The organism is Neobacillus sp. KR4-4, from assembly GCF_042136325.1.
Taxonomy (GTDB): Bacteria; Bacillota; Bacilli; order Bacillales; family Cytobacillaceae; genus Neobacillus.
In genome coordinates, this window is sequence record NZ_JBHHJU010000003.1 from 113869 (window position 1) to 171539 (window position 57671).

Consider the following 57671-nt stretch of genomic DNA (forward strand, 5'->3'; position numbering starts at 1 on the left):
TGTATGCTGCATCAAAGTTGGGCATCCCAACAATCATTCACGAACAAAATAGTGTCCCAGGGTTAACTAATAAATTTTTAAGCAGATATGTAAACAAGATTGCCATTTGTTTTGAAGAGGCAAAAGAGTACTTTCCAGTACAGAAAACAGTTTTTACGGGCAATCCTCGTGCATCTGAAGTAATGGGCAAAGACGGGATTCAAGGTCGTCTCGGTGCTGGACTAAGTTCAACTATGCCAGTGGTTTTAATCTTCGGTGGTAGTCGTGGTGCGAGGCCGATAAATGAGGCAGTCGTGAAGGCATTCGCTGATTTGGCTGAGAAACCATATCAAGTCCTTTATATTACGGGCGATGTCCATTATGAGGATGTCAGAAAAGAAGTTGAATTAATTGGAAACCCTAAAAATGTAGTCATTAAACCGTTTATTCATAATATGCCAGAAGTACTTGCAGGAGTAGATTTAGTGGTATCGAGAGCAGGAGCAACCACACTTGCAGAAATAACTTCACTTGGTATCCCAAGCATCTTAGTCCCAAGTCCATATGTGACAAATAATCATCAAGAGAAAAACGCTCGGTCATTAAGTGACCATGGTGCAGCAGAACTATTATTAGAAAAAGACTTAAATAATAATAGTCTTGTGAATCATATTGATCGTATTCTTTTAAATAAAGATAAATTAAAAGAGATGAAGGTTAAGGCTAAAAAAATGGGTGTTCCGGATTCAGCATCAAGACTCTATTCCTTGATGCAAGAACTGGTAAACACAAATCAAAAGTAGCCCATAAAGATTTTTAGCATAAACTGATGTAAATGCATCTAGGAAAGTAAGGGTGGTAATTATGGACGGAATCTTAAATGAGTTATTGGCTTTAAATATCGGAAAGGTTAAGGAAAATGAACCATTAGCCAATCATACAACGATGAAAATAGGCGGTCCTGCAGACCTTTTTATAGAACCGTCTTCAGTTGAAAATTTAAAAACTGTCATGAATGTGATTGAAAATCATGGATTGCCATGGCGTGCGATTGGCCGCGGCTCAAATCTGTTAGTGTCGGATAAGGGGATTGAAGGGGCAGTTATCAAGCTTAGTTCTGGAATGGATCACCTTGAGATTAACGATACAAGTATTACCGTTGGTGGTGGTCACTCCCTCGTCAGCTTTTCAACACTTATTAGTAAAAAAGGTCTTGCAGGTCTGGAATTTGCGAGTGGAATTCCTGGCTCAGTTGGCGGGGCAGTTTATATGAATGCAGGTGCGCATGGTTCGGATATTAGTAAAATCTTAACCAAAGCACATATTTTATTTGATGATGGAAAAATGGAATGGCTCTCAAATGAGGAAATGGGGTTCTCCTACAGGACTTCTGTACTACAAAAAACTCGTCCAGGAATTGTTGTGGAAGCTGTTTTTGATCTTGTGAAAGGCGATCGATCAGCCATTGTCGCACAAATGCAAAAAAACAAAGATTATCGGAAAGAGACACAGCCGTGGAATTTTCCGTGTGCTGGCAGTATTTTTAGAAATCCGCTGCCGAATTATGCTGGGAAATTAATTGAAACCGCTGGGTTAAAGGGATTTAGTATTGGCGGTGCAAAGATTTCGGAAATGCATGGGAATTTTATTGTAAATGCTGGAGGTGCCACTGCAGAGGATGTGCTGGCATTAATTCAACATGTCAAGGATACCATTTTTAGCTTATATAAAGTAACAATGGAAACAGAGGTTGAAATAATCGGTAGGAAATAAGAAAACTGGAAGGATTTATACTAAATTTCCAAAGAAATTATCCTTACTTTTCTTGTAAGAAATGTCGTCCGAATGACAAATATTGTGTTATAATTACTGATAATATTATAGGTGCAACCTCGAAAAAGTTAGTGACGGCATGGTTTTTCGTGCCGTTGTTTCTCTTTTCGAGGTAACACTATCGAATGTTGGACAGGCTTAGTCTACTTATTTTAGAGCAGCTGCTTTTTATGTGGAGGAATTTAAATGGAAAAAGGTAAAATTGTAGCTCTCGAGGACCGTATTCCTAAGCTTAAGGAGCAAAGAAGACGAAAAGCAAACAGACGCCTTGTACTCCTATTAATTCTGTTTTTTACAATGATAGTAGTTATCGCCTATTCACAATCACCTTTAAGCCATGTAAAGACGATAACAATAAAAGGAAATGGTGTGTATTCTGATAAGGAATTAATCAGTCAGAGCGGCCTTTCGAATAATACGAATATTTGGAAAATCAAAAAGGATGAAACGGCATCGAGAATAAAGCGTCTATCCGAGATAAAGACAGTTACCATCAAGACTCATTGGCCAAATACAGTGGTCATCCAAGTAAAAGAACACAAAAGAATTGCTTATCTGAAAAAAGAAAATAAATTCTTACCAATTATGGAGAATGGGAAAATAGTGAACAAAAAAGCAGCGAAGAAAATTCCTGTAAATTCTCCCATTTTATTCGAGTTTAAAGAAGGTGCAGCCCTCAATCAAATGGTAAAAGAGTTAGAAAAACTTCCTAATGAAATTTCAAACTCTATCTCTGAAATCCATTATACTCCGAAAAAAACTGATAAATATCATATTTCCTTATTTATGAATGATGGATTTGAGGTTAGTGCTACATTAAGAAGTTTCTCGGAAAAAATGGTACATTATCCCTCAATTATCTCTCAGATTGATCCCAACAAAAAGGGGATTATTGACCTGGAAGTAGGAACGTATTTTAAGGCCTTTGACACCGAAGTGGAGGAAAAAGAAGTTGAGCAAGATAAGGGTGAAGGGTAAGCATGTTGTTTTGTCCCTAGTCTGCCTTGTATTAGGATTTTTGATGGCCTTTTCCTATCATTTAACACAATTGGAAATGAACAAAGGGAAACCAAATGTTTCTGATGGACAGTGGGAACAGACCCTTGCACTTCGAAACCAATTAATTAATGAAGAAAAAACTAATCGTGAACTGCAAAAGGAATTAAGTCAAAAACAAGATTTGGTTTTTAAAAATGAGAAAGATCTTTCTAAAGAGGCAGAGGTTTATGAAAATCTTGCTGAAGATGCCGAGAAATTTCGAATGTTCTTAGGGAAAGTGAAGGTTAAAGGTAAAGGGGTCAAGATTACACTGACGGATGGTGCTTACGACCCAAAGGAGGATAATATCAATAATTATCTTGTTCATGAACATCACGTATTTAAAGTTGTAAATGAGCTTTATATATCCGGGGCAGCAGCAGTTGCCATAAATGGTCAGAGGCTGACAAGCCATTCTTATATTATTTGTAATGGACCAGTTATTACGGTTGATGGAATTGAGCATCCAGCTCCTTTCATAATTTCAGCAATCGGAGATCCTGAAGTCCTCTCTTCATCCATAAACCTTATAGGAGGGGTGAAAGATCAGTTAGTAAACGATAATATTATTTTTACACTGGAAAAAGATAATGAAATTGTTCTTGATCCCATCCTAGGTAGTTAGTCATGAGGAAATGTCCACGTTAAGATAATTTAAAAGGTTAGGTGAAAAAAGTGGACAACAAAAAAATAAATTTAAGTTTTACTTTGATCGCAGTCTTAGTAGGATTCATGATTGCTATCCAGTTTCAAACAGTAAAAAAACCTGTTGAACGGGATACTCGTGATATATGGCAGCTTCGTGATGCAATATTAAAAGAAAAAGAACTTCAATCCAACTTATTAAGTGAAATTCGTTCAAATGAAGAAAAACTGGCAGCCTATGAATCTAAACGGAAACAAAGCAAAGAACAAGCCTTAAGTGATACTTTAAAGGAACTAAAGCTTGAAGCCGGGTTATCTGAAATTACTGTTCCTGGTATTAAATTAAAGATTGAACCAGTAATCGAAGAAATTAAGATAGGTACACCTGTAAATAGAGTTATTCCTCCTGAACTCCTAACAAGATTGTTAAACGAATTGAATATGTACGAAGCTAAATATGTAGCAATCGATGGGAAGAGAATTATTAATACCACTGTAATTCGCGACATCAATATGGAAACAAAAATTGATGGGCATACGATTGAAAGGTTGCCAATCGAAGTTGTTGTAGGTGTAGATGATAACTCTACAGCTGAAAAATTATATAATCGGATGAAAGTATCAAAAGCAACGGAAGAATTCTTTATTGAAAATCTAAGACTTTCGATTTCAAAACCAATTCCGAACTTAACGGTACCAGCCTACGATGATTCCATACGCATCCGCTACATGGAACCGACAAAAGAAGGAGGCGATTCTTAATGTGGCTTCCATTCATAGGATTAGTAATTGGGATCATTCTGGGACTATTAACAGAAATCCGTATTCCTGAGGAATATTCCAATTATTTGTCGATTGCTGTCTTAGCAGCATTCGACACTCTTTTCGGTGGGATCAGGGCATACCTGCAAAATATATATGATGAAAAAGTGTTTGTATCAGGGTTCTTCTTTAATATTATACTTGCTGCAAGTTTAGCTTTTCTCGGTGTTAATCTTGGTGTAGACTTATATTTAGCGGCAGTTTTCGCGTTTGGTGTCAGACTGTTTCAGAATATTGCCGTAATAAGGCGAATATTATTGGCAAAATGGTCAACGAACAAAGAAAAAGTAGAAAAAAATTGAATTTTTTTAAAGGGAATCATTTAGTTGTGACGAATAATTTTATATGATATGTATAGTGAACTTTTATTGAACAAAAAAAATATAGTTGTTGTTCAACTTAAGGAAATCTAAAGGAGGTGCCAAAGAATGAACAGCAATGAAATATATGTTAGTCTTGACATCGGTACATCCAGTGTGAAAGTAATCATTGGTGAAATGGTCAATGACTCGGGTAAAGACTCATTAAATATAATTGGTGTTGGAAATGTGAAATCCGAAGGATTGCGCAAAGGATCAATTGTTGATATGGACGACACCGTTCATTCGATTAGAAGGGCGATAGAGCAGGCAGAAAGAATGATTGGGATGGAAATAAAGGATGTGGTGGTTGGCATTTCAGGTAACAATGTCATGCTTCAACATTGTCATGGTATTGTAGCTGTTTCCAGCCAAAATAGAGAGATTACGAATGAAGACGTCATTCGTGTCATTGAAGCATCACACGTTGGTTCGATCCCGCCTGAAAGAGAAAATATCGGAGTTATCCGAAAACAATTTATTCTCGACGGTAAAGATGAAATTAACGACCCCCGTGGGATGATAGGGGTTCGCTTGGAAATGGATGGTATTCTTATTACTGGTTCCAAATCAATTATCATTAATACTCTTCGATGTGTTGAACGGGCCGGTCTAGAAATAGTAGATATTGTTCTTCAGCCGTTAGCAGCAGGTGATTATGCACTGTCAAAAGATGAGAAAAACCTCGGTGTCGCTCTTATCGATCTTGGTGGTGGTTCCACTACAATTGCTGTTTTCGAAGAAGGTTTTATTTCCCAAACAAGTGTTATTCCGATTGGCGGAGACTATATTACAAAAGATATTTCTGTGGGCCTGCGGACCTCGACAGAAGATGCGGAAAAAATAAAAATCAAACACGGACATGCATTCTATGACGAAGCGTCAGAAGATGAAGTGTTTAGTGTACCAATCATTGGCAGTGATCAACATCAACAGTTTAATCAGCTGGAAATATCTGATGTTATTGAAGCGAGAATGGAAGAGATTTTTGAACTAGTATTACATGAAATGAAACGCTTAGGATATAGTGACCTGCCGGGCGGTTATGTATTAACTGGCGGTATTGCAAATATGCAAGGTGTACTTGAACTTGCTCAGGTTATATTACAGAATAGAGTACGCATTGCGGTGCCAGACTATATTGGTGTAAGGGAACCACAATATACCACAGCGGTTGGTTTAATTAAGTATGCTTACAAGAATGCTAGATTACCAGGTGGACACGCTGGTTCTTCAACCATTTCTGAACCTGCCGAAAAGAGAGCACCTAAACAACATCAACAACCTAAACAACCAAAAGCAGAAAAACATCCGGAAGAAAAGATGTCATCAAAAGTAAAAAAATTCCTTGGTTACTTTTTCGAATAGGCTAATCGAAAAGAAATCGAAGAATTAGGAGGATTGTCATGTTAGAATTTGATACAAATTTAGATTCTCTTGCAACTATAAAAGTAATTGGTGTCGGGGGTGGGGGTAATAACGCGGTAAATCGAATGATTGAACATGGCGTTCAAGGAGTAGAATTTATCGCTGTTAATACTGATGCTCAAGCACTAAATCTTTCTAAAGCAGAAGTTAAGATGCAAATAGGTGCTAAACTGACCCGTGGACTAGGAGCAGGTGCTAATCCAGAGGTTGGAAAGAAAGCTGCTGAAGAAAGTAAAGAACAATTGGAAGCAGCATTAAGTGGTGCGGACATGGTATTTGTTACTGCGGGAATGGGCGGTGGAACAGGCACTGGTGCAGCACCTGTTATAGCTCAAATTGCTCGAGACTTAGGTGCATTGACCGTCGGTGTAGTTACTCGTCCGTTTACATTTGAAGGAAAAAAACGCTCTGGACAAGCATCAGGTGGAATTGGTGCGATGAAAGATGCGGTTGACACACTAATTGTGATTCCAAATGATCGTCTCCTAGAAATTGTAGATAAAAGCACTCCAATGCTGGAAGCATTTCGTGAAGCTGATAATGTACTTCGCCAGGGTGTACAAGGTATATCAGATTTAATTGCAGTACCTGGTCTTATTAACTTGGACTTTGCTGATGTAAAGACAATCATGTCTAATAAGGGATCTGCTTTAATGGGTATTGGTGTTTCTGCTGGTGAAAACCGTGCCGCAGAGGCTGCTAAGAAAGCAATTAGTTCTCCTTTATTAGAAACATCTATTGATGGAGCACAAGGGGTACTAATGAACATTACAGGCGGTACAAACTTAAGTCTTTATGAAGTTCAAGAAGCTGCTGATATCGTAGCAACTGCTTCTGATCAGGAAGTAAATATGATTTTTGGTTCTGTTATCAATGAATCATTAAAGGATGAAATTATCGTTACTGTCATCGCTACTGGATTTAAAGAAGAAACCTTGCAGCCAAAAGCTACTCGTCCTACTTTTGGTCAGGCTAAACCACAGATGGGTAATGTTAAAAGAGAACAGCCAAAACGTGAAGAGGTTCAGCAAGAGCCTGTCCGCCATACACAAGTTTCCCAAGAAGAAACATTAGATATTCCAACCTTCTTACGGAACCGCAATCGTAGAAGATAAAAAGTGAATAATTATACAAAAGACACGGCCTTGTTTTGGGTCGTGTCTTTTGTATGTTTAAAATAAAAATGTATGACAAAATCCATCTGACAAAATACGTTGTGAATAGTGCAAATTTTTGTTTGTTTGATTACACAAAGTGACACACTTCATCCATGCAAGTACGTTATACTTTTTCGTAAACAGAAAGGAAAAGCTGATAAATCTATAGAGAGGAAGCTGGTAACTATTTATTTAGATGTGATCTGGGCTCTAAATTTATTATTTGATAGTCTGCTTCTATATTTAACAGCTATTTTTCTAAAAAGAGAGATTAAAATAGGGAGACTAGCTGCCGGAGGATTTATTGGTTCCTTGATAATTTTATTATCATTTACGCCATTAAATGTCTATACAAGCCATCCCATATCAAAATTCATATTTTCAATCCTCATGGTGTTAATAACCTTTGGATATAAGCGGATGTCTTTTTTCTTTAAGGCGTTAATGACACTTTATGTGTCCACCTTTTTAATCGGCGGAGCATTAATGGGGGCCCATTATTTTATACAGTATGATTCTGAGCTAACAACCAAGGTCCTTGTGTCCAGTACAAAAGGGTTTGGAGATCCGATAAGCTGGCTATTCGTTCTAATTGGATTTCCCGTTGCTTGGCACTTCTCAAGGAAAAATGTTGAAAGCATGGAGATGACAAAAATACAATTTGATCAAATTGTTAAAGTCAGAATCAATATAAATAACGAAACACTTACCTTTAAAGGATTAGTGGATAGCGGGAATCAACTTTATGATCCATTATCAAAGCTTCCTGTGATGTTTGTTTCCATTAAAAACCAACTAGAAACAATTTCAGAATCAATAAGAAAGCTTGCAGAAGACCCAGAATTACTTATCAATAGCAGTGGAGACCTTCCAGATGAATGGCAAAATAGGATCAGAATTATACCTACTCGTGTGATTGGACAAGAGCATCAACTAATTATTGCGGTAAAGCCAGAAAACATTTTTATTGAACATAAAGATACTCAATATTTATGTGAAAAAGGTCTTGTTTCCTTTACAACAAAGCAACTCTCAAGTGAAGATGCCTTTCAATGTATTGTTCATCCAAAGATGCTCACAGGTCCTAGGCAGCAAATGAAAACCATTAAGGTGAGTTAGTATTACTATACTCAGAAAAACATATTTTAGAAGGAGGAACACATATGAAAAAATGGAGGCTTCGCCTATCCTATTACTGGTATAAACTATTAATGAAATTGGGTTTAAAAACAGATGAAGTTTATTATATTGGTGGTAGTGAGGCCTTGCCGCCTCCTTTAAGCAAAGATGAAGAAGAGATGCTGCTGAAAAAATTACCTGGTGGTGATAAAGCAGCTAGGTCAATATTAATTGAACGAAATCTTCGTCTTGTTGTATACATTGCTAGAAAATTCGAGAATACCGGGATTAATATCGAAGATTTAATTAGTATCGGAACTATTGGATTAATTAAAGCCGTCAATACCTTTAATCCTGAGAAAAAAATAAAACTTGCTACATATGCCTCACGTTGTATCGAAAATGAGATTCTCATGTACTTAAGGCGCAATAATAAAATCAGGTCAGAAGTATCCTTTGATGAACCCTTAAACATTGATTGGGATGGGAATGAACTATTATTATCTGATGTTTTAGGGACGGATGATGATATTATTACAAAGGACTTAGAGGCCAATGTAGACCGAAAGCTCCTGACAAAAGCACTTCATCAACTAACTGACCGTGAAAAACAAATTATGGAACTCCGGTTTGGTCTTACAAATGGAGAAGAAAAAACCCAAAAAGACGTAGCTGACATGCTGGGAATATCCCAATCTTATATTTCCCGCTTAGAAAAAAGAATTATAAAAAGGCTGCGAAAAGAATTTAATAAAATGGTGTAAAGAAGAAAAAATTTTTTCCATTAAAAACCTATGATTTTCGTGACTTAATTGCATTTTTCGACAAATATGCACTTGTCCACCATCGTGGATAAGTGCATATTTTTCCTTCTCAAGGAGATACTGTTTTTTGTACAGCAACTCCTGTGAGGAGGGAAAAGGATTGACTCGAAATAAAGTTGAAATTTGCGGTGTGGACACAGCAAAACTTCCTGTCCTAAAAAACGAAGAAATGAGAATACTCTTCAAGCAAATGCAAGAGGGCGATATTTATGCCAGAGAAAAGCTCGTCAACGGTAATTTACGACTCGTATTAAGTGTCATTCAACGTTTTAACAATAGAGGCGAGTTTGTTGACGACTTGTTTCAAGTTGGCTGTATTGGGCTGATGAAATCTATCGATAACTTTGATTTGGGCCAAAACGTAAAGTTTTCAACCTATGCGGTTCCAATGATTATTGGTGAAATTCGAAGGTACTTGCGTGACAATAATCCAATTCGTGTTTCTAGATCTTTGAGGGATATTGCTTATAAAGCCCTACAGGTAAGAGAGCGATTGATGAGCGAAACTTCAAGGGAACCAACCGCGGAAGAAATTGCGAAGGTCTTAGAAGTTCCACATGAAGAAATCGTTTTCGCCCTTGATGCCATTCAGGACCCAGTGTCTCTTTTCGAGCCAATTTATAATGATGGCGGCGACCCTATTTATGTAATGGATCAATTAAGCGATGAAAAAAATAAAGATATCCATTGGATCGAAGAAATTGCATTAAAAGAAGGAATGCGCAGGCTAAATGATCGCGAAAAGTTAATTTTACGAAAACGATTCTTTCAAGGAAAAACACAAATGGAAGTCGCAGATGAAATTGGGATTTCCCAAGCACAAGTTTCTCGTTTAGAAAAAGCTGCGATAAGACAAATGAATAAAAATATCCAAAGTTAGGCTGTCCTTAGGGCAGCTTTATTTTTATTCCTTTTTCTAAATGTCATTGAGTAAACATATATTTTATAGAAATAAAACCGGGAGTGAGTGAGATGGTAAAAATTTCTGAGTTCCAAATTAAAGATGTGGTGAATGTAGCAGATGGAAAGAGGCTGGGGAATATTGGTGATATTGAGATAAATTTAACAACAGGAAAGATTGAAGCAGTCGTGATTAGCGGCAGCGGAAGAGTACTTGGCTTTTTTGGTAAAGATGACGACGTAGTTATTCCTTGGAAGAATATTTTAAAAATAGGTCAAGATGTCATTTTGGTTAGACATAAAGGCAGTGCAGAAAATATAACGGAAGAAGCAGAAGTTTAACTCTTGTTTTTGCGGTGACCAAATTTTCTTTTCATGGTAAACTATAGAAAAAACATAAGAGGTATGAATATGGAACCCTTTGTTTTAAAAAATCAATCCTTTTTAACTATTGAAAATTGGGTAAGCAAATATCCAGGTTTAGTTGCAGGAATAACCACTAATAAGGGCGGGGTAAGCAAAGGCGATTACAAATCCCTTAACCTTGGTTTTCACGTTGGTGATATTCAAAGCGATGTTTGTTCCAACCGAGAAAAAGTTTCAGACCTGCTCACATTTCCACTAAAGTCCTGGGTCGGAGCTGAACAAACACATGGAATTCATCTAAAAAAAATTTCTAAACTTGACCGTGGCAAAGGATCCAATTCCTATGAAAATGCTATTAAAGATACAGATGGTTTTTATACGAATGAGGAGGGCGTCTTGTTAACACTCTGCTATGCCGACTGTGTCCCTCTTTTTTTTATTGCTCCTGAATCAAAAATGATTGGTGTAGCCCATGCTGGCTGGAAAGGGACTGTAGGTCAAATTGCAAGGGAAATGATCATTGCGTGGAAAAGAGAAGGAATTAACCCAGAACAGATTCTAGTTACAATTGGCCCATCCATCTGTGAAAAATGTTATATTGTTGATAAGTATGTGATAAACTTGGTCGAAAATACACTAGAAGATGTCGAAATTTTACCCTATAATTTAATTAAAGAAGGCCAATATTCCTTAGATTTACGTGAGGTAAATAGACAAATATTAATAAAGTCTGGTGTGCCGAATACGAATATCCAGTTGACAAACTTTTGTTCTAGTTGTGATAAAGAGTTTTTTTCCCACCGTCGTGACCAAGGGAAAACAGGAAGAATGTTAACTTTTATAGGCTGGAAGGAGACTACGGAACGTTTATGATGGTAGAAGCAAAATACGAAATAATAAAACAACAAATCATTGAGGCCTGCCTTCGAGTCAAGCGAAACCCTGAAGAAGTCAGGGTGATAGCGGTTACGAAATACGTTAGTACTGAGAGAGCAAATGAAGCACTACAAGCAGGAATAATAAATTTAGGTGAGAATCGGGATGAGGGACTCCTCAGGAAGTGGGAAGAACTTAGGGACAAGCCTGTTTGGCATTATATCGGTTCACTTCAAACACGAAAAGTAAAGAATATTGTTAATATTGTTGAGTATATCCATTCTTTGGACAGGATTTCTCTTGCAGAAGAAATTAATAAACGGGCAGAGCGTAAGGTAAAATGCTTGGTCCAAGTTAATGTCTCTGGAGAAGAATCCAAGCATGGCTTACCTGCTGAAGAAGTACTGACTTTTATTGAATCACTTCGTAAGTTTGAACACATCAGTGTTGAAGGTTTAATGACAATGGCTCCACTTACTGATAATGAATCGCAAATACGTGAATGTTTTCATAAATTAAGTGAACTTCGTAAACAAGTCCAAGCCTTAAATTTGGATTATGCTCCTTGCACCGAACTTTCGATGGGCATGTCAAATGATTTTGAAATTGCTATTGAAGAAGGGGCTACAATGGTAAGAATAGGCACTGCGCTTGTTGGTGAAGATGGTTAGGAGAGAAAATCATGACGATTAAATCGAAATTAAAAACATTTTTCTTTTTGGATGATGAATATGATGATAACAAAGTTGATTATCCAGAAGTAGTTGAACCACTTCCTGTAAAACAAAAGCAACAACCAGTGGTAAAGAACCAAAACGTCGTCAGCTTGCAAACCGTGCAAAAGGCTGCCAATTCCACAAAGTCATCCAAAGTAATTTTAGTTGAGCCACGCTCTTATTCTGAGTCAACTGAAATTGCTGATCATTTAAAAAGCCGCCGCGCAGTGGTCGTGAACTTGCAGCGAATTGATAGTGATCAGGGCAGACAAATTGTCGATTTTCTCAGTGGCGCTGTTTATGCAATTGGTGGAGACATTCAAAAGATTGGTTTTAGTATATTCTTATGTACACCCGATAATGTTGAGGTTTCAGGAAATATATCAGAACTTATTCCTGACTTTGAAAATCAAAATACGAGGTGGTAATGCTTAATGGCACTGGTTTTTAGTTTATTACAGAAGCTAATACAACTTTATTCGTATGCCTTAATTATATATATTTTAATGTCTTGGTTCCCAAACGCTAGAGAGTCATCTATTGGACAATTTTTTGCGAGGATTTGTGAACCATATTTAGAGCCATTTAGACGAATCATTCCACCGATTGGTATGATGGACATCTCTCCAATCGTTGCCTTTCTTGTTCTTAATTTTGCGCAAAGTGGATTATCCAGTGTCTATCGTTTTCTTGTTTCTTAAGAATATTGAATCTAGGTTGTGTATTGAATTATGAATATTTATCAGCACTTTCGTCCAGAAGAGCGAGAATTTATTGATCAGGTGTTAAATTGGAAGAATTATGTAGACACACAATATACTCCTAAATTAACTGATTTCCTTGATCCAAGAGAACAGCATATTCTTAAAATGTTAATTGGTGAAAATGGTGATGTAAAATATAAACTTTTTGGCGGCGGCACGGATGTAGAACGAAAAAGAGCCTTAATTTTTCCAGATTATCTAACTTCGATTAATCATGATGAATTTCAAATAAGCCTTTTCAACATCCATTATCCAACCAAGTTTGTTACAATCGAACACCGACAGGTATTGGGTACGCTTATGTCCTTAGGCCTAAAGCGGGGGAAATTTGGGGATATCATCATTATAGATGGGAATTGCCAATTTTATGCTGCAAAGGATATTAGCGACTATATATTAAGTAACGTTGAAACCATTGGCAGGGCAGGCGTAAAACTAACTGAAACAGATATAGAAAATGCACTTTCCACCAATGAAAAATTGGTGGAAAGTGATTTAACGATATCTTCTTTGAGGCTTGATACTGTTATTTCAGGAATTTATCATGTGTCACGGCAGAAATCCCAACTCTTTATTCAACAGGGACTCGTGAAGGTGAATTGGACATTAATTGAAAATCCATCATTTGAATGCGGTGTGGGTGATATGATTTCTGTTAGAGGTAGTGGCCGAGCAAAAATTCTTGCCATTGAAGGGAAAACAAAAAAAGAAAAATGGCGACTAAATGTCGGAAAACAAAAATAAGTACAAAAATAAAGAAGGAAATTCGATGAATGATGTCGAATTCTTGCATATACATATAGAATTAGAGATTGTATGGAGGTGGCATTCATGCCGTTAACACCGTTGGATATTCACAATAAGGAGTTTAATAAGGGTTTTAGAGGATATGATGAGGATGAGGTAAACGAGTTTCTCGACCAGGTTATCAAGGATTATGAATTAGTACTTAGAGAAAAAAAAGAATTGGAAGAACGCTTGAATGATATGAATGAGCGACTTGGTCACTTTGTTACGATTGAAGAAACTTTAAATAAATCAATCATCATTGCGCAAGAAGCGGGTGAGGATGTTAAAAGGAATGCTCAAAAGGAAGCAAAGTTGATTATTAAGGAAGCGGAAAAAAATGCGGATCGGATTGTCAATGAATCACTTTCAAAAGCAAGAAAGATTGCTCTTGAAATCGAGGATTTAAAAAAGCAGTCAAAAGTATTCCGTACACGTTTTAAAATGTTGATTGAGGCCCAGCTTGATATGTTAAATACCGATGATTGGGATCACTTATTAGAATATGAGGTAGATGCAACAGAACTAAAAGTTCATGAAGAAGAAGATTCATTAGCTTGACGAAAAGCGTTTTTATAGCATATAATTTCTTAACAGTTATAAAGAATGGTCAATGACGATGATAGGGACAGTATAATTTTTCTAGGACTTTTTTAGCGAGTCAGGGGTGGTGGAAGCCTGGTAAAGTTGAAAAATTGAAGATCACCCTTGAGTTCCAAAGCTGAACTTCCTAATTTAAGGCTAGTAGGCTTAGGCGTGTTATTCACGTTACGAATGCTAAAGAGGATAGTCGATTTGATTCGAACTATCTATCAGGGTGGTACCGCGGGAATAAAACCTTCTCGTCCCTATTTTGGGATGAGAGGGTTTTTTTATTTGTCTATTGGCTATTCTGTTATATGAAGAGGATTACAGGAGGAAGAAAAAATGGAGTATAAAAATACGTTATTAATGCCGCAAACTGAATTTCCGATGCGTGGCAATCTTCCACAAAGAGAGCCTGAGATTCAGGCAAAATGGGAAGAGTTGAATATTTACAAAAAAGTTCAAGAACGGACTAAAGGACGTCCGATGTTTGTATTACATGATGGTCCTCCATATGCCAATGGTGACATCCATATGGGGCATGCCCTTAATAAAATTTTAAAAGATATGATTGTCCGCTATAAATCCATGAGCGGTTTCCATGCACCATACGTACCAGGCTGGGATACACATGGTCTACCAATCGAGCAAGCGTTAACGAATAAAGGTGTGAAACGTAAAGAAATGACGGTTGCAGAATTCCGTCAACTTTGTACTAAGTATGCACTCGAGCAAATTGACAATCAGCGTGAACAATTTAAACGTCTGGGTGTCCGCGGTGACTGGGAAAACCCTTATATTACCTTAAAGCCCGCCTATGAAGCACAGCAAATTAAAGTCTTCGGTGAAATGGCTAAGAAAGGTTATATTTATAAAGGACTTAAGCCTGTCTATTGGTCACCATCAAGTGAATCTGCACTTGCTGAAGCAGAGATTGAATACCAAGACAAAAAATCCGCTTCGATTTATGTAGGCTTTAAGGTGAAGGATGGAAAAGGTGTACTAGATGCAGATACCCAAATTATTATCTGGACAACAACTCCTTGGACAATTCCGGCGAACTTAGGTATTTCTGTACATCCGGACCTAACATATGTTGTGGTTGAAGCAAATGGAAACAAATATCTAGTTGCTGAGGCTCTTCTCGAATCTGTTTCGAAGGAAATTGGCTGGGAAGAATTAACCGTTGTTAAAAAGGTAAAAGGAAATGATTTAGAGAATATTTTAACTGTCCATCCGCTTTATGGCCGGGATTCATTGGTGATGTTAGGAGAACATGTAACAACAGATGCAGGTACTGGCTGTGTCCACACAGCACCAGGTCACGGGGAAGATGACTTTTACGTAGGCCAAAAATATGGTTTAGATGTCCTATGCCCTGTTGATGATAAAGGTGTGATGACGAGTGAAGCGCCAGGTTTTGAAGGGTTATTTTACGATAAAGCTAATAAACCAATCACACAAGCATTAGAAGATGCAGGTGCATTGCTCAAACTTTCGTTTATTACCCATTCTTATCCACACGATTGGAGAACGAAGAAACCGGTAATCTATCGAGCGACAGCACAATGGTTTGCATCTATTAAAGATTTCCGTAATGAATTACTAGATGCAGTCAAGGAAACAAAATGGATTCCTGCTTGGGGTGAAACGCGATTATTTAATATGGTTCGTGACCGCGGTGACTGGTGTATTTCTCGTCAACGTGTCTGGGGAGTACCAATTCCTGTTTTCTATGCAGAAACTGGCGAAGAAATCATTACAGATGAAACGATTAATCATGTTTCAGATTTATTCCGTGAATTTGGTTCGAATGTATGGTTTGAACGTGAGGCAAAAGAATTACTACCTGCCGGCTTTACCCACCCAGGAAGTCCAAATGGTATATTTACTAAGGAAACAGATATCATGGATGTGTGGTTTGATTCAGGATCTTCCCATCAAGCTGTTTTGCTTGAAAGAGATGATTTAGTTCGTCCAGCTGATCTGTATCTTGAAGGATCGGACCAGTATCGAGGCTGGTTTAACTCGTCATTATCTACTGCTGTAGCCGTGACAGGTGAGGCACCATATAAAGGAGTATTAAGCCACGGGTTTGCGCTTGATGGAGAAGGCAGGAAGATGAGTAAGTCCATCGGAAATGTCGTTATCCCTGCGAAAGTCATGAATCAGTTAGGTGCAGATATTTTACGCCTTTGGGTTGCTTCAGTTGATTATCAAGCGGATGTTCGTGTTTCAGACGCAATCTTAAAGCAGGTCGCAGAGGTTTATCGGAAAATTCGTAACACCTTCCGTTTCTTATTAGGAAATTTAGCTGATTTTACTCCAGCAAATAAAGTGCGATATGAAGATCTCCGTGAAGTCGACCAATTTATGCTCGTTAAATTAAATAAGTTGATTAAAAATGTTCGCAATGCCTATGAAAACTATGAATTCGCAGGCATCTATCATGCGATAAATAATTTCTGTACTCTTGATTTAAGTTCATTTTATTTGGATTTTGCGAAAGATGTTCTTTATATTGAAGCGACAGATAATCATGAGCGACGTGCAATCCAGACGGTGTTATACGAATCGCTGCTTGCTTTAACAAAATTAGTTTCACCAATTCTTTCACACACTGCGGATGAAGTGTGGAATTTTATCCCTGATGCAACCGAAGAAAGTGTCCAGTTAACAGATCTACCTGAGTATCAGGAACTACCAAATGCTCAAGCTTTAGATGAAAAGTGGACTGAATTTATGATTCTTCGTGATGATGTGTTAAAGGCACTTGAGGAAGCACGTAATCAAAAAGTGATTGGGAAGTCGTTAACTGCCAAAGTTACACTTTATGTTAATGAAAAATCAAAAGCGTTATTAGACTCAATTGAAGAAAATATGAAACAGCTCTTTATTATCTCAGGCTTTGAAGTGGCAGGAACCTATGAGGAAGCCCCTGATAATGCAATTAAATTAGAAACTGCGGCTATTGTTATAACTAAAGCCGAGGGTGAAACATGTGAGCGTTGCTGGATTGTAACACCAGAAGTAGGTCAAGATCCAGAACACCCAACACTTTGCCCACGTTGTGCTGAAGTAGTAAAAGCTAACTATACTCATAATTAATCTGAAAGCCCTGTGCTAATGCATAGGGCTTTTAAATTTTTCCTTCTCCGTTAATTGTTGTAGTTGTTGTCAAATGTTTTTCCGAGTCGGTTATTTGCTTGGCGGAAATAATAAGACAAATAAAACACGGAGGTAACAACTATGAATGCCACGCAGGAACAGCTGTTTTTGGAACTCCGTCATACGAAAGAAGAAATTGAATATTCGTTAAAAAACAAACCAAAGCAGGATTGGTTTACTGCCGTCTTAGAAGAGGAATTATCAGATATTAATACAGCAATTCGAAAACTTGAAAATGGAAACTTTGGGCAATGCGAAATCTCTGGAGAATTTTTGCCTAATGAATTATTACAGATGATTCCTACTATAAAGTCAGTAAAGGATTCAGAGTACTTACTGCATTATTACAAAAAACCGATTTACTAATCATTTTCATCAAGTTACATTTTCGTTTCGCGATAAAGTGTGCTAAAATGCTTAAGAAGTATGATAAGCGAAAGCTTCTAGACTGATTAGTTTAGTCTAGGTTGATGTGGGGGTATTTCTTAGTGTTTTATTACTTAATCGCACTTTTTGTTATTTTATTAGATCAAATTACGAAATGGCTTATTGTAAGCAAAATGTATCTAGGAGAAAGTATTCCTATCATTGATAATATTTTCTATATTACTTCCCATCGAAATCGTGGTGCGGCGTGGGGAATATTACAAGGACAAATGTGGCTATTTTACGTTATTACGATAATTGTTATCGTCGGCATTATGTATTATCTGTACAAAGCTGCAAGAGGGAAATGGATGCTTGGTGTATCTTTGGCATTAATGCTTGGAGGAGCGATTGGAAACTTTATTGACCGTGTCATTCGCAAGGAAGTTGTTGATTTCATTCATACGTATGTTTTTGGCTATAATTTCCCTGTCTTTAACATCGCGGATTCAGCGTTAGTTATTGGGGTCATCTTGTTAATGATTCAAATGTTGCTAGAAGAGAGAGAAACAAAGGAGAAATCATATGGAGAAAATGGAACACATCATTCTTGAGGAGCAAAAAGGGGATCGAATTGATAAGGTGATCTCTGGTCTTGATGAGGAATGGTCAAGAACTCAAGTACAGCAATGGATTAAAGAAGGCAATATTACGGTGAACGGACAACAAATTAAAACAAATTATAAATGTAGCTTGAACGATCAAATTGAAATTACGATACCGGACCCTGAAGAGTTAGATGTGGTCCCAGAAGATCTTAATTTAGACATTTACTATGAAGACAGTGACGTTTTGGTGGTAAATAAGCCGAGGGGTATGGTCGTTCACCCCGCACCGGGTCACATGTCAGGAACATTGGTCAATGGATTAATGTTTCACTGTAAGGATTTATCAGGGATTAACGGTGTGTTAAGACCTGGTATTGTTCATCGAATCGATAAGGATACGTCCGGCTTATTAATGGTAGCTAAAAATGATTTGGCTCACGAGAGTCTTGTCAATCAGTTAGTGGCCAAATCCGTTACCCGTAAATATAAAGCGATTGTACATGGAGTCATTCCCCATGATTTTGGAACTGTTGATGCTCCACTTGGCAGGGATACTAAAGACCGGCAAAGCATGACCGTCGTTGATCATGGCAAACATGCGGTCACACACTTTCATGTGCTTGAACGCTATAAAGATTTTACATTCGTAGAATGTCAATTAGAAACCGGCAGAACACACCAAATTCGTGTTCATATGAAATATATTGGCTACCCGCTTGCTGGAGATCCAAAATATGGACCGAAAAAGACACTCGATATAAACGGACAAGCATTACATGCAGGTGTGCTTGGTTTTAACCACCCTAGAACAAACGAATATCTAGAATTTGAAGCACCACTGCCAGAAGATATCGAGTCATTACTCAATCAGCTTCGAAATAATCGTTGACATAGTCGGTGATTTCAAGTAAGATGATTTTAGCTTAATAAGCCTTTAAATCAGTCCCGTGAGGCTGAGAAGGAAACGGTTAAGATAATGGGGGAACTGTACCCAATATCTGTAAATTAACTTGTTGACCTCTCGCCAAAATTGGGTGAGAGGTTTTTTATTTTTACAAAAGAAGAAGGTGTAGTATGAACCAAAAAGCAGTTGTCCTTGATGAACAATCTATTGGCAGGGCCCTGACAAGAATCGCCCATCAAATTATTGAAAAAAACAAAGGTATAGATGATTGTATTTTGGTTGGTATTCGAACGAGGGGCATATATTTGGCTAATCGACTTGCAGCCAAAATTGAAGAAATTGAGGGGAAAGCAATAGCTGTTGGGGAGTTAGATATTACCCTTTATCGAGACGATTTAACAAAGAAAACTGATAATCAAGAACCACTGGTTAAAGGATCTGATATTCCGGTGGGGATAAATAATAAAAAAGTGATACTGGTTGATGATGTTCTCTATACGGGGAGAACAGTCAGAGCTGGACTGGATGCCTTAATGGATATAGGACGACCTGCGGTCATTCAACTGGCGGTTTTAGTGGACCGCGGACACCGGGAACTTCCCATCCGAGCAGACTATGTGGGAAAAAACATTCCTACCTCAAGTGAGGAAAAAATTGTTGTTCAATTAGCAGATGTGGATCAGGTCGATCAAGTCAGTATTTTTGAAAAATAAATAGTTACCCTTTTAAAAGTAGTCCTGTGAGGCTAACAAAGGGGAATATGCCGAAATATACTTATTTAGGCATGTCCATACCCTCTTTGTACCCTCACGGACAAAGAGGTTTTTTTTATGAAAAAAATAAGATACTAAAGAAAAGCAATATAGCAAAATGGGGGAATTCATAATGAACAATAAACCTATCCTAGACGTAAAAGAGATTCCTAAACCCTTCCAATGGATTACATTAAGTTTACAGCACTTATTCGCCATGTTTGGAGCCACAATATTGGTACCATACCTTGTTGGATTAAGCCCGGCGATTGCACTTATATCAAGTGGACTTGGCACATTAGCCTTTCTATTAATAACTAAATTCCAAGTTCCAGCTTACTTGGGCTCATCCTTTGCCTTTATTGCACCTGTAATTGCCGCTAAAGCAGCTGGGGGACCAGGCGGTGCCATGGTCGGTACATTCATCGCAGGACTTGTATACGGACTGGTTTCACTAATCATCAGCAAGGCAGGTCATCGCTGGATTATGAATCTTCTCCCGCCAATTGTTGTTGGACCAGTTATTATTGTCATCGGATTAGCTCTATCTGGAACTGCTGTGAATATGGCGATGAATAATCCTGTGAGTGGAAAATACAGCATGCTTCATTTTTCGGTAGCCCTTGTCACGCTAATAGCAACAATTATCTTTTCGATATATGCAAAAAAAATGTTAAGTATGATCCCAATCTTAGCAGGGATTATTGTCGGATATATCTACGCACTAGTGGTTGGAGTGGTCGATTTTAAACCAGTTTTAGAGGCTAAATGGTTTGAAATGCCTGAATTTATCATTCCGTTTGTAAGTTATAAAGTAAAATTCACTTGGGATTTAGTCTTGTTAATGGTCCCAGTTGCAATTGTAACATTATCAGAGCACATCGGACATCAGTTGGTGCTAAGTAAGGTAGTCGGCCGGGATTATATTAAAGAACCGGGCTTACACCGCTCAATCCTAGGGGATGGAACAGCAACGATGATTTCCGCTCTGATTGGCGGACCGCCAAAAACCACTTATGGTGAAAACATCGGTGTCCTTGCAATTACTCGAATTTATAGTGTGTATGTCATTGCTGGTGCAGCAATCTTCGCCATCATCTTTGGCTTTATTGGAAAAATAACTGCTTTAATCAGCACCATTCCAACACCGGTAATGGGCGGCGTTTCAATCCTTCTTTTCGGAATCATTGCTTCCTCTGGTTTACGAATGCTGGTGGATAGCAAAATTGATTTTGGTAACAAGCGTAACCTAGTCATTTCATCTGTCATCTTGGTAGTTGGCATTGGTGGAGCAGTGATAAAAGTATCAGAATCATTACAAATCCAGGGGATGGCCCTAGCAGCTATTTGCGGTGTATTGTTAAACCTCATTCTTCCTGGAAGAGAACCAGCGGATGAAAATATGCTGGAGGAATCCACTGATAAACGGAAAACTGCATAAATAAGTTTCAACTCTTTAAAGAAATCCAGAGAGGTTTATAAGGGTGTAAGCTTAGTACCATGTATGATAACGCATGGATTAAGTTTGTATTTCTTGCACCCTTGACTTCTGGTCAGGGTGTTTTTTATCCAAAATGAGAGAGGCGGATGATGGATGTTAAATCATTTACTAACCACGAACGAATTAAAGGTGGAAGAGATTTATCAAATCTTAACAGATGCTCATAACTTTAAAAACGGAATGCAATGGCGTCCGGACAGACAAATGTTTACTGCCAATCTATTTTTTGAACCGAGCACAAGAACAAAGAGCAGCTTTGAAGTGGCCCAAAGAAGATTAGGATTAGAGGTAATTCCGTTTGAAGTGCTTACTTCAAGTGTCCAAAAAGGGGAAACACTTTACGATACAGTAAAAACATTAGAATCCATTGGTGTCAATTCCATTGTCATTCGACACGGTCAGGACCGCTATTTTGATGAATTGGTCGGAAAAGTTAACACGCCAATCATTAATGGCGGGGATGGGTGCGGGCATCATCCGACACAATCACTTCTTGATCTACTGACGATCCAGCAGGAGTTTGACCAATTCGCAGGCTTGAAAATTTCTATTATCGGTGACATTCGTCACAGTAGGGTGGCACGTTCCAATGCCGATGTTTTAACAAGGCTGGGTGCAGAAGTGACTTTTTCCGGTCCAGAAGAATGGTTCGATACTCGGAGCACGGATATATCGAGGTATAGGCCGATTGATTTGGCCATCCAAGAAGCAGATGTCGTCATGCTTCTCCGTGTACAACATGAACGGCATCAACAAAAGAGCAGTTTTACGGCAAATGAATACCACAAGCAATATGGTCTTACGATTGAAAGAGAAAAGATGATGAAGCAGGGGAGCATCATCATGCATCCTGCTCCTGTAAATAGAAATGTAGAAATAGCAGATAGTCTTGTCGAGTGCAAGCGATCAAGAATCTTTAAGCAAATGGAAAACGGTGTGTATGTAAGAATGGCAGCAATCAAGAGATCAATCGAAAATCTTGAAGGAGGAAAACAACATGAAAATACTTATTCAGAACGCATGTTACATAGCATCTAAGGGAGAAAAGAAACAGGCTGATCTATTAATAGAAGATGGAAAGATTACAAAAATTGAAACACAAATCACTGCGGTTGTGGATCGGACCGTCGACGCGGAAGGAAAATTAGTGGCACCAGGCTTTATCGACCTGCATGTCCACCTCCGTGAACCAGGTGGAGAAAAAAAGGAAACCATCGCAACCGGAACAGCCGCCGCAGCAAGAGGCGGATTTACCACTATTGCCAACATGCCTAACACAAGACCGGTGCCTGACACCATTAACAACATGGAGGACTTACAAAAGCGCATTAAGGATACAGCGAAGGTTAGGGTATTGCCGTATGCGTCCATCACAATCCGCCAGTTGGGTCAGGAGTTAACGGATTTTGAGGGCTTGAAAGCTAGTGGCGCATTTGCCTTTACGGATGACGGAGTAGGTGTGCAGTCAGCTGCGATGATGCTTGAAGCAATGCGTAAAGCGGCGGCACTTGATATGGCAATAGTCGCTCACTGTGAAGAAAACACATTAATTAACAAGGGGTCTGTCCATGATGGAACATTTGCGAAGAAGCATGGATTAAATGGAATTCCATCTATATGTGAATCCGTTCAAATTGCTAGGGATGTACTCTTAGCTGAAGCAGCAGACTGTCATTACCATGTCTGCCATATCAGTACAAAAGAATCAGTCCGGGTAGTTAGAGATGCTAAACGGGCAGGAATAAAAGTAACAGCCGAGGTAACACCTCATCACTTATTATTATCTGAAGATGATATCCCAGGATTAGATGCAAACTATAAAATGAATCCGCCGCTTCGTGCTGCAGAAGACCGCAAAGCCTTAATCGAAGGGCTCTTAGATGGAACCATTGATTTCATTGCAACAGATCATGCGCCACATACAGCAGAAGAAAAAGCAGAAGGAATGACGCTTGCGCCATTCGGAATTGTTGGTCTCGAAACAGCCTTCCCGCTTTTATATACTCACTTCGTACTAAAGGAAATTATGACGCTTGAAGAGTTAATCAACTACCTCACCGTTAAGCCAGCGGAAGCATTTGGACTTCCATACGGAAAAATCGAAGTGGGAGCACCAGCAGATTTAGTACTGTTGAACCTAGAAGAAGAACGTGAAATTAATACAGAAGAATTCCTATCAAAAGGAAAAAATACACCATTTGGCGGTTGGAAATGTAAAGGTTGGCCAGAAATGACAATCGCTGAAGGAGAAATCGCTTGGGAAAAAGGGAGTGTCTTAGTATGAAAAAACAACTTATATTAGAAGATGGTACCATTTTTATTGGTAAAGGCTTTGGAAGTGATACGGAAACAATTGGTGAAGTTGTTTTTAATACAGGGATGACAGGCTATCAAGAGATTATATCTGACCCTTCTTATTGCGGACAGATTGTGACATTAACCTATCCACTAATCGGAAATTACGGAATAAACCGCGACGATTTCGAATCCATCAATCCAGCTGTTAAAGGATTGATTGTAAAAGAAGCAGCAGACTTCCCGTCCAACTGGAGAAATGAATATACATTGGATGAATACTTTGACATGAAAAAGATTCCTGGGATTGCAGGGATTGATACACGTAAATTAACACGGATTATCCGCCAATATGGAACATTGAAAGGGGCTATCTGCAGCATTGAAAAGGATGCGAATGAGGTTTTAGCTCAATTACGTAAAGCACCGCTTCAAACAAACCAAGTTAAACAAGTTTCTACTAAAAATCCTTACCCAAGTCCAGGACGCGGCAAGAGAGTGGTCCTAGTCGATTTTGGAATGAAACACGGAATCTTACGGGAACTTAACCAACGGGATTGTGATGTGGTCGTTGTCCCATATCATACAACAGCAGATGAAATCCTTCAGTTGCGCCCAGACGGAATCATGCTTTCAAATGGACCTGGGGATCCAAAGGATGTTCCAGAAGCGATTGATATGTTAAAAGGAGTATTAGGCAGGGTACCATTGTTCGGAATTTGCTTAGGTCATCAATTGTTTGCCCTAGCATGCGGAGCTAATACGGAAAAAATGAAGTTCGGTCATCGCGGTTCCAACCATCCTGTTAAAGATCTTGCTACAGGAAAAGTTGCCATAACTTCACAAAACCATGGCTATACAGTTGAGGAAGAATCCATTAAAAATACAAGATTAGAAATTACTCACATTGCAGTAAATGACGGAACAGTCGAAGGACTGAAACACCAGGATTACCCAGCATTTACAGTTCAGTATCATCCGGAAGCATCTCCAGGACCAGAAGACGCAAACGGCTTATTCAATCAATTTCTTGACTTGATGGAAAAGAACAAACAGGAGGTTACAGCAAATGCCTAAACGTACAGATATCAACTCCATTTTAGTAATCGGTTCAGGACCAATTGTCATTGGGCAGGCTGCAGAATTTGACTATGCCGGTGCCCAAGCATGTATCGCTCTGAAAGAAGAAGGCTACCGTGTTATTTTAGTTAACTCCAATCCGGCCACCATCATGACGGATACAGAGATGGCGGATGCCGTTTATATTGAGCCCTTGACTGTAGAATTCGTCAGCAGAATCATTCGTAAAGAACGTCCGGATGCGCTGCTTGCAACACTTGGCGGACAAACAGGTCTTAACCTGGCTGTTGAGTTAACAAAATCCGGAGTATTAGCTGAATGCGAAGTAGAGATTCTTGGTACGAAACTTTCAGCGATTAACCAAGCAGAGGACCGAGATCTTTTCCGAAGCCTTATGAATGAATTAAACGAACCAGTTCCAGATAGCGAAATTATCCATGAATTAGCTGAGGCAAAAGCATTCGTTGAAAAAATTGGTTTCCCGGTGATTGTTCGACCAGCGTTTACATTAGGAGGAACAGGCGGAGGTATCTGTCATACCGATGAGGAACTCGAGGAAATTGTTACAAGTGGACTAAAACACAGCCCAGTGAATCAATGTCTGCTAGAAAAAAGTATCGCTGGTTTCAAGGAAATTGAATACGAAGTAATGCGTGATAAAAATGACAATGCCATTGTGGTTTGTAATATGGAAAACATCGATCCTGTTGGTGTTCATACTGGTGATTCCATCGTGGTTGCACCAAGTCAGACATTAAGCGATCGGGAATACCAGCTGCTTCGTAATGTTTCATTAAAAATTATTCGTGCCTTAGGTATTGAAGGCGGCTGTAACGTTCAGCTGGCATTAGACCCATACAGCTTCAACTACTATATTATTGAAGTAAATCCACGAGTTAGCCGTTCTTCGGCATTAGCGTCAAAAGCAACCGGTTATCCGATTGCTAAGCTTGCAGCTAAAATCGCCGTAGGCTTAACACTTGATGAAATGTTAAATCCGGTAACAGGAAAAACCTATGCAAGCTTTGAACCGGCACTAGATTATATCGTAACCAAAATACCTAGATGGCCGTTTGACAAATTTGAATCAGGTAACCGTTCCCTAGGGACACAAATGAAAGCAACGGGAGAGATTATGGCGATCGGCCGTACATTTGAAGAATCTCTTTTGAAAGCAATCCGCTCCCTTGAGGCAGGGGTTTATCATTTCGAATTAAACGCCGCCGCAGAGATCAATGATGATTTACTTGAGAAACGGATTCGCAAAGCCGGAGACGAACGACTCTTTTATATCGCAGAAGGGTTAAAACGTGGATTAACCATTGAGACGATCCATGAATGGAGCAAAATCGACTTATTCTTCTTGAAGAAAATGGAAGGAATTATCGAACTTGAAAAAGTAATTGCTGCCAAACCGTTTGACACAGAAATCTTCATTGAAGCAAAACAAAAAGGCTTTACGGATAAGACGATCGCCCAGCTTTGGAATACAACTGAAAAAGAAATTTATCTTACTAGAAAAAATCTCGGAATTATCCCAGTTTATAAAATGGTTGACACTTGTGCAGCTGAATTTGAATCAGCAACACCTTACTACTATGGCACATATGAAGATGAAAACGAATCGATTGTAACAGAGAAAAATAGTGTCATTGTTCTAGGATCCGGTCCAATCCGTATCGGCCAGGGCATTGAATTTGATTATGCGACTGTACACTCTGTAAAGGCTATTAAAGAAGCAGGCTATGAAGCGATTATCATTAATAATAATCCAGAAACAGTATCAACGGATTTCAGTATTTCTGATAAGCTATACTTCGAACCACTGACCATTGAAGATGTGATGAGTATTATTGACTTAGAGAAACCAATGGGGGTAGTGGTCCAGTTTGGCGGACAAACCGCAATCAACTTAGCGGCTAAACTTGAAGAAAATGGCGTGAAAATTCTAGGAACAAGCTTAGAAGACATAGACCGTGCTGAAAACCGTGATAAATTTGAACAAGCACTTGTGCAATTAGACATTCCACAGCCATTAGGAAAAACAGCTATGTCAGTAGAACAGGCACTTGTGATCGCCAGAGATATCGGTTATCCAGTTCTTGTCCGCCCTTCCTATGTACTTGGTGGAAGAGCAATGGAAATTGTTTATCATGAAGAAGAACTTCTTTACTATATGCAGAACGCTGTAAAAGTGAATCCAGAGCATCCAGTCTTGATTGACCGATATTTAACAGGGAAAGAAATTGAAGTTGATGCCATCTGTGACGGCACTAATGTCCTAATCCCGGGTATCATGGAACATATCGAACGAGCTGGAGTCCACTCAGGTGACTCGATTGCAGTTTACCCATCGCAAACTCTCAGTGAAAAAGTGAAACAAACACTTGTGGAGTATACCGAGAAATTAGCGAAAGGGTTAAATATTATTGGATTACTAAATATTCAATATGTGCTCGCGGGTGAACAAGTATACGTACTTGAAGTAAATCCAAGATCGAGTCGTACCGTTCCATTCTTAAGTAAAATTACCAATATCCCAATGGCAAAAATCGCAACAAAAGCGATTCTTGGAGTATCGATTCTCCACCAAGGCTACATCCCAGGTCTTGTTACTGAAAAAGAAGGAGTATATGTCAAGGTTCCTGTATTCTCTTTTGCCAAACTGAAGAGTGTCGATATCACGCTTGGGCCAGAAATGAAGTCAACTGGAGAAGTCATGGGTAAGGATGTAACCCTCGAAAAGGCCCTATACAAAGGCTTAATTGCTTCAGGTATGAAAATTCAGCAGTTCGGTACCGTATTGTTTACGGTAGCAGATAAGGATAAGCAGGAAGCCTTAAAACTTGCGAAACGTTTCTCTGCAAACGGCTATGGTTTAATGGCAACAAGCGGAACAGCGGCTGCCTTGGAAGAAGCAGGCCTAAGAGTGAAGGTTGTCGGCAAAATTGGTACAGAGGGTAAAACATTACTAGATGTTATTCATCATGGTGAGGCACAGTTCATTATTAATACTTTAACGAAAGGCAAACAGCCTGAACGTGACGGGTTTAGAATTCGCCGCGAAGCTGTTGAAAATGGAGTTCCATGCTTAACTTCACTTGACACGGCTGATGCAATCTTAAAAGTAATTGAATCGATGAATTTTTCAGCAGAACCAATGGCCGCTATGAAAAAGGAGGCCGTGTTTGCATGATCCAAAAAGAGTTATGCAAAGTACTCAGCCAAAAAGAAATAGCTGAAGATATCTATGAGCTGACGATTGAAGGAGAGTTAGTTACTCAAATAACGGAGCCAGGTCAATTTGTCCATATTAAAGTATCCAATGGCCTTGATCCACTGTTACGCAGACCAATTAGTATTTCCTCGTACGATTATGAACAGAAAAATTTAACAATGATTTATCGTAAAGATGGAAGAGGAACTTCCATGCTATCAGAATTACGACCAGGGATGCATGTCGACATCCTTGGTCCACTAGGCAATGGTTTTCCTGTTGAAGAAGTCAGTATGGGAGATACTGCCTTACTTGTCGGCGGTGGAATTGGCGTTCCTCCCCTTTATGAACTGTCAAATCAGTTAGTCGCAAAAGGTGTAAAAGTCATCCATGTGCTCGGCTTCCAGACTGTATCAGCTGTTTTTTATGAAGAAGAATTTTCGAAAAATGGGGAAACCTATGTAGCAACTGTGGATGGTTCTTATGGTAGAAAGGGCTTTGTGACGGATGTAATGAAAGAATTGCAGTTTGATTGTATCTATACATGCGGACCAACTCCGATGTTAAGAGCAATTGAGCAGAATTATCAAGATAAGAAAGTTTTCTTATCGTTAGAAGAACGGATGGGCTGCGGCATCGGTGCCTGCTTTGCGTGTGTATGTAAAAAGAAGGATGATCCGACAGGAATTTCTTATAAAAAAGTCTGCAGTGATGGTCCTGTATTCCGAGCTGGGGAGGTATTGATATGAGTTGCTTAAACGTTGAATTACCAGGCTTAAACTTAAAAAACCCAATCATGCCTGCATCTGGATGTTTTGGATTTGGCAGAGAATACAGTCAGTTCTATGATCTAAGTGTACTTGGCGCCATTATGATTAAAGCGACAACAGTAGAACCAAGGTTCGGTAATGCAACACCACGTGTTGCGGAAACTTCTGCAGGCATGTTAAATGCCATAGGCTTGCAAAATCCAGGACTAGAAAAGGTCCTTGGCGAAGAGCTTCCTTTTTTATCTCAGTACGATGTCCCAATTATTGCAAATGTGGCTGGATCACTTGAAGAGGATTACGTAGAGGTAGCCCGTCAAATTTCAAAGGCTCCAAATGTTCATGCGCTAGAACTGAATATCTCCTGCCCAAACGTAAAAACAGGCGGGATTGCTTTTGGAACCATTCCTGAAACAGCGAAACAATTAACCCGTAAGGTTAAAGAGGTATCAGAGGTACCAGTATATGTGAAGCTGTCGCCAAATGTAACAAATATCGTTGAGATGGCAAAGGCTGTTGAAGCAGGTGGTGCGGATGGATTGACGATGATTAATACTCTTATCGGAATGAGACTTGATTTAAAAACAGGCAAACCGATTCTTGCCAATCGAACCGGTGGATTGTCAGGACCCGCAATTAAGCCAGTGGCGATCCGGATGATTCACGAAGTCAGCCAGGTGGTCGGGATTCCAATCATCGGTATGGGTGGTGTTGAGACGGCTAGTGATGTCATCGAGTATTTTTATGCAGGAGCAAGTGCGGTCGCAGTCGGCACAGCCAATTTTGTTGATCCATTTGTTTGTCCAACGATCATTGAGGAACTGCCTGAACTGCTTGGAAAATTAGGATTTGAGCACATCAGTGAATGTACGGGAAGGAGCTGGAAGGAACATGGACAACTCGCTAATCATCGCGCTTGATTTTCCCGGCGTCAACGAAGTTAATCAATTTCTAAAGCCGTTTGCTGGTAAAGAGCTTTTTGTAAAAGTAGGGATGGAATTGTTTTACCAGGTAGGCCCCTCGATTATTCATCAATTAAAAGAGCAAGGTCACCGTATTTTCCTGGATTTAAAGCTTCATGACATTCCAAATACAGTGAAAAGTGCAATGAAGGGTCTGGCACGTTTAGAGTGTGATTTGGTAAATGTTCATGCTGCAGGTGGAATTGACATGATGCGAGCAGCACTGGAGGGTTTAGAAGCAGGTACTCCTGCAGGACGGAAACGGCCTAACTGTATAGCAGTAACACAATTAACAAGTACATCAGAGGAACAAATGCAAAAAGAACAACTTATTCCGGTCTCCTTAAAGGAATCGGTGCTTCATTATGCCTCTATAACGAAACAAGCAGGCTTAGATGGAGTTGTTTGCTCGGCATGGGAAGCTGCTTTGATTAAGGAAAAGGCCGGACAATCGTTTTTGACGGTTTGTCCAGGTATTCGGATGGCCTCAGATCAGGCAGGAGATCAAAAGCGTATCACAACTCCTGAATCAGCACGGACAATGGGGGTTAGTGCGATTGTTGTTGGCCGCTCGATTACCCGTTCACAAGACCCGCTAACAAGTTATCAACAATGGATGGAAGCATGGAAGGGAGTAACACAATGAAAAAATTAATGGCAGAAAAATTACTAGACATCAATGCGGTGGCCTTGAAGCCCGAGGAGCCATTTACGTGGGCATCAGGACTTCGTTCCCCAATCTATTGTGATAATCGCTTAACACTTTCATATCCTGAGGTAAGAAAAGCAATTGCTGCTGGGCTGCAGCAGTTGATTGAAGAAAATTTTCCGGGAACTGAAGTTATTGCTGGTACAGCAACCGCAGGTATCCCTCATGCCGCATGGGTCAGTGACTTAATGGACCTTCCTATGTGCTACGTTCGTTCGAAAGCAAAAGGACACGGTAAAGGCAATCAGATTGAAGGAAAAGCAGAGGCAGGTCAAAAGGTTGTCGTTGTAGAAGATTTAATCTCAACTGGCGGCAGTGTAATCACAGCAGTTCAAGCATTAAGGGAAGCAGGTTGTGATGTACTTGGTGTGGTTTCCATTTTTACCTATGGGCTTGAAAAGGGAAGAGAACTGCTTCAGGAAAACGAGATTACGAGTAAGTCACTGACTGATTATGAAACATTAATAGAAGTAGCGATTTCTAAGGGTATCGTTACGGGAGATGATCAGAAAAGTCTCCTATTATGGAGCAAAAACCCTGCTGAATGGAGCAACAAGTTTTTGGAAACAGAGATAAGCTGATAAAATTGAATTTCCACTGATAAAATGAAATTAACGCTGATAAATAGAAAAAGAAGGCATCCACGACCTTGTGGATGCCTTCTTTTCATACTATTTCTTCAATTTAAGTACCAATTCCTCATCTGGCGTGACATAAATTGTCTGCTGATTATCATAAATCACAAATCCTGGCTTTGCCCCACTAGGTTTTTTTACAAATCGAACCTTTGTAAAATCAACAGGAACAGAGCTGGAATTTCGTGCCTTACTAAAATAGGAGGCTAAAATGGCAGCTTCCCGAATCGTTTCACTAGATGGTTCTTTGCTGCGAATTACCACGTGTGAGCCAGGGATATCTTTTGTATGAAGCCAAATCTCATCCCTTGCTGCCAATTTATTGGTTAAATAATCATTTTGTTTATTATTTTTGCCAACGATAATATCGGTACCATCGCTCGATTTAAAATGATCTAATACAGGCTTGGCATTCTGTGCCTTCTTCAGTTTCTTCTTTTGCCGTTCCCTAATATATCCGCCCTCCACAAGTTCTTCACGAATTTCTTGAATATCTTTAGGGGAGGCAGCTTGTACTTGCTGTAATAAATTATCAAAGTAGGAAACTTCAACTTGGGCTTTCTCGATTTGCTCAATAACAATTTCAACTGCATTTTTTGCCTTCTGGTATTTTGAAAAATACTTTTGGGCATTTTCAGATGGTGTCTTCCGCGGGTCTAGTGGAATGATAATCGTCCCACCTAATTCATCATAATAATCGAGCACTTCAATTTCACGCATCCCTTTATTGGCTGCATATAAATTGGCTGTTAAAAGTTCCCCATAGCGTTGAAATTGCTCCGCACGTTCAGCTTCTTTTAATGTAACGTTCAGTTTGTCAATTTTCTTTTCATTCTTTTCTTTTTCATTATGAATAAATCGTTCAATATCATTCCCTTGCTGCTTTACCCGATCTCTTTCGGCTTTGCCAAAATAAAAGCGGTCAAGCATTTCACTTAACGTTGGATATGTTTTTATTTCTCCTTTCAGATGCTCAAGTGGAAATAAGTAAAATGCGTCCTTCCCGCCTGCCGAGATAATGGAGGGGAAAATATCACCAGATGCAACTTTTTTAACCATACTTATAAACGTTCCCGGGACAGTAGCACGATTAGCAAGGCCACTCTGGAATATTACTTCCTTAGCGAATAGTGGTGAAATCCCAGCAAATTGTTCAACTAATTGGCGATCAATTTTCCCTGCATTGTAATCAATCTTTCTTAATAGATCGTCCTGATCACAATGAAATGGATCTTGCTTATGCTGTTCTGGAGGGAAAACATAAGGCTGTCCGGGCATAATCGCCCTGTGGCTGTTCACTGCAAAGGAGACATGTTTGATGCTGTCAAGAATGATATTCCGGGATTTATCAACGAGTACAATATTGCTGTGTCTACCCATAATTTCAATAATTAATTGCTTGTAGCTAATATCCCCAATCTCATTCCGTCCCTTAATTTCTAGTACAATCATCCGATCGGTTTCTTTTTGATATAAATCCTCTAATATATAACCCTCAATATGTTTCCTGAGCAGCATACAAAACATTGGCGGCTCACTTGGATTATCATATGCCTCTTCTGTGAATTGAACTCGTGCATAGCTTGGGTGCGCCGATAATAGCAGTTTTTGATTTACACCATTGGCGCGAATGGTGAGAATCACTTCATTTTTATAGGGCTGATGAACTTTATTAATCCTTCCACCCTTTAACGAACGGACAAGTTCATCGACCATTGCTTTTGTAAATAAACCATCAAATGACATGGAAAACATCCTTTACTACATTCATATGAATTAATTATAGCTTACCAAAAAAAGACTGTCTTATTTTAACTTATTATCTATTTTAACTTTCACTATATCATAGCATTTTTTGGGACGACCCTGAATAAGCTTTCTTAAGAGTGTGTATTTATAGGCATTTAAAGGGGGAAGTGAGATGGTCGGATGAAATTCCATGAAATGAAGATAGATCAAGTAGAAAAGGCCCTAGAAACCGACTTTTCTTCTGGATTATCGCAGGAAGAAGTAAAAAAACGGGTGAAGCTGCACGGTCTAAATGAATTGGACGAAGGAGAAAAGCAATCAGCTTTACTCTTATTTTTTAGTCAATTTAAGGATTTTATGGTCTTAGTGCTGCTTGCTGCTACACTGATATCTGGGTTGCTTGGCGAATACATTGATGCCATTGCGATTATCGCCATCGTCATTATTAATGGCTTTCTCGGCTTCTTTCAAGAAAGAAGAGCGGAGAAATCACTCCAGGCTTTAAAGGAATTATCTGCTCCACAAGTTTCAGTGCTTCGGGATGGACAGTGGATCAAGATCCCATCGAAAGAAATTGTTATTGGCGATGTTTTGAAGTTTACTAGCGGAGACCGAATTGGTGCAGATGTTAGGGTAATTGAGTCAAATAGTTTAGAGATTGAAGAATCGGCCCTAACCGGTGAGTCTGTTCCTGTTTCTAAACATACCGAATCATTAGCTAATCCAAACCCTGGAATAGGTGACATGGAGAATATTGCCTTTATGGGTACAATGATCACGAGGGGAAGCGGTGTTGGGGTCGTCATTGCAACAGGAATGAAAACAGCTATGGGGCAAATTGCAGATTTACTTCAAAATGCACAGACTCAGGAAACACCATTACAGCGGCGCTTAGAACAATTGGGAAAAATTTTAATAACTGTCGCATTGTTGTTAACTGTTCTGGTGGTAGTGGTTGGTGTTTTAAGGGGACACGACATCTATGAGATGTTTTTAGCAGGTGTTTCACTTGCTGTTGCTGCCATTCCGGAAGGTCTCCCAGCGATTGTCACAGTAGCATTATCACTTGGTGTCCAAAAAATGATTAAGAAAAATGCGATTGTTAGGAAGCTTCCAGCGGTTGAAACACTTGGTTGTGCATCGGTCATTTGTTCAGATAAAACGGGAACAATGACGCAAAACAAAATGACCGTTACTCACCTTTGGAGCGGGGGGCAAACCTGGACTGTAGATGGGGTCGGCTATCAACCCCAAGGAAATTTTTATAGAAATGAACGAAATATTAATCCTAAAGATGAAAAAGCACTTCAGCAGATGCTGATTTTTGGGATGTTATGTAACCATTCAGATTTAGTTGTCAGGGATGATGATTATTTTCTCGATGGAGATCCAACTGAAGGAGCACTTTTAGTAAGTGCCATGAAAGCAGGCTTTGATCGTCCAAAATTATTAGATGAATTTACAATTATTAAAGAATTCCCATTTGATTCTGCTCGTAAAATGATGAGTGTCCATGTAAAAGACAAGCAGGGGCGGAATTTCATTGTCACCAAAGGGGCACCAGATGTCCTATTAGGAATTAGTGAATCAGTCCTTTGGGACGAGAGAACCCAATTTTTAAATAAAGAAACACAGTCCAAAGTACAAGAGGCAATAAACGGCCTTGCGTCACAGGCTCTTCGAACGATTGCGATTGCCTTTAAACCAATCCAGGCTAACACCGTCATATTAAGTGAGCATGAGGCAGAGAAGAATCTAACCCTAATTGGTATCCAAGGAATGATAGACCCGCCAAGACCGGAAGTGAAAAAGGCGGTCAAGGAATGTAAGGAAGCAGGCATAAAAACAGTTATGATAACCGGTGACCATGTGATCACAGCGAAAGCAATTGCCTCCCAACTTGGAATCATAACCAATAAGAGTAAGGTGCTTGATGGAAATGCCCTATCGCAAATGTCTGTCGAAGAATTGGAAGAAGTCGTTGATGATGTTTCCGTTTTCGCCAGGGTATCGCCAGAGCATAAACTGAAAATTGTCAAAGCATTACAAAATCGCGGCCATATTGTTGCGATGACGGGTGATGGAGTAAATGATGCTCCAGCCATTAAAGCAGCTGATATTGGAGTGGCAATGGGAATAACCGGTACAGATGTTGCTAAAGAAGCATCTGCACTAGTTCTGTTGGATGATAACTTCGCAACAATTAAGGCAGCGATAGTTGAAGGTAGAAATATTTACGAAAACATTCGGAAGTTTGTCCGTTACTTATTAGCTTCCAATGTAGGCGAAATTTTGGTGATGTTGTTTGCGATGGTTTTAGCCCTTCCACTTCCATTGATCCCTATCCAAATTCTATGGGTTAATTTGGTAACAGATGGATTGCCAGCGATGGCACTTGGACTCGACCGACCAGAAGAAAATGTGATGAAACGTAAGCCGCGCAGCCCAGATGAAGGTGTTTTTTCGCGTGGGTTAGGCTGGAAAGTTGTATCGCGTGGTTTCTTAATAGGGATTGTAACTTTGTTGTCCTTTATGGTTGTCTATCATAACGACCCAACACAGTTGCAGTATGCACAAACTGTTGCCTTTGCTACACTCGTAATGGCACAGCTCATTCATGTATTTGATTGCCGCAGTGAAAAGTCGGTCCTTTCAAGAAATCCTTTTGGAAATCCATATCTTGTTTGGGCGGTGGTATCGTCACTAGTATTAATGCTGGTTGTTATATATTACCAGCCGTTACAGCCAGTCTTCCATACACTTCCGATCGCAGCAAAGGATTGGTTACTGATTGTTGGGTTATCATCGATTCCAACTTTTTTACTAGCTGGGTCATTTTTGTTAAGAAAAACAAAATAAAGTGTGTTATAATCCAAAAGGTAATAGATTCCACTCTATTACCTTTTGTCTTTTTTGAAAAATTTAGGGAGCAGATCAATTTTTCAGGAGATTGGATGTGCACAAAATGGTAACTAGTATGACGGGTTTCGGAAGAGCTAAGGCAGAGTCAGATCTTTTCTCTGTAAATGTAGAAATAAAAACAGTGAACCACCGTTTTTGTGAAATGAATATCCGAATGCCCAGGCAGCTATTAAAAATAGAAGATCGTTTGAAAAAGAAACTAAGTCAGTATATCCGCCGTGGCAGAGTTGAAGTTTATGTCAGCTTAGAGGGTGAAGGAAGTGTAACCCGAAAAGTCCATGTTGACTGGAAACTCCTGGATGAATATTCTCAAATCATCGAGCAGGTACGTGAAAAGTATCATGTTGAAGGAATAGTCACACTTCAGGATTTACTTAGTCGTAGTGAATTCTTACATATTGAAGAAAGTGAAATCGGCAATGACGAGCTGGAAAGGCTAGTTCTAGAAGCAACAGAGGAAGCAGCCAATTTGTTAAGACAAATGCGATTGGCAGAAGGAGAAGAATTAAAAAAGGATTTGCTCGCTATCTTGTCACAGTTAGAAATAAATGTGCTGGAACTTCAAAAATTCGCTCCCCTCGTTGTTCAATCATATAAAGAACGCTTAACAAAAAGGATGGAAGAATTCGTTAATGGGCAATTAGATGAAACTAGGATATTAACGGAAGTTGCCGTTTTTGCTGATAAAGCAGATATTAATGAAGAAGTTACCCGTTTAAAAAGCCATATTCAACAGTTCTTGCATACCCTGCAAAGTATAGAACCAATTGGAAGAAAGTTGGACTTTATCGTTCAAGAAATGAACAGAGAAGCAAATACGATTGGATCAAAAGCAAATGACTCCAACATTGCTAAACAGGTCGTTGATATTAAAAGTTTGCTCGAGAAGTTGAAGGAACAGGTTCAAAATATCGAGTGAACCTTGTTTAGAAATGGTTTGAGACGGTCAAAATATATTATTAATGATTGGATGAAGACCATGTCGATTAAATTAATTAATATTGGATTTGGCAATATCGTTTCTGCCAATCGAATTATTTCAATTGTCAGCCCTGAATCTGCTCCAATAAAAAGAATTATTCAAGATGCCCGCGACCGTGGTGCATTAATTGACGCCACATACGGCAGACGAACAAGAGCAGTAATTGTTATGGATAGTGACCATGTTATTCTATCAGCTGTTCAACCAGAAACGGTCGCACACCGTTTAGCTGATCGTGATGAAATAATTGATGAAGGGTAGGATTTTTGAAAATGCAGGAAAAGGGATTGTTAATTGTGCTTTCTGGGCCATCTGGGGTTGGAAAGGGAACGGTACGGAAAGAGATTTTTTCACATCCGGATACAGCTTTTGAGTATTCCATTTCGATGACAACCCGCTCACCGCGAGAAGGGGAGATTGATGGAATTGATTACTTTTTTAAGTCAAGAGAAGAGTTTGAACATTTAATCAAGCAGGAAAAGCTGTTAGAGTATGCCGAATTTGTCGGCAATTATTATGGTACTCCTGTGGACTATGTTCGTGAAACATTAGATGCCGGAAAAGACGTCTTTTTAGAAATTGAAGTAAAAGGTGCCCGTCAGGTTCGTGAAAAGTTTCCTGAAGGTTTATTTATATTCCTAATGCCGCCAAGTTTATCCGAATTAAAGAACCGGATTGTGACAAGGGGAACAGAAACTGATGACATTATCCAAAACCGGATGTTGTCTGCCCGTGAAGAAATTGAAATGATGGAATTATATGATTATGTCGTTGAAAATGATCAAGTGGAGCGTGCTTGTGAACGTGTGAAAGCTATTGTCACTGCCGAACATTGCCGCAGAGAACGTGTAGAACATCGCTATAAAAAATTGCTGGAGGTTGAATAAGATGTTATATCCTTCTATTGATTCGTTGCTTGAAAAAATTGATTCTAAATACTCACTAGTGTCCGTAGCTGCCAAGCGGGCGCGGGTAATGTCCCAAGTTAAGGATGAAAGATTACCAAAATATGTTTCTCATAAGCATGTGGGTAAAGCACTTGAGGAAATTTATAGCGGTGAATTAACGTATCGGATTTCTAAAAAGGCAGATACACTTGCTGAATAATAAATAATTATACGATTAAAATCATTAGAGAAGGCGTGACAAAAGGGATAAACCTTACGTGTCAGCCTTTTTTATTTGGCTGTATTAAAGGTTAATGTTGATTTTGATTTTGGCACTCTGTTGATTGGAGTGGAAGGCACGAAGACTCCTGCGGGAGTACGTGGCAGGGGAGACCCCGCAGGAGCAAAGCGACGAGGAGGCTTCCCGGCACGCCCGCGGAAAGCGAAGTGCCTGGAACGGAAATCAACAGACATGTTTAACTCAGCTTTTATTTTGGTGATTCAATATTTAGTGGATTTTGTCGAATGATAGTAGGTAAAAGATGAAAAATTGCATTCATTCTTGCATAATAAAAGAAAGACAAATGGACTAAGAAGCGAGGGAAGCAATGATAATGAAAGATAAAAAAATATTATTATGTGTGACAGGTGGAATAGCTGTCTATAAAGCAGCAGCACTAACAAGTAAGCTTGTTCAGACTGGAGCACAAGTAAAAGTAATTTTAAGTGAATCAGCTCAAAAGTTTGTTACCCCATTAACCTTTCAGGCATTATCTCGCAATGAAGTGCATGTTGATACTTTTGATGAAATCAATCCACGTGTCATTGCACATATTGATTTAGCAGATTGGGCTGATTTAATTCTAGTTGCTCCTGCTACGGCAAATACCATTGGGAAAATTGCGAGCGGAATCGCAGATAATATGATAACAACAACATTGCTTGCAGCCACCTCGCCTGTTTGGATTGCTCCTGCCATGAATGTACATATGTATGATCATCCTGCTGTGAAAAAAAACTTATCACTCTTAGAGGAATACGGTTATCAATTCATTGAACCTAGTGAAGGATATCTAGCCTGTGGCTATGTTGGAAAGGGACGATTGGAAGAACCGGAAAAAATTGTGGATATCATCAGAGAATATTTTATCAAGCGAGAGCACCAGCCCTTAAAAGGAAAAACTGTTGTAGTAACTGCAGGACCGACTCGTGAAAAAATTGATCCTGTTCGGTTTATTTCAAATCATTCGACCGGGAAAATGGGGTATGCTCTAGCTGAAGAGGCAAAGAGACAAGGGGCTCATGTGGTATTAGTTTCAGGTCCGGTCAATCTTACAGCTTCTTTAGGAATCGAAGTGGTGAAAGTGGAAAGTGCGGAGGAAATGTACAAGGCTGTTTTGGAATCTTACTCAAAAGCGGATGTTGTCATAAAAACAGCAGCCGTTGCTGATTATCGTCCGAAAATCACCTATGATCATAAGGTGAAAAAGCAAGCAGGTGACTCGAGTATTGAATTGGAAAGAACAAAAGATATCCTGATGGAGCTTGGAAAGAGAAAGAGGAACCAAGTGTTGGTGGGCTTTGCTGCTGAAACGGATAATGTGGAAGAATATGCTAGAAAAAAGTTAACTGCTAAAAACGCTGATATAATTGTCGCCAACAATGTGAAAGCGGAAGGGGCAGGGTTTGGGACGGACACGAATATTGTTACCCTGTATAAACGTTCAGGAAACGTAATCGAATTACCACTTATGTCAAAAAGTAATGTAGCAAAAATGATTATTGAAGAAATTACTTCCCTTTTAAAGGATATGGATGAAAATGGAGATAGCTAGTGTGATTGTGGATGTACCGACAAAGCAAACCGACCGGGCCTTCGATTATTTGATTCCAGATCAGTTAAGCGAAGTCATCCAGCCTGGAATGAGAGTAATCGTTCCATTCGGTCCTAGAAAGATCCAAGGATTTGTCACCTCGTTAAAATCACATTCAGAATTTAAAAAGTTAAGAGAGATTATCGAACCAATGGAGCTCGAGCCTGTTTTAAACAAAGAATTATTAGAGCTTGGCGATTGGCTGACCGAACATACACTTTGTTTTAAAATATTTGCCTATCAGGTGATGCTGCCTGCTGCATTAAAAGCAAAGTATGAGAAAAAAGTGCAACTGGCTGTGGGGGTACAACTGGCTGATTTAACAGAACCCCTTCAAGCTCTTTTTGAAAATAAAATAATGGTTGATTGGGAAGACGCATTAAAAAATGGAATGGTTCCCTTATTACAAAAAGAGGCAGCGAAAGGAAAACTGGCAGTTACATACATTGTTAAGGAAAAGGTCAAAAAGAAACAACTTAAGTTTGTTCGTCCATTAGTTTCTGTTGCTGAATTAAAAGAGGTCCTTAAGAGCTTCCCCAAGAAAGCGGAAAAACAAAAACAAGTATTAAGTTATTTTGTCGATCATTTTGATCCTATCGAATTAAGACAATTGGTCGCTGAAATAAAAACGACATCCTCAACCATTAAAGCGCTTGTGGAAAAAAAGCTCCTTATTGAGTATGACATGGAGGTTTATCGTGATCCATTTGAAGATAGGGCGTTTAAAAGAACAAAGCCATTACCATTAACCCATTCCCAACAAACTGCAATTGCGCCAATTCTAAACTCAATTGAATCCAATCGACATGAGGTATTTTTGTTGTACGGGGTAACGGGAAGTGGGAAGACAGAAATCTACCTCCAATCCATCCAAGAGGTGATTGAAAGAGGACAGGAGGCGATTGTACTTGTACCAGAAATTTCGCTTACCCCTCAAATGGTTAATCGCTTTAAAGGAAGATTCGGGGATTTAGTGGCTGTTTTGCACAGTGGTTTATCTGCAGGAGAAAAATATGACGAGTGGCGTAAGATTCAACGGAAGGAAGTAAAAGTAGCAGTTGGTGCTAGATCAGCAATTTTTGCACCATTTGAAAATTTAGGCATCATTATCATTGATGAGGAACACGAAACAAGCTATAAGCAGGAGGAAATGCCTCGATACCATGCCAGGGATGTAGCCATCGAAAGGGCGAAAAACTATAACTGCCCAGTAGTACTTGGAAGCGCAACTCCATCGCTCGAATCATTCGCTAGAGCTCAAAAGAAGGTATATCATCTCTTATCACTTCCTACTCGGATGAATAATCAATCCCTGCCTTCAGTGGAGATCATTGACATGCGCGAGGAGCTTCGGAATGGAAATCGTTCGATGTTTTCAAGCAAGCTATTTGAGATGTTAAAAGACCGAATTGAAAAAAAACAACAATCTGTTTTATTTTTAAATAAACGTGGACATTCCTCTTTTGTGATGTGTCGCGATTGCGGGTATGTGATGAATTGTCCTAATTGTGATATATCGCTAACCTACCACCGTGTTCACGAACAAATGAAATGTCATTATTGTGGATATGAAAGCCATGTGCCAAGGCAATGCCCGGAGTGCGCCAGTGAGTATATCCGCTATTTTGGGACTGGTACACAAAAGGTGGAAGATGAGTTAGGAAAAATTCTTCCAGAAGCTAGGGTTATTCGTATGGATGTGGATACAACAGGTAGAAAGGGGTCCCACGAACGATTATTGACCGATTTTCAAAATGGTAAAGCAGATATACTCCTCGGGACACAAATGATTGCAAAAGGCTTGGATTTCCCCAATATCACCTTAGTTGGTGTGCTTTCGGCTGATACTATGCTTCATTTACCAGATTTTCGTGCCTCTGAAAAAACCTTTCAATTATTAACCCAAGTAAGCGGGAGGGCAGGACGTCACCAGTTGCCAGGAGAGGTCATTATTCAAACCTACACTCCTGAACACTATAGTGTTGAGCTTGCCGGGACACAGGATTATGATCTCTTTTATCAACAAGAAATGATGATGCGAAAAACACATCATTATCCACCATTTTATTATCTATCATTGATCACTGTCAGTCATGAGCAGTTAATGACAGTCGTTACAGCTACAGAAAAAATTGTTAATTATGTTCGCTCTCAGGTTTCAAATGATGCCGTCGTTTTAGGACCGGCGGCCTCGCCAATTCCTAGGATTAATAATAGATATCGCTATCAATGTCTGATAAAATACAAGCGGGAACCGAACTTGACAAAAATGTTAAAAACCATTTTGGATCAATATCAAACAGATACAAAGAGTGGCTTACTGGTAACAATTGATGTGAATCCATTTATTTTAATGTAACCATCTTATTACCTGAGGCTGTAAAGGTTAATATTTCGCTTTTTTGGTGAAAATGTAAGCAATAAAAAATTTAATTACGCCTTTTTTTAAATGGCATTAATGGGGGAAACGATTTGCCAATCCTTAAAGTAGTTAATTATCCTGCTGAAATACTAGAGCAGGCTTGCAAGCCAGTAGTGAAGTTTGATAGAAAGCTGGCAAAAGTACTTGATAATATGTATGACACGATGATTGAATATGATGGGGTAGGACTTGCTGCCCCGCAAATTGGATTAGACCAACGCATCGCAATTGTTGATATCGATGATGAATTAGGGACAATAGAAATGATAAACCCAGTTATCTTAGAAACATCTGGTGAACAAACTGGACCAGAAGGTTGTCTAAGTTTCCCTGGCTTGTTTGGTGAAGTGACAAGACCCAATTTTGTTAAGATTGAGGCATTTGATCGTAAAGGAAGAAAATATACATTAGAAGCAGAGGGCTTTCTCGCGAGAGCAATTCAACATGAGATCGATCACCTTGATGGGATTTTATTTACAACAAAGGTGATAAGATATCTAGAAGAAGATGAGTTAAAAGGAGTAGAATCTGAATGACCAAAATTGTTTTTATGGGTACTCCGGATTTTTCCGTGCCGGTTTTACAACAAATTATTAATGACGGATATGATGTCATTGGTGTAGTGACACAACCAGACCGACCAGTTGGCAGGAAAAAGATATTGACCCCCCCTCCAGTAAAGGTTGAGGCTTTAAAACATGATATTCCGGTCTTTCAGCCAGAAAAAATAAGTCAAGAACAAGAACTCGAAAAGATCCTATCATTGAAACCTGATTTAATTGTTACGGCCGCATTTGGTCAAATCTTACCCAATAAATTATTAGAAGCCCCTAAATACGGTTGTATCAATGTTCATGCATCCTTGCTTCCTGAACTTCGCGGCGGTGCTCCTATCCATTACGCTATTCTTCAAGGGAAACAGAAAACAGGTGTGACAATCATGTATATGGTTGAAAAATTGGATGCTGGAGATATTTTAACAAGCATTGAGGTTCCTATCACTGAAGAAGACAATGTTGGAACACTTTTCGCCAAACTAAGTGAAGCCGGAGCTAAATTGTTATCGGAAACCTTGCCGCTTCTATTGGAGGGCCGACTTACGCCAAAGCCGCAAAACCATGCCGATGCAACCTTTGCATCCAACATTAAACGAGAACAAGAAAAAATTAACTGGACAAGAACCGGTGAAGAAATCTATAACCATATTCGTGGATTAAACCCTTGGCCGGTTGCGTTTACCACCTTGAATGGTCAGGTGGTAAAGATATGGCGAGCTAATAAGCAAGCGGGGCAAAGGGGAATAGAACCTGGTACTGTCCTTAAGGTAGAATCAGATAGCTTCACTGTTAGTACGGGAAATGAAACAGCCATTAAAATCATTGAACTTCAGCCTTCCGGGAAATCAAAAATGCTGTGTGAACAATTCTTAAGAGGTTCTAAAATTTCAGTAGGCACGAGACTAGGAGAATAGCAATGACATCAACCATAAACAATGTACGAACCATCGCAATGGACATGTTAGTTGCTATTGAGAAAAATCAGGCATACAGCAATTTACTTCTTAATTCTACCATTGAAAAAAACGAACTTCCTGCCAAAGATGTCGGCCTCTTAACAGAATTAGTCTATGGGACATTACAGAGAAGAATGGCGCTTGACTATTTTTTAGAGCCGTTTGTCAAAGAAAATAAAAAGTTAGCAAATTGGGTTCACCATTTATTAAGGCTCACTCTATATCAAATGGTTTACCTTGATCGAATACCTGATAGAGCTGCAATTTACGAAGCAGTTGAAATTGCCAAAAAACGTGGTCATAAAGGAATCGGCAGTTTGGTAAATGGAGTTTTAAGGAGCATCCAAAGAGAAGGGCTTCCGTCACTTTCGGAAATCGCCGATCCCAATAAGCGGCTGGCACTTGAAACTAGTCATCCGGAATGGCTTGTTACCAGATGGGTGGCTCAATTCGGTTTTGATAAAACGAAAGAAATGTGTGAGGTCAACCTAACTGCACCATTGCAAACAGCTAGAGTGAACCTTACGAAAATTTCAAGAGACGAATGTATCTCCATTTTAGAAGAAGATGGGTTTCAAATCGAAAAAAGCCCGGTCATTCCTGAGGCCATTCGTTCGTTAAAGGGAAATCTGGCTTCAACTATTTCCTTCAAATATGGAATGTTTACCATCCAAGATGAAAGTTCGATGCTTGCAGCATATGCTCTAGGTGCATCGCCAAACGAATATATCCTCGATGCATGCGCGGCACCAGGTGGTAAAAGTACCCATATTGCTGAAAAAATGGATAATACAGGTGAAGTGATTTCAGTAGACCTTCATCAGCACAAGGTAAGATTAATCAATGATAATGCCAAACGGTTAGGGTTAGAAAATATTAAAACAAGTGTCTCTGATTCAAGAAATTTACAGGAAAAGTTTAAGCTTGAATCATTTGATCGAATTCTTCTCGATGCTCCGTGCTCCGGACTCGGTGTAATGAGAAGAAAGCCAGATATGAAATATACCAAAACAGAGATGGATATAAAGCGGCTAAGTACCATTCAACAAGACTTATTAACGTCCGTAACCCCGTTATTGAAAAAGGGCGGTATTCTTGTCTATAGTACATGTACAGTCGATAAAGAAGAAAATGAATATACAGTCAAGACATTTCTTGAGAACAACCCTGAATTCGAAGGGGATGTAACATTTAAAAGCCGGATGCCTGAAGCAATCCAGCCATTAATTACAGGTTTCGATTTACAGATATTCCCACAAGATATTGGGTCAGATGGATTTTATATAGCAGTATTAAGAAAGAGGGTGTAACAGTTGGAACAATTAAATACAACTGAGACAAACACAACAGCGGAAGTAAAGAAAAAATCAATTTATTCATTACAATTACAAGAATTAAAGGATTGGCTTTCTGAAAATGGTGAAAAGCCATTTCGTGCCGAACAGATCTTTGAATGGCTTTATAAAAAAAGAATTACATCTTTTGAGGATATGAGTAATGTCTCGAAGGGCCTTAGAGAAAAGTTAGAAAGTAATTTTGTACTAACTACATTAAATACGGCAATTCAACAAACCTCTTCTGATGGAACCATTAAGTTCCTTTTTGAACTTCATGATGGATATTCGATTGAGACTGTATTAATGCGTCATGATTATGGGAACTCCGTTTGTGTCACGACCCAGGTAGGCTGTCGAATTGGATGTACCTTTTGTGCTTCTACACTAGGCGGACTTAAAAGACACTTGGAGGCAGGCGAAATCGTTGCTCAAGTAGTTAAAGTCCAGCAAACACTAGATGAAACCGATGAACGGGTAAGCTCTGTTGTTATCATGGGGATTGGTGAACCATTCGATAATTATGATAATATGATGTCATTTTTAAAAATAATTAATCATGAAAAGGCGCTTAACATAGGAGCACGACATATCACCGTTTCAACAAGTGGAATTGTTCCAAAGATTTATAAGTTTGCCGATGAAGATACGCAAATTAACTTTGCGATTTCCTTGCATGCTCCAAATACAGAATTACGATCGAGGTTAATGCCGATTAACAAGGCGTATAAACTTGATGACTTAATGACGGCAGTAAGGTATTATATCGATAAGACAGGTCGCCGAATCAGCTTTGAATATGGTCTTTTTGGAGGAGTTAATGATTCAGTTGAGCATGCCGAAGAATTGGCTGAACTATTAAAAGGATTGAAGTGCCATGTGAATCTAATTCCTGTCAACTATGTTCCTGAAAGGGATTATGTACGGACACCAAGAGACAAAATTTTTGCTTTCGAAAAAACATTGAAAAACCGCGGAATTAATGTAACGATTCGCCGAGAGCAAGGTTCAGATATAGCTGCAGCATGTGGGCAACTTCGTGCAAAGGAGCGGAAAGAGGAGACGAGGTGACAAAAGTGAAAGCTGTTTTTAAAACGGACCAAGGAAGAGTTCGTCAGAATAATGAAGATAGTGGTGGTACTTTTGTAAATCGGGACGGACACCGCCTTGCCATCGTAGCTGATGGTATGGGCGGTCACCTTGCCGGTGATGTAGCAAGTAATATGACTGTTTCACATCTCCAGGAAATGTGGGAGAAGTCTGAAGGCATTCAAACGGCAGATCAAGCGGAAGCTTGGTTAAAAACGCATGTTCTTCAAGTGAATCAATTACTATATGACCATTCCAGAAGCCATGCAGAATGTGAGGGGATGGGCACAACAATTGAAGCGGTCATAGCTTCAGAGAATTTTACAACCATAGCACATGTTGGGGATAGTCGCTGTTATATTTTAAATGATTCGGGCTTCAAGCAGCTTACAGAGGATCATACACTTGTCAACGAATTGGTCAGAACGGGACAAATTACCAAGGAGGATGCGGAGCATCATCCAAGGAAAAATTGGATTTTAAGAGCATTAGGAACGGAACAAGATGTTAAAATCGATTTTAAAACAATCATGTTTGAAGAAGGTGACTATCTTTTACTATGCTCTGATGGGTTGTCCAATAAAGTAAATGAAAAAGAAATGATTCAAATTCTTCAAAATGAAGATTCACTTGAACAAAAGGCTTCTACATTAATTACCATGGCAAATGAGAATGGTGGAGAAGACAATATTACCCTAATTATTTTAGAATATGCTAATGATAATGAATTGGGTGATTATCAGTGATTATTGGGAAAAGAATAAGCGGCCGCTATAAAGTGCTTGAAATGATTGGCGGAGGCGGTATGGCAAATGTTTATTTAGCACATGATATGATTTTAGACAGAGAAGTTGCTGTTAAAATGCTACGCCTTGATTTTGTTAATGATGAGGAATTTATTCGCCGTTTCCATAGAGAGGCACAGTCTGCTACTAGTCTTACCCACCCCAATATTGTCAGTATATACGATGTAGGCGAAGAGGATTCTCTTTACTATATTGTAATGGAATATGTGAATGGGCAAACATTAAAGCAATACATAAACCAACATTCATCACTTCGTGTCGAAAAAGCTTTAGATATTATGATGCAATTAACTTCTGCCATATCTCATGCTCATCAAAATCATATTATACATCGTGATATTAAACCACATAACATACTTATTGATCGGGAAGGCAATGTAAAAATCACTGATTTTGGTATTGCTATGGCATTGAGTGCAACAAGCATTACCCAAACTAATTCGGTTTTGGGTTCAGTACACTATTTATCACCAGAACAAGCAAGAGGCGGTATGGCAAATAGGAAATCAGATATTTATTCGCTTGGGATTGTAATGTTTGAAGTTTTAACAGGGAGGCTTCCTTTCTCGGGGGAATCTGCCGTTTCGATTGCATTAAAGCATCTTCAATCAGAAACACCTTCTGTTAGAAGATGGAATTCAAATATTCCACAAAGTGTAGAGAATATAGTCTTGAAGGCAACTGCAAAGGATCCATTTCATCGTTATAATAGTGTTGATGAAATGGAAGAGGATATAAGAACAGCGCTTGATCCAGAAAGAATGAATGAACCTAAGTTTAACATTCCAATCGATGATGAAGCAACAAAGGCAATTCCCATTATTACCGATGATCGTCCGCATAAAAATCTGGATGAAACATTAGTCCATAGTACAGATAAAGTTGTCCAAACCAAAAAGGAGACACCTGAGAAAGAAAAAGAGACTAAGAAAAAGCGGAAAAAATGGCCCACTGTCCTCATTACAACTTTTCTTATCCTTACTGTTTTAGGGCTTTTAACTATAACCTTTTTACCTGGATTATTGGCTGCAAAAGATGTCAAAATCCCGGATATAAGCGGGATGGAATTAGATGAAGCCATTTCCAAACTTAATCTAAATGGTTTAGAGGTAGAGAAACAAATCGAAATTCCAGATGATGCGATTGATCAAGGTAAAGTTATAAAGACAGACCCTGAAATTGGCACAACGGTTAAGGAAAACACAAAAGTTACATTATATATTAGTACCGGCAAAGAAAAAATGGAACTATCCGATTATGTTGGAAGAATTTATGACGATGTTTTTCCTTTATTGGAAAATCGGAATTTTAAAGATATTAAGAAGACTGAGATATATGATGAAAGTGAACCAGGAACGATCCTTAGTCAAACACCCCCTGGTGGTGATAAAGTTGTCCCTGAAGATACTGAATTAAAGTTTGAAGTTAGTAAGGGACCAGAAACAATTATCCTAAAGGACCTAACACAATACACTTTAAAAAGTGCAGAGGACTATGCCTCCTTAGTAGGGCTTAAGATCGAGACCGAAGAAAAATATGATGACAAAGTTCCTGCCGACATGGTGATTTCACAAAATCCAAAACCTAAAACAGAAATGAATAAAGGTGATACGGTAACCGTTATTATTTCAAAAGGTAAAGAAGAAAAGCCCCCAAAAACGGTAGTGAAGGAAATATCCATTGAGTATGAACCGACCGTTCCAGTTTCCGGTGAACCTATTCCTAAGCAGGAAGTTCTTATTTACATCGAAGATATGAATCACAGTATGACGGAACCGGCAGAAACCTTTTTTATTACCGAAACAACCAAAAAACAAATTGAATTAACGATACCTTATGGCGGAAAAGGCGGCTACAAGATTATTCGAGACAGAAAAGTCATAGCGGAGGATGTAATTAACTATTCTGAAACAGAATAATCAATATTACGAAGCTCTATTTATATTGATTACGAAAATTTTAATATCAAAAATGAGTGGTCTAATTGAAAGGCAAGGAGTGTGGCTATGCCGGAAGGAAAAATTGTTAAAGCACTAAGCGGATTCTATTATGTACTGGGTAACAATAAGTTAATTCAATGTCGTGGAAGAGGGGTATTTCGAAAAAATAAAATTACCCCTCTTGTGGGGGACGAGGTTGTTTTTCAAGCTGAAAATGATTTGGAAGGATATATTATGGAAGTTAAAACTCGAAAAAATGAGTTAATTCGTCCGCCAATCGCAAATGTTGACCAGGCCATTCTAGTGTTTTCAGCTGTTGAACCAGAATTCAGTACTGTCCTATTAGATCGATTCCTAGTCCTAGTTGAATTTAATCGGATCGAACCGCTTATTTGTATTACCAAAATGGATCTTACCAACGAAGATGAGCAAAAGATGATTAAGGATTATGCAGAGCAATATACTGCAGCGGGATATAAAGTAATCCTGACTTCTTCCGAAACAGAAGCAGGAATTGAACTGTTAAATCCGCATGTCGATAATAAAATTTCTGTTTTTGCCGGTCAATCTGGTGTTGGGAAATCATCGTTACTGAATGTCCTTAGACCTGACCTTGAGTTAAAGACAAATGATATTTCATCGCATCTAGGCAGAGGAAAGCATACGACCAGGCATGTGGAATTAATTAAGATTGGCAATGGACTAATAGCAGATACGCCAGGCTTTAGTTCATTGGAATTTACCAATATTGAAGTTGAGGATTTAACTTTTTGTTTCCCTGAAATTCAAACAGCTAGTGAAAATTGCAAATTCCGAGGCTGTTTGCATGTAAGTGAACCTAAATGTGGTGTGAAACAGGCGGTTGACTCAAATGAAATCCCAGCATATCGTTATGAACATTATTTGGACTTCTTACAGGAGATAAAAGATAGAAAGCCGAGGTACTAAACATGGTTAAAATAGCACCATCTATACTTTCAGCTGATTTTTCGAAATTAGGTGAAGAAATTTTAGCAGTGGAAAAAGGAGGAGCTGACTACATTCATATTGATGTCATGGATGGCCACTTTGTTCCTAATATTACGATTGGACCCCTGATTGTTGAAGCGATTCGTCCAATCACCAAACTGCCACTTGATGTACACCTTATGATTGAAAACCCTGATGAATATATTGAGGCATTTGTTAAAGCCGGTGCTGATTATATTACTGTCCATGTAGAGGCCTGTCGTCACTTACATCGCACGATTCAAAATATTAAATCCTTTGGAATTAAAGCGGGTGTAGTTTTAAACCCTGCTACCCCTGTGGAATCCATCCAACATATAATTGGTGAAATTGATATGGTCTTATTAATGTCAGTCAATCCAGGGTTCGGAGGGCAAAAATTCATACCTGAGGTTCTTCCAAAAATAAGAAAAGTAAAAGAAATGGCAGAACAAAAAAGTTTAGACATAGAGATTGAGATTGACGGCGGTGTTAACTCAGAAACGGCAAAGCTTTGCTTGGACGCAGGTGCAAATGTTCTTGTGGCAGGCTCAGCTATTTATAATCAAGAAGATTATGCGAAGGCAATTTCGCTGATAAGAGGTTAATGGGAAAGCCAGCTTACGTGCTGGCTTTTTGCATATTGTAAAAAAGGAGAACTTTTATGATTATCAATATTGTGGCCGGAGGCCCTGAAGACCATTTGCCAGATTTAACGGAGTACTTAGTAAATGATGTAATTTGGGTAGGTGTCGATCGAGGGGTTTATCATTTATTACAAAGAAATATTTCTCCCTCTATTGCTTTTGGTGATTTTGATTCTGTGACATCAGATGAGTTAATATTTATTGAAGACCGTGTTACAGAATTGAAAAAATATAGACCCGAAAAGGATGAAACGGATATGGAGCTTGCCCTTAATTGGGCCCTTAAACAGCATCCAAGCGCCATTCGTATATTTGGGGCAACTGGTGGCAGATTGGATCATTTATTTGCGAATGTTCACCTATTGCTCACACCGATCCAAGAAAAAAATGAAGTGGATATTTGCATAATTGACCGTAATAATATCGTTTTTATTAAGGAAGCAGGCAGTTATAAGATTGAAAAAATGGATTCAAAAAAATATATTTCTTTTGTTCCTGTAACACTAAATATCCAAAATCTCACCTTAGAAGGCTTTAAATTCCCTTTGAAAAATCGTCATATTTCAATTGGTTCAACACTATGTATTAGTAATGAACTTATTAGTGATTATGGTACTTTTTCATTTTCGGAAGGCATATTAATAGTGATAAGAAGTCATGATTAATATGTTTTAGTAACTAACTCAGAATGGTGCCTACAATGTTTTTGGTACTGATTTCGTTCGTTTGAATAAAATGGTAGGGCGTTCGAAAAATGTTGAGTTGAAATAAGCTGGGGAGATTTGTGAGGAGGGACAGTATGAAATTTTATACAATTAAACTGCCGAAATTTTTAGGCGGACTTGTCCGTGCGATGATTGGAGCGTTTAAAAAGAACGAATAGCATAAGTATATATGATGATATCGTTTTACAATGGCACCCGTTTAATTTGGGTGCTTTTTATTTTGTTAATTGGGGGATACTATACAAATGGTTTCCTGGAGAGGAGAGAAAGCTTTTTTATACAAAAAGAAAAGACACCCTTATCGGATGCCCTTTCTAAACGGTTTATTAAACGCGTTCTACTTTACCGGATTTCAACGCTCTTGCAGAAACCCAAACACGCTTAGGCTTTCCATCAACAAGAATACGTACTTTTTGTAGGTTAGCACCCCATGTACGCTTGTTTGCGTTCATAGCGTGAGAACGTGCGTTACCAGTTGTTGTTTTCTTTCCTGTTACAACACATTGACGTGGCATAATGATTTCCCTCCTTAACTACCAAAAGCTTTATACAGCAATCTTTAAGATCCTCATCTGGAAAAAGAAAATTGTTTGAACAAATTTTCTAGACTTGAGATACCTTAATAATTTATCATACAACTTATTTGATTGCAATAGTTACCTTTCAAGAAAAAACACTTGACATCACATTTCATATTAAGCTGTTATAGTAAACAGACAGGAATAACTTTCAATATTGCAATGACTATAGTAAAATGACTATAGTCAAGGAGCAATTTTTTCAGGAGGGGGAACGATTCATGTCCATTGAATTAAAAACAAAGTTCGGACAAATTGATATTTCTAACGAAGTAATCGCGACCATTGCCGGAGGAGCGGCGATTGAATGTTATGGAATCGTCGGTATGGCCTCAAAGAACCAAATTAAAGATGGAATTACGGAAATACTACGTAAAGAAAATTTCACTCGGGGCGTGATTGTCCGCCAAGAGAATGAAGCATTACATATTGATATGTATATTATTGTTAGCTATGGAACAAAAATTTCCGAAATTGCCCACAACGTGCAATCAAAGGTTAAGTATACCCTCGATAAGACTGTTGGACTTGCCGTTGACTCGGTCAATATTTACGTTCAGGGAGTTCGAGTGACGAACCCGTAAGTTTGTGTTACGAACTCTCGTAGAGGAGGAAAGTTTGTGTCAATAACAGCTTTAGATGGAAAACGTTTTGCCGAAATGGTGATTCAAGGTGCCAATCATTTGTCAGCAAATGCAAAAATGGTTGATGCTTTAAACGTTTTTCCCGTGCCCGATGGTGATACTGGAACTAACATGAATTTATCGATGACATCCGGGGCAAAGGAAGTAAAGAATAATGTTCAAGACCATATTGGAAAAGTAGGAGCAGCCCTTTCTAAAGGATTGCTAATGGGAGCGCGCGGCAATTCAGGTGTAATCCTATCGCAGTTATTCCGTGGTTTTTCAAAGGCGGTTGAAACGAAAGCGAAAATCTCAGGGAATGAGTTTGCTGAAGCCCTTGAAGCTGGAGTAGAGACAGCCTATAAAGCAGTAATGAAGCCTGTTGAAGGAACCATTTTAACTGTCGCCAAGGATTCTGCTAAAAAAGCCATCCAAGCTGCCCAGCATTCAAACGACGTCATTGTAATTATGGAAGAAGTTTTAAAAGAAGCAAAAGCTTCATTGAAACGCACTCCGGACCTGCTTCCAGTTTTAAAGGAAGTTGGCGTGGTTGACAGTGGCGGTCAAGGTCTTGTATTTGTGTACGAAGGTTTTCTTGCAGTCCTAAAAGGAGAAAAGCTTCCTGATACACCTACAGCAGCTCTTTCAATGGATGAGTTAGTCAATACTGAACACCATAAAAGTGTCCAAGGACATATAAACACAGAAGACATTGAATTTGGGTATTGCACTGAATTTATGGTGAGATTTGAACAAGAAAAGACTGCAAAACATCCGTTTGATGAAGGTGTTTTCAGAAACGACCTTAGTAAATTGGGCGATTCTTTATTGGTTATTGCGGATGAGGATGTTGTAAAAGTTCATATTCATTCCGAACAACCAGGAGAAGTACTAAGCTATGGACAAAAGTATGGAAATTTAATTAATATGAAAATAGAAAATATGCGTCAACAACATACCAATATTGTTGGCGAGCACAAAAATGGACCAGTTACAGACCGTGATAACTCAGCAAAGGAACAGCAAGAATACGGAATTGTTGCCGTATCCATGGGCTCCGGGATTGCAGATTTATTCAGAAGTATTGGCGCACATGCAGTGATTGAAGGCGGACAAACGATGAATCCGAGTACGGAGGATATCGTCAAGGCAGTGAAAGAAGTAAATGCTAAAAAAGTATTTATCTTACCGAATAATAAAAACATCATTATGGCAGCTCAGCAGGCCGCAGACGTTTCTGAAGAGGATATTTATGTGATCCCTTCCAAAACGGTTCCGCAAGGACTATCAGCTTTGTTAGCGTTCAATCCATCTGCTGGTCTTCAGACGAATGAAGACTCTATGAATGGTGCGCTAAAACATGTGAAAACTGGTCAAATCACCTTTGCTGTTAGGGATACCCAGATTGATGGCTTAGAAATCGAGAAAGATGATTTTATGGGTATTGCTGAAGGAAAAATCGTTGTTAAAAACAAGGACAAAGGCAAAGTTGCCGAGGACCTGCTTTCACAAATGCTGGATGAGGATTCAGAAATATTAACCATCATTTATGGGGAAGACATTAACGAGGAAGATGTAAACCAGCTTTCAAAATATGTGGAAGAAAATTATGGAGATATTGAAGTGGAAATCCATAATGGTCGTCAGCCGTTATATTCATATATCTTTTCAATTGAATAATGAAAAGCTAAAATAGAAGGGAGCATCCCTTCTTTTTTTGTGCAAAAAAGCAAGAGGAACAATCCGAAAATAAAAACAGGTTTAACAATCATCAGCACTAAGAAAAACTGGGCAGGGAGGGTTGGCGGCAGCGCCGACAGGTCATAAACTGGAAGCTAGGACCTTCGGTATACCGCAAAGTAAAGTGAATCCACATCTTAATCAATCAATAACCGTCATAAAGGGAATTGGTGAAGAAACTGCTGAAATTTTTTCAGAAATGAAAATCTTTACGATAAAAGATTTATTAGAGTATTTTCCTTATCGTTATGAAGATTACCGCCTCCGGGAAATAACTGAGGTGCAGCATGAAGAGAAAGTAACAGTGGAAGGGAAGGTTCACAGTGAGCCTTCTCTTAGCTATTTTGGCAGGAAAAAATCAAAACTTATGTTCCGGCTTTTTGTTGGAGCGCATTTGATTAAGGTAGTCTTTTTCAACCAACCCTATTTAAAAAATAAAATTATCATCAATGAAACCATTACGATCACAGGGAAATGGGATGCCCATCGGCAAACGATCACGGCAAATGAGATGCAGATAGGAACAAATGCAAAAACAAAAGATTTTGAGCCCGTTTATTCGTTAAGAGGGAAATTAACGACAAAGGGAATACGGAAATTTATTAGCATTGCTTTTCAACAATATGGAGATTTTATTGAAGAAACACTACCCATTGCTTTTTTAAAAAAATATCGATTACTTGATAGGCAGGCAGCATTCAAAGCCATGCACTTTCCAGACAGCCAAGAAGAGGTGAAACAGGCGAGAAGGCGTATTGTTTATGAAGAATTTCTTTTCTTCCAATTAAAAATGCAGGCATTAAGGAAATTTGAACGCGAGCATTCTCCTGGAGTTTGCCAAAACTATGATGTAACAAAAGTAAAGGAATTTATTAATAGCCTGCCTTTCCCGTTAACAAATGCCCAAGCACGGGTGGTCAATGAAGTATTAGCAGAATTAAAATCACCACTTCGTATGAATCGATTGCTGCAAGGAGATGTTGGTTCGGGAAAAACAGTGGTTGCAGCTATTGGCTTGTATGCCAGTGTTACTGCTGGTTTTCAAGGGGCGCTTATGGTGCCGACAGAAATATTGGCAGAGCAGCATGCAGAAAGCTTAAAAAGTATGTTAGAGCCATTTAATATCAGATGCGAGCTTCTGACGAGTTCGATAAAGGGGAAGCGAAGAAAAGAAATCCTTTCCGAACTATCAGAAGGAAATGTTGATATTTTAATTGGTACACACGCGCTAATTCAGGATGAGGTCACCTTTAAGAGGCTTGGTTTTGTAATCACGGATGAACAACATCGCTTTGGCGTGGAGCAGCGAAGAGTACTGAGAGAAAAAGGAGAGAATCCAGACGTTTTGTTTATGACGGCGACTCCAATCCCACGGACACTCGCGATAACGGTTTTTGGTGAAATGGATGTATCAATCATTGATGAGATGCCAGCTGGAAGAAAAACGATAGAAACCTACTGGGCCAAACCAGAAATGCTTGAACGGGTTCTGGCTTTTGTTGAAAAAGAATTACAAAAAGGCCACCAAGCCTATGTTATTTGTCCGCTCATTGAAGAATCAGAAAAGCTTGATGTTCAAAATGCAATTGACGTGTACAATACATTAAGTCATTATTTTCAAAACCGATTTAAAGCGGGCCTTATGCATGGCCGATTAAGTTCAGAAGAAAAGGACTCGGTAATGAAGGCATTTAGTGCGAACGAAGTACAGGTACTAATTTCAACGACGGTTGTTGAGGTGGGAGTAAATGTGCCGAATGCGACCATGATGGTCATTTATGATGCTGAAAGGTTTGGACTTTCACAGCTTCACCAGCTGCGTGGCAGAGTTGGACGAGGCAGTGATCAATCCTATTGCATATTGCTGGCAAGTCCAAAATCAGAAGTGGGCCAGGAACGCATGCGAATTATGACCGAAACGAACGATGGCTTCGTTTTAAGTGAAAAAGACCTAGAGCTTAGAGGGCCAGGCGACTTTTTTGGCAGAAAACAAAGCGGGGTTCCTGAATTTAAGGTCGCAGATATGGTTCATGATTATCGAGCCCTTGAAACTGCACGAAATGATGCAGTGATGTTGATTCAGTCTGAAGCATTTTGGACAGACCCAGAATATCATTACCTAAGAAATATCCTCGATGAATCAGGCGTATTAGAAGGGGAAAAACTAGATTAAACCAAACTTTTTCTTCTTAAAAGGTTCTTTTTTGGAAAAAGCAGAAGGTTTGAATAAAAACTAATTCTTGCAATCTGCTTTTTCAAATTTTATACTACTATTAGTACCTAGTCATAAGATCTCGGACGGTGTAATCATACATGAGAAAAAGTAAAAAAGAGAGACAACAATTGTTGACCACGACAATTAAAGATAATCCTTTTATTACAGATGAAGATTTAGCAGAAAAATTTCAAGTAAGTGTACAAACCATTCGTCTTGACCGTTTAGAGTTATCAATTCCAGAACTTCGTGAACGGATTAAGACTGTAGCTGAGAAACGATTTGACGATGAAGTCCGCTCATTACCGCTTGAAGAAGTCATTGGTGAAATTATTCATATAGAATTAGATCAGAATGCCATTTCGATTTTTGATGTAAAAAAAGAGCATGTCTTTATACGAAATAACATTGCACGTGGCCATCATGTATTCGCTCAGGCTAATTCATTAGCAGTAGCTGTAATAAATGATGAACTGGCGCTAACAGCAAAAGCGAATATTCAATTTAACCGTTTGGTTAAACTGAATGAGCGGGTTATTGCAAAAGCTAAGGTTACAAAAATTGATCGGAATCAAGGTAGAACGAGTGTTGAAGTAACAAGTTTTGTTAATAATGAACTTGTTTTTACCGGAGAATTTGAAATGTACCGTTCGAAAAATCGGTAGAGGATGAGGAAAATGAAACTAGCAATCGATGCCATGGGCGGCGACAATGCTCCTAAAGAAATCGTATTAGGGGCACTTAAAGCTGTACAAGCATTTTCAGATATACATATTACCCTTGTCGGGGATGAAAATAAAATAAATGAAACCTTAACAAATCATGATCGGATCACTGTAATCCATACAACGGAAGTAATCCTTGGAACAGATGAGCCTGTTAAAGCGGTTCGCCGCAAAAAGAATGCTTCAATGGTGTTAGCCGCAGGACAAGTCGCAGATGGATTGGCAGATGCATGTATCTCAGCAGGAAATACAGGTGCATTAGTAGCGGCAGGACTTTTTGTAGTAGGAAGAATTTCTGGGATCCATCGCCCAGCCTTAGCACCTACGCTGCCGACCATTGGCGGCGAGGGATTCTTGTTATTAGATGTAGGGGCTAATGCGGATGCCAAGCCAGAGCACCTCCTCCAATATGGACTAATGGGCTCGATTTATAGTGAGAAAGTAAGAGGAATTTCCAAACCAAGAGTCGGTCTTTTAAATATTGGAACGGAGGAAAAGAAAGGGAATGACCTAACAAAGCATGCTTTCGAATTGTTGAAGAATGCTGATATTAATTTTGTGGGAAATGTTGAAGCGCGGGATTTATTAGATGGTGTGGCGGATGTGGTCGTGACCGATGGATTTACGGGAAATATGGTTCTTAAGACAATTGAAGGTACGGCACTTTCTATGTTTAAAATGTTAAAGACGGCATTGATGAGTAGTTTTACAAGTAAACTAGCTGCAGCTGTGTTGAAACCAAATCTTATAAC

57 protein-coding genes and 1 other annotated feature (2 of these 58 only partly in view) are annotated in these 57671 nt (G+C 39.0%); of the genes, 55 read left to right on the top strand and 2 right to left on the bottom strand.

The window, feature by feature from the left end; translation table 11 throughout:
* The 32 genes from murG to pyrE all read left to right on the top strand — a co-directional run.
* Positions 1 to 782 carry the 3' portion of an undecaprenyldiphospho-muramoylpentapeptide beta-N-acetylglucosaminyltransferase gene (gene murG / locus ACE198_RS04050; protein WP_375374770.1) on the top strand. Its footprint begins 322 nt before the window's first position, so 782 of the gene's 1104 nt are visible here — the last part of the coding sequence; its start codon lies off the left edge, out of view; the stop codon is at positions 780 to 782.
* Positions 783 to 843: 61 nt separating this feature from the next.
* Positions 844 to 1752: a UDP-N-acetylmuramate dehydrogenase gene (gene murB, locus ACE198_RS04055; protein WP_098572679.1), complete on the top strand. Its 909-nt coding sequence runs from the start codon at positions 844 to 846 to the stop codon at positions 1750 to 1752.
* 246 nt (positions 1753 to 1998) lie between these two features.
* On the top strand, positions 1999 to 2790 hold the full coding sequence (locus ACE198_RS04060; protein ID WP_098572680.1) for a cell division protein FtsQ/DivIB: 792 nt from the start codon (positions 1999 to 2001) through the stop codon (positions 2788 to 2790).
* Positions 2765 to 3475 (top strand): DUF881 domain-containing protein, encoded by a 711-nt coding sequence (locus ACE198_RS04065; protein WP_257148474.1) that lies wholly within the window; start codon positions 2765 to 2767, stop codon positions 3473 to 3475. The genes ACE198_RS04060 and ACE198_RS04065 overlap by 26 nt, the downstream gene beginning before the upstream one ends.
* A 50-nt stretch (positions 3476 to 3525) precedes the next feature.
* Positions 3526 to 4257 carry a DUF881 domain-containing protein gene (locus ACE198_RS04070; RefSeq protein ID WP_375374771.1) on the top strand — a complete coding sequence of 244 codons (732 nt, stop codon included), beginning with the start codon at positions 3526 to 3528 and terminating at the stop codon, positions 4255 to 4257.
* The gene (locus ACE198_RS04075) at positions 4257 to 4619 is read left to right on the top strand and encodes a small basic family protein (protein WP_098572682.1); all 363 of its coding nucleotides are present in this window, start codon (positions 4257 to 4259) and stop codon (positions 4617 to 4619) included. The genes ACE198_RS04070 and ACE198_RS04075 overlap by 1 nt, the downstream gene beginning before the upstream one ends.
* A 126-nt stretch (positions 4620 to 4745) precedes the next feature.
* Positions 4746 to 6044: a cell division protein FtsA gene (gene ftsA / locus ACE198_RS04080; RefSeq protein WP_098572683.1), complete on the top strand. Its 1299-nt coding sequence runs from the start codon at positions 4746 to 4748 to the stop codon at positions 6042 to 6044.
* Between the two features lie 38 nt (positions 6045 to 6082).
* Positions 6083 to 7219, top strand: coding sequence for a cell division protein FtsZ (gene ftsZ / locus ACE198_RS04085; protein ID WP_251456165.1), 1137 nt, complete (start codon positions 6083 to 6085; stop codon positions 7217 to 7219).
* 108 nt (positions 7220 to 7327) lie between these two features.
* A complete protein-coding gene (spoIIGA, locus tag ACE198_RS04090) occupies positions 7328 to 8380 on the top strand; it encodes a sigma-E processing peptidase SpoIIGA (RefSeq protein ID WP_375374772.1) in 1053 nt (350 codons plus the stop codon).
* A gap of 44 nt (positions 8381 to 8424) precedes the next feature.
* A complete protein-coding gene (sigE, locus tag ACE198_RS04095) occupies positions 8425 to 9144 on the top strand; it encodes an RNA polymerase sporulation sigma factor SigE (protein WP_026566384.1) in 720 nt (239 codons plus the stop codon).
* Positions 9145 to 9304: 160 nt separating this feature from the next.
* A complete protein-coding gene (gene sigG / locus ACE198_RS04100; RefSeq protein WP_026566385.1) occupies positions 9305 to 10084 on the top strand; it encodes an RNA polymerase sporulation sigma factor SigG in 780 nt (259 codons plus the stop codon).
* Between the two features lie 92 nt (positions 10085 to 10176).
* Positions 10177 to 10446, top strand: coding sequence for a YlmC/YmxH family sporulation protein (locus ACE198_RS04105; RefSeq protein WP_375374773.1), 270 nt, complete (start codon positions 10177 to 10179; stop codon positions 10444 to 10446).
* A 69-nt stretch (positions 10447 to 10515) separates the two neighbouring features.
* Positions 10516 to 11343 carry a peptidoglycan editing factor PgeF gene (gene pgeF, locus ACE198_RS04110; protein WP_375374774.1) on the top strand — a complete coding sequence of 276 codons (828 nt, stop codon included), beginning with the start codon at positions 10516 to 10518 and terminating at the stop codon, positions 11341 to 11343.
* Positions 11340 to 12017, top strand: a complete 678-nt coding sequence (locus ACE198_RS04115; RefSeq protein WP_098572687.1) for a YggS family pyridoxal phosphate-dependent enzyme — start codon at positions 11340 to 11342, stop codon at positions 12015 to 12017. The genes pgeF and ACE198_RS04115 overlap by 4 nt, the downstream gene beginning before the upstream one ends.
* Positions 12018 to 12028: 11 nt before the next feature.
* Positions 12029 to 12490, top strand: coding sequence for a cell division protein SepF (locus ACE198_RS04120; protein ID WP_098572688.1), 462 nt, complete (start codon positions 12029 to 12031; stop codon positions 12488 to 12490).
* A gap of 6 nt (positions 12491 to 12496) precedes the next feature.
* Positions 12497 to 12763 (top strand): YggT family protein, encoded by a 267-nt coding sequence (locus tag ACE198_RS04125; RefSeq protein WP_098572689.1) that lies wholly within the window; start codon positions 12497 to 12499, stop codon positions 12761 to 12763.
* A 30-nt stretch (positions 12764 to 12793) separates the two neighbouring features.
* Complete coding sequence (locus ACE198_RS04130) at positions 12794 to 13570, top strand: YlmH family RNA-binding protein (RefSeq protein WP_375374775.1); 777 nt, start codon at positions 12794 to 12796, stop codon at positions 13568 to 13570.
* An 87-nt stretch (positions 13571 to 13657) separates the two neighbouring features.
* Positions 13658 to 14173 carry a DivIVA domain-containing protein gene (locus tag ACE198_RS04135; protein WP_026566392.1) on the top strand — a complete coding sequence of 172 codons (516 nt, stop codon included), beginning with the start codon at positions 13658 to 13660 and terminating at the stop codon, positions 14171 to 14173.
* A 49-nt stretch (positions 14174 to 14222) separates the two neighbouring features.
* Positions 14223 to 14465, top strand: a binding site (T-box leader).
* Between the two features lie 74 nt (positions 14466 to 14539).
* Entirely contained in the window at positions 14540 to 17305 is a 2766-nt protein-coding gene (gene ileS, locus ACE198_RS04140) for an isoleucine--tRNA ligase (RefSeq protein WP_375374776.1), read from the top strand.
* A 141-nt stretch (positions 17306 to 17446) separates the two neighbouring features.
* On the top strand, positions 17447 to 17731 hold the full coding sequence (locus ACE198_RS04145; RefSeq protein WP_098572692.1) for a hypothetical protein: 285 nt from the start codon (positions 17447 to 17449) through the stop codon (positions 17729 to 17731).
* A gap of 104 nt (positions 17732 to 17835) precedes the next feature.
* A complete protein-coding gene (gene lspA / locus ACE198_RS04150) occupies positions 17836 to 18345 on the top strand; it encodes a signal peptidase II (protein ID WP_285850877.1) in 510 nt (169 codons plus the stop codon).
* Complete coding sequence (locus tag ACE198_RS04155; protein WP_098572694.1) at positions 18317 to 19228, top strand: RluA family pseudouridine synthase; 912 nt, start codon at positions 18317 to 18319, stop codon at positions 19226 to 19228. Before lspA ends, ACE198_RS04155 begins: the two co-directional genes overlap by 29 nt.
* Before the next feature lie 185 nt (positions 19229 to 19413).
* Complete coding sequence (gene pyrR, locus ACE198_RS04160) at positions 19414 to 19956, top strand: bifunctional pyr operon transcriptional regulator/uracil phosphoribosyltransferase PyrR (RefSeq protein WP_098572695.1); 543 nt, start codon at positions 19414 to 19416, stop codon at positions 19954 to 19956.
* A 172-nt stretch (positions 19957 to 20128) separates the two neighbouring features.
* Positions 20129 to 21436, top strand: coding sequence for a solute carrier family 23 protein (locus ACE198_RS04165; RefSeq protein ID WP_375374777.1), 1308 nt, complete (start codon positions 20129 to 20131; stop codon positions 21434 to 21436).
* 153 nt (positions 21437 to 21589) lie between these two features.
* The gene (locus tag ACE198_RS04170; protein ID WP_375374778.1) at positions 21590 to 22534 is read left to right on the top strand and encodes an aspartate carbamoyltransferase catalytic subunit; all 945 of its coding nucleotides are present in this window, start codon (positions 21590 to 21592) and stop codon (positions 22532 to 22534) included.
* Positions 22494 to 23780, top strand: a complete 1287-nt coding sequence (locus ACE198_RS04175; RefSeq protein ID WP_375374779.1) for a dihydroorotase — start codon at positions 22494 to 22496, stop codon at positions 23778 to 23780. The genes ACE198_RS04170 and ACE198_RS04175 overlap by 41 nt, the downstream gene beginning before the upstream one ends.
* Complete coding sequence (locus tag ACE198_RS04180; protein WP_375374780.1) at positions 23777 to 24868, top strand: carbamoyl phosphate synthase small subunit; 1092 nt, start codon at positions 23777 to 23779, stop codon at positions 24866 to 24868. The genes ACE198_RS04175 and ACE198_RS04180 overlap by 4 nt, the downstream gene beginning before the upstream one ends.
* A complete protein-coding gene (gene carB, locus ACE198_RS04185; RefSeq protein WP_375374781.1) occupies positions 24861 to 28067 on the top strand; it encodes a carbamoyl-phosphate synthase large subunit in 3207 nt (1068 codons plus the stop codon). The genes ACE198_RS04180 and carB overlap by 8 nt, the downstream gene beginning before the upstream one ends.
* Complete coding sequence (locus ACE198_RS04190; protein WP_375374782.1) at positions 28064 to 28837, top strand: dihydroorotate dehydrogenase electron transfer subunit; 774 nt, start codon at positions 28064 to 28066, stop codon at positions 28835 to 28837. Before carB ends, ACE198_RS04190 begins: the two co-directional genes overlap by 4 nt.
* Positions 28834 to 29775, top strand: a complete 942-nt coding sequence (locus ACE198_RS04195; protein WP_375374783.1) for a dihydroorotate dehydrogenase — start codon at positions 28834 to 28836, stop codon at positions 29773 to 29775. Before ACE198_RS04190 ends, ACE198_RS04195 begins: the two co-directional genes overlap by 4 nt.
* The gene (gene pyrF / locus ACE198_RS04200; protein ID WP_375374784.1) at positions 29747 to 30463 is read left to right on the top strand and encodes an orotidine-5'-phosphate decarboxylase; all 717 of its coding nucleotides are present in this window, start codon (positions 29747 to 29749) and stop codon (positions 30461 to 30463) included. Before ACE198_RS04195 ends, pyrF begins: the two co-directional genes overlap by 29 nt.
* Positions 30460 to 31107: an orotate phosphoribosyltransferase gene (gene pyrE, locus ACE198_RS04205; protein WP_375374785.1), complete on the top strand. Its 648-nt coding sequence runs from the start codon at positions 30460 to 30462 to the stop codon at positions 31105 to 31107. Before pyrF ends, pyrE begins: the two co-directional genes overlap by 4 nt.
* 90 nt (positions 31108 to 31197) lie before the next feature.
* Here the strand turns inward: pyrE and ACE198_RS04210 are convergent, their stop codons facing one another.
* Positions 31198 to 32907, bottom strand: a complete 1710-nt coding sequence (locus ACE198_RS04210; protein WP_375374786.1) for an Rqc2 family fibronectin-binding protein — start codon at positions 32905 to 32907, stop codon at positions 31198 to 31200.
* Between the two features lie 183 nt (positions 32908 to 33090).
* Here ACE198_RS04210 and ACE198_RS04215 point away from each other — a divergent pair, with 183 nt between their 5' ends.
* From ACE198_RS04215 to spoVM, 18 genes are all read left to right on the top strand, one after another.
* Positions 33091 to 35769, top strand: coding sequence for a calcium-translocating P-type ATPase, SERCA-type (locus tag ACE198_RS04215; RefSeq protein WP_375374787.1), 2679 nt, complete (start codon positions 33091 to 33093; stop codon positions 35767 to 35769).
* Between the two features lie 106 nt (positions 35770 to 35875).
* Positions 35876 to 36751, top strand: a complete 876-nt coding sequence (locus ACE198_RS04220; RefSeq protein WP_375374856.1) for a YicC/YloC family endoribonuclease — start codon at positions 35876 to 35878, stop codon at positions 36749 to 36751.
* Positions 36752 to 36811: 60 nt separating this feature from the next.
* Positions 36812 to 37075, top strand: a complete 264-nt coding sequence (gene remA, locus ACE198_RS04225; RefSeq protein WP_026566410.1) for an extracellular matrix/biofilm regulator RemA — start codon at positions 36812 to 36814, stop codon at positions 37073 to 37075.
* An 11-nt stretch (positions 37076 to 37086) separates the two neighbouring features.
* The gene (gmk, locus tag ACE198_RS04230; RefSeq protein ID WP_098572744.1) at positions 37087 to 37701 is read left to right on the top strand and encodes a guanylate kinase; all 615 of its coding nucleotides are present in this window, start codon (positions 37087 to 37089) and stop codon (positions 37699 to 37701) included.
* A 1-nt stretch (position 37702) separates the two neighbouring features.
* Positions 37703 to 37921 carry a DNA-directed RNA polymerase subunit omega gene (rpoZ, locus tag ACE198_RS04235; protein WP_098572707.1) on the top strand — a complete coding sequence of 73 codons (219 nt, stop codon included), beginning with the start codon at positions 37703 to 37705 and terminating at the stop codon, positions 37919 to 37921.
* Between the two features lie 75 nt (positions 37922 to 37996).
* Positions 37997 to 38230 (top strand): hypothetical protein, encoded by a 234-nt coding sequence (locus ACE198_RS04240; protein WP_251456136.1) that lies wholly within the window; start codon positions 37997 to 37999, stop codon positions 38228 to 38230.
* Positions 38231 to 38312: 82 nt separating this feature from the next.
* Positions 38313 to 39536: a bifunctional phosphopantothenoylcysteine decarboxylase/phosphopantothenate--cysteine ligase CoaBC gene (gene coaBC, locus ACE198_RS04245; protein WP_375374857.1), complete on the top strand. Its 1224-nt coding sequence runs from the start codon at positions 38313 to 38315 to the stop codon at positions 39534 to 39536.
* Positions 39523 to 41934 carry a primosomal protein N' gene (priA, locus tag ACE198_RS04250; protein ID WP_375374788.1) on the top strand — a complete coding sequence of 804 codons (2412 nt, stop codon included), beginning with the start codon at positions 39523 to 39525 and terminating at the stop codon, positions 41932 to 41934. The genes coaBC and priA overlap by 14 nt, the downstream gene beginning before the upstream one ends.
* A 113-nt stretch (positions 41935 to 42047) precedes the next feature.
* Positions 42048 to 42533, top strand: coding sequence for a peptide deformylase (gene def / locus ACE198_RS04255; RefSeq protein ID WP_375374789.1), 486 nt, complete (start codon positions 42048 to 42050; stop codon positions 42531 to 42533).
* The gene (gene fmt / locus ACE198_RS04260; protein ID WP_251456130.1) at positions 42530 to 43468 is read left to right on the top strand and encodes a methionyl-tRNA formyltransferase; all 939 of its coding nucleotides are present in this window, start codon (positions 42530 to 42532) and stop codon (positions 43466 to 43468) included. Before def ends, fmt begins: the two co-directional genes overlap by 4 nt.
* A 2-nt stretch (positions 43469 to 43470) precedes the next feature.
* A complete protein-coding gene (rsmB, locus tag ACE198_RS04265; RefSeq protein WP_251456128.1) occupies positions 43471 to 44820 on the top strand; it encodes a 16S rRNA (cytosine(967)-C(5))-methyltransferase RsmB in 1350 nt (449 codons plus the stop codon).
* Positions 44821 to 44823: 3 nt separating this feature from the next.
* Positions 44824 to 45915: a dual-specificity RNA methyltransferase RlmN gene (gene rlmN, locus ACE198_RS04270; RefSeq protein WP_098572713.1), complete on the top strand. Its 1092-nt coding sequence runs from the start codon at positions 44824 to 44826 to the stop codon at positions 45913 to 45915.
* Between the two features lie 5 nt (positions 45916 to 45920).
* On the top strand, positions 45921 to 46679 hold the full coding sequence (locus ACE198_RS04275; protein WP_251456724.1) for a Stp1/IreP family PP2C-type Ser/Thr phosphatase: 759 nt from the start codon (positions 45921 to 45923) through the stop codon (positions 46677 to 46679).
* Positions 46676 to 48658: a Stk1 family PASTA domain-containing Ser/Thr kinase gene (pknB, locus tag ACE198_RS04280; protein ID WP_251456126.1), complete on the top strand. Its 1983-nt coding sequence runs from the start codon at positions 46676 to 46678 to the stop codon at positions 48656 to 48658. Before ACE198_RS04275 ends, pknB begins: the two co-directional genes overlap by 4 nt.
* Before the next feature lie 87 nt (positions 48659 to 48745).
* Positions 48746 to 49627 carry a ribosome small subunit-dependent GTPase A gene (gene rsgA, locus ACE198_RS04285; protein ID WP_375374790.1) on the top strand — a complete coding sequence of 294 codons (882 nt, stop codon included), beginning with the start codon at positions 48746 to 48748 and terminating at the stop codon, positions 49625 to 49627.
* Between the two features lie 2 nt (positions 49628 to 49629).
* Entirely contained in the window at positions 49630 to 50274 is a 645-nt protein-coding gene (gene rpe / locus ACE198_RS04290; RefSeq protein WP_098572716.1) for a ribulose-phosphate 3-epimerase, read from the top strand.
* A 56-nt stretch (positions 50275 to 50330) separates the two neighbouring features.
* Positions 50331 to 50978 (top strand): thiamine diphosphokinase, encoded by a 648-nt coding sequence (locus ACE198_RS04295; protein ID WP_251456123.1) that lies wholly within the window; start codon positions 50331 to 50333, stop codon positions 50976 to 50978.
* 134 nt (positions 50979 to 51112) lie between these two features.
* Positions 51113 to 51196 carry a stage V sporulation protein SpoVM gene (spoVM, locus tag ACE198_RS04300; RefSeq protein ID WP_035445740.1) on the top strand — a complete coding sequence of 28 codons (84 nt, stop codon included), beginning with the start codon at positions 51113 to 51115 and terminating at the stop codon, positions 51194 to 51196.
* Positions 51197 to 51364: 168 nt separating this feature from the next.
* On the opposite strand, the gene rpmB is transcribed toward spoVM, so the two are convergent.
* Positions 51365 to 51553: a 50S ribosomal protein L28 gene (rpmB, locus tag ACE198_RS04305; protein WP_026566424.1), complete on the bottom strand. Its 189-nt coding sequence runs from the start codon at positions 51551 to 51553 to the stop codon at positions 51365 to 51367.
* A 284-nt stretch (positions 51554 to 51837) separates the two neighbouring features.
* Here rpmB and ACE198_RS04310 point away from each other — a divergent pair, with 284 nt between their 5' ends.
* The 5 genes from ACE198_RS04310 to plsX all read left to right on the top strand — a co-directional run.
* Positions 51838 to 52200, top strand: a complete 363-nt coding sequence (locus ACE198_RS04310) for an Asp23/Gls24 family envelope stress response protein (RefSeq protein WP_026566425.1) — start codon at positions 51838 to 51840, stop codon at positions 52198 to 52200.
* Between the two features lie 36 nt (positions 52201 to 52236).
* Positions 52237 to 53919, top strand: coding sequence for a DAK2 domain-containing protein (locus ACE198_RS04315; RefSeq protein WP_375374791.1), 1683 nt, complete (start codon positions 52237 to 52239; stop codon positions 53917 to 53919).
* Between the two features lie 184 nt (positions 53920 to 54103).
* Positions 54104 to 56152: an ATP-dependent DNA helicase RecG gene (gene recG / locus ACE198_RS04320; RefSeq protein WP_375374858.1), complete on the top strand. Its 2049-nt coding sequence runs from the start codon at positions 54104 to 54106 to the stop codon at positions 56150 to 56152.
* A 140-nt stretch (positions 56153 to 56292) separates the two neighbouring features.
* A complete protein-coding gene (fapR, locus tag ACE198_RS04325) occupies positions 56293 to 56859 on the top strand; it encodes a transcription factor FapR (protein ID WP_251456121.1) in 567 nt (188 codons plus the stop codon).
* Positions 56860 to 56871: 12 nt separating this feature from the next.
* Positions 56872 to 57671: the 5' portion of a phosphate acyltransferase PlsX gene (gene plsX / locus ACE198_RS04330; protein ID WP_375374792.1), read on the top strand. Its footprint extends 217 nt past the window's final position; 800 of the gene's 1017 nt are visible here — the first part of the coding sequence; it begins with the start codon at positions 56872 to 56874; its stop codon lies off the right edge, out of view.

Excerpts from the sequence above, each read along its gene's own strand:
- murB (WP_098572679.1), top strand. The coding sequence starts at position 844 with ATGGACGGAATCTTAAATGAGTTATTGGCTTTAAATATCGGAAAGGTT.
- ACE198_RS04060 (WP_098572680.1), top strand. The coding sequence starts at position 1,999 with ATGGAAAAAGGTAAAATTGTAGCTCTCGAGGACCGTATTCCTAAGCTT.
- ACE198_RS04075 (WP_098572682.1), top strand. The coding sequence starts at position 4,257 with ATGTGGCTTCCATTCATAGGATTAGTAATTGGGATCATTCTGGGACTA.
- ftsA (WP_098572683.1), top strand. The coding sequence starts at position 4,746 with ATGAACAGCAATGAAATATATGTTAGTCTTGACATCGGTACATCCAGT.
- ftsZ (WP_251456165.1), top strand. The coding sequence starts at position 6,083 with ATGTTAGAATTTGATACAAATTTAGATTCTCTTGCAACTATAAAAGTA.
- sigE (WP_026566384.1), top strand. The coding sequence starts at position 8,425 with ATGAAAAAATGGAGGCTTCGCCTATCCTATTACTGGTATAAACTATTA.
- ACE198_RS04105 (WP_375374773.1), top strand. The coding sequence starts at position 10,177 with ATGGTAAAAATTTCTGAGTTCCAAATTAAAGATGTGGTGAATGTAGCA.
- pgeF (WP_375374774.1), top strand. The coding sequence starts at position 10,516 with ATGGAACCCTTTGTTTTAAAAAATCAATCCTTTTTAACTATTGAAAAT.
- ACE198_RS04115 (WP_098572687.1), top strand. The coding sequence starts at position 11,340 with ATGATGGTAGAAGCAAAATACGAAATAATAAAACAACAAATCATTGAG.
- ACE198_RS04120 (WP_098572688.1), top strand. The coding sequence starts at position 12,029 with ATGACGATTAAATCGAAATTAAAAACATTTTTCTTTTTGGATGATGAA.
- ACE198_RS04125 (WP_098572689.1), top strand. The coding sequence starts at position 12,497 with ATGGCACTGGTTTTTAGTTTATTACAGAAGCTAATACAACTTTATTCG.
- ACE198_RS04130 (WP_375374775.1), top strand. The coding sequence starts at position 12,794 with ATGAATATTTATCAGCACTTTCGTCCAGAAGAGCGAGAATTTATTGAT.
- ACE198_RS04135 (WP_026566392.1), top strand. The coding sequence starts at position 13,658 with ATGCCGTTAACACCGTTGGATATTCACAATAAGGAGTTTAATAAGGGT.
- ileS (WP_375374776.1), top strand. The coding sequence starts at position 14,540 with ATGGAGTATAAAAATACGTTATTAATGCCGCAAACTGAATTTCCGATG.
- ACE198_RS04145 (WP_098572692.1), top strand. The coding sequence starts at position 17,447 with ATGAATGCCACGCAGGAACAGCTGTTTTTGGAACTCCGTCATACGAAA.
- lspA (WP_285850877.1), top strand. The coding sequence starts at position 17,836 with ATGTGGGGGTATTTCTTAGTGTTTTATTACTTAATCGCACTTTTTGTT.
- ACE198_RS04155 (WP_098572694.1), top strand. The coding sequence starts at position 18,317 with ATGGAGAAAATGGAACACATCATTCTTGAGGAGCAAAAAGGGGATCGA.
- pyrR (WP_098572695.1), top strand. The coding sequence starts at position 19,414 with ATGAACCAAAAAGCAGTTGTCCTTGATGAACAATCTATTGGCAGGGCC.
- ACE198_RS04165 (WP_375374777.1), top strand. The coding sequence starts at position 20,129 with ATGAACAATAAACCTATCCTAGACGTAAAAGAGATTCCTAAACCCTTC.
- ACE198_RS04170 (WP_375374778.1), top strand. The coding sequence starts at position 21,590 with ATGTTAAATCATTTACTAACCACGAACGAATTAAAGGTGGAAGAGATT.
- ACE198_RS04175 (WP_375374779.1), top strand. The coding sequence starts at position 22,494 with ATGAAAATACTTATTCAGAACGCATGTTACATAGCATCTAAGGGAGAA.
- ACE198_RS04180 (WP_375374780.1), top strand. The coding sequence starts at position 23,777 with ATGAAAAAACAACTTATATTAGAAGATGGTACCATTTTTATTGGTAAA.
- carB (WP_375374781.1), top strand. The coding sequence starts at position 24,861 with ATGCCTAAACGTACAGATATCAACTCCATTTTAGTAATCGGTTCAGGA.
- ACE198_RS04190 (WP_375374782.1), top strand. The coding sequence starts at position 28,064 with ATGATCCAAAAAGAGTTATGCAAAGTACTCAGCCAAAAAGAAATAGCT.
- ACE198_RS04195 (WP_375374783.1), top strand. The coding sequence starts at position 28,834 with ATGAGTTGCTTAAACGTTGAATTACCAGGCTTAAACTTAAAAAACCCA.
- pyrF (WP_375374784.1), top strand. The coding sequence starts at position 29,747 with ATGGACAACTCGCTAATCATCGCGCTTGATTTTCCCGGCGTCAACGAA.
- pyrE (WP_375374785.1), top strand. The coding sequence starts at position 30,460 with ATGAAAAAATTAATGGCAGAAAAATTACTAGACATCAATGCGGTGGCC.
- ACE198_RS04210 (WP_375374786.1), bottom strand. The coding sequence starts at position 32,907 with ATGTCATTTGATGGTTTATTTACAAAAGCAATGGTCGATGAACTTGTC.
- ACE198_RS04215 (WP_375374787.1), top strand. The coding sequence starts at position 33,091 with ATGAAATTCCATGAAATGAAGATAGATCAAGTAGAAAAGGCCCTAGAA.
- ACE198_RS04220 (WP_375374856.1), top strand. The coding sequence starts at position 35,876 with ATGGTAACTAGTATGACGGGTTTCGGAAGAGCTAAGGCAGAGTCAGAT.
- remA (WP_026566410.1), top strand. The coding sequence starts at position 36,812 with ATGTCGATTAAATTAATTAATATTGGATTTGGCAATATCGTTTCTGCC.
- gmk (WP_098572744.1), top strand. The coding sequence starts at position 37,087 with ATGCAGGAAAAGGGATTGTTAATTGTGCTTTCTGGGCCATCTGGGGTT.
- rpoZ (WP_098572707.1), top strand. The coding sequence starts at position 37,703 with ATGTTATATCCTTCTATTGATTCGTTGCTTGAAAAAATTGATTCTAAA.
- priA (WP_375374788.1), top strand. The coding sequence starts at position 39,523 with ATGGAGATAGCTAGTGTGATTGTGGATGTACCGACAAAGCAAACCGAC.
- fmt (WP_251456130.1), top strand. The coding sequence starts at position 42,530 with ATGACCAAAATTGTTTTTATGGGTACTCCGGATTTTTCCGTGCCGGTT.
- rsmB (WP_251456128.1), top strand. The coding sequence starts at position 43,471 with ATGACATCAACCATAAACAATGTACGAACCATCGCAATGGACATGTTA.
- rsgA (WP_375374790.1), top strand. The coding sequence starts at position 48,746 with ATGCCGGAAGGAAAAATTGTTAAAGCACTAAGCGGATTCTATTATGTA.
- rpe (WP_098572716.1), top strand. The coding sequence starts at position 49,630 with ATGGTTAAAATAGCACCATCTATACTTTCAGCTGATTTTTCGAAATTA.
- ACE198_RS04295 (WP_251456123.1), top strand. The coding sequence starts at position 50,331 with ATGATTATCAATATTGTGGCCGGAGGCCCTGAAGACCATTTGCCAGAT.
- spoVM (WP_035445740.1), top strand. The coding sequence starts at position 51,113 with ATGAAATTTTATACAATTAAACTGCCGAAATTTTTAGGCGGACTTGTC.
- rpmB (WP_026566424.1), bottom strand. The coding sequence starts at position 51,553 with ATGCCACGTCAATGTGTTGTAACAGGAAAGAAAACAACAACTGGTAAC.
- ACE198_RS04310 (WP_026566425.1), top strand. The coding sequence starts at position 51,838 with ATGTCCATTGAATTAAAAACAAAGTTCGGACAAATTGATATTTCTAAC.
- fapR (WP_251456121.1), top strand. The coding sequence starts at position 56,293 with ATGAGAAAAAGTAAAAAAGAGAGACAACAATTGTTGACCACGACAATT.